The 55,572-nt window shown below is 68.9% G+C and carries 57 protein-coding genes and 1 riboswitch (2 of these 58 only partly in view); of the genes, 27 read left to right on the forward strand and 30 right to left on the reverse strand.

Features of this window, described 5'->3' with window-relative positions; all coding sequences use genetic code 11:
• Both OHA17_RS19770 and OHA17_RS19775 read left to right on the forward strand, forming a co-directional pair.
• Positions 1-527: the 3' end of a metallophosphoesterase gene (locus OHA17_RS19770; protein ID WP_406507692.1), read on the forward strand. 628 nt of this gene lie to the left of the window's left edge; 527 of the gene's 1,155 nt are visible here — the last part of the coding sequence; its start codon lies off the left edge, out of view; its stop codon occupies positions 525-527.
• A 173-nt stretch (positions 528-700) separates the two neighbouring features.
• Positions 701-1,546 (forward strand): hypothetical protein, encoded by an 846-nt coding sequence (locus tag OHA17_RS19775; RefSeq protein WP_406507693.1) that lies wholly within the window; start codon positions 701-703, stop codon positions 1,544-1,546.
• 63 nt (positions 1,547-1,609) lie between these two features.
• On the opposite strand, the gene thiC is transcribed toward OHA17_RS19775, so the two are convergent.
• Positions 1,610-3,388: a phosphomethylpyrimidine synthase ThiC gene (thiC, locus tag OHA17_RS19780; RefSeq protein WP_398874284.1), complete on the reverse strand. Its 1,779-nt coding sequence runs from the start codon at positions 3,386-3,388 to the stop codon at positions 1,610-1,612.
• Positions 3,381-3,515, reverse strand: a riboswitch (TPP riboswitch). It overlaps the preceding gene by 8 nt.
• Positions 3,516-3,586: 71 nt before the next feature.
• Between thiC and OHA17_RS19785 the strand changes: the two genes are divergently transcribed.
• Positions 3,587-4,933 (forward strand): YibE/F family protein, encoded by a 1,347-nt coding sequence (locus tag OHA17_RS19785; RefSeq protein ID WP_053724678.1) that lies wholly within the window; start codon positions 3,587-3,589, stop codon positions 4,931-4,933.
• 4 nt (positions 4,934-4,937) lie between these two features.
• Here the strand turns inward: OHA17_RS19785 and OHA17_RS19790 are convergent, their stop codons facing one another.
• The 4 genes from OHA17_RS19790 to OHA17_RS19805 all read right to left on the reverse strand — a co-directional run bounded on the left by OHA17_RS19790 (position 4,938) and on the right by OHA17_RS19805 (position 7,254).
• The gene (locus OHA17_RS19790) at positions 4,938-5,372 is read right to left on the reverse strand and encodes an SsgA family sporulation/cell division regulator (RefSeq protein ID WP_398874289.1); all 435 of its coding nucleotides are present in this window, start codon (positions 5,370-5,372) and stop codon (positions 4,938-4,940) included.
• 102 nt (positions 5,373-5,474) lie between these two features.
• Entirely contained in the window at positions 5,475-6,245 is a 771-nt protein-coding gene (locus OHA17_RS19795; protein ID WP_398874290.1) for an IclR family transcriptional regulator, read from the reverse strand.
• Between the two features lie 318 nt (positions 6,246-6,563).
• Positions 6,564-6,785, reverse strand: a complete 222-nt coding sequence (locus OHA17_RS19800; protein WP_398874293.1) for a DUF5326 family protein — start codon at positions 6,783-6,785, stop codon at positions 6,564-6,566.
• A 151-nt stretch (positions 6,786-6,936) separates the two neighbouring features.
• A complete protein-coding gene (locus OHA17_RS19805) occupies positions 6,937-7,254 on the reverse strand; it encodes a cupin domain-containing protein (protein ID WP_189965740.1) in 318 nt (105 codons plus the stop codon).
• 49 nt (positions 7,255-7,303) lie between these two features.
• Here OHA17_RS19805 and OHA17_RS19810 point away from each other — a divergent pair, with 49 nt between their 5' ends.
• The 5 genes from OHA17_RS19810 (at position 7,304) to OHA17_RS19830 (ending at position 11,004) form a co-directional block, all read left to right on the forward strand.
• Positions 7,304-7,684, forward strand: a complete 381-nt coding sequence (locus tag OHA17_RS19810; RefSeq protein ID WP_406507694.1) for a phage holin family protein — start codon at positions 7,304-7,306, stop codon at positions 7,682-7,684.
• Between the two features lie 3 nt (positions 7,685-7,687).
• Positions 7,688-8,182, forward strand: a complete 495-nt coding sequence (locus tag OHA17_RS19815) for a low molecular weight protein-tyrosine-phosphatase (protein WP_406507695.1) — start codon at positions 7,688-7,690, stop codon at positions 8,180-8,182.
• A complete protein-coding gene (locus OHA17_RS19820) occupies positions 8,179-9,303 on the forward strand; it encodes a cystathionine gamma-lyase (RefSeq protein WP_406507696.1) in 1,125 nt (374 codons plus the stop codon). Before OHA17_RS19815 ends, OHA17_RS19820 begins: the two co-directional genes overlap by 4 nt.
• Before the next feature lie 262 nt (positions 9,304-9,565).
• Positions 9,566-10,462, forward strand: coding sequence for a LysR family transcriptional regulator (locus tag OHA17_RS19825; RefSeq protein WP_406507697.1), 897 nt, complete (start codon positions 9,566-9,568; stop codon positions 10,460-10,462).
• Positions 10,463-10,521: 59 nt separating this feature from the next.
• On the forward strand, positions 10,522-11,004 hold the full coding sequence (locus OHA17_RS19830) for an NUDIX domain-containing protein (RefSeq protein WP_053724685.1): 483 nt from the start codon (positions 10,522-10,524) through the stop codon (positions 11,002-11,004).
• 10 nt (positions 11,005-11,014) lie between these two features.
• Here the strand turns inward: OHA17_RS19830 and OHA17_RS19835 are convergent, their stop codons facing one another.
• The gene (locus tag OHA17_RS19835) at positions 11,015-11,647 is read right to left on the reverse strand and encodes an HAD family hydrolase (RefSeq protein ID WP_406507698.1); all 633 of its coding nucleotides are present in this window, start codon (positions 11,645-11,647) and stop codon (positions 11,015-11,017) included.
• Positions 11,648-11,778: 131 nt separating this feature from the next.
• On the opposite strand from OHA17_RS19835, the gene OHA17_RS19840 reads away from it, so the two are divergent.
• Both OHA17_RS19840 and OHA17_RS19845 read left to right on the forward strand, forming a co-directional pair.
• Positions 11,779-12,300 (forward strand): DUF2269 domain-containing protein, encoded by a 522-nt coding sequence (locus OHA17_RS19840; RefSeq protein WP_406507699.1) that lies wholly within the window; start codon positions 11,779-11,781, stop codon positions 12,298-12,300.
• Between the two features lie 5 nt (positions 12,301-12,305).
• The gene (locus OHA17_RS19845) at positions 12,306-13,160 is read left to right on the forward strand and encodes a GNAT family N-acetyltransferase (RefSeq protein WP_406507700.1); all 855 of its coding nucleotides are present in this window, start codon (positions 12,306-12,308) and stop codon (positions 13,158-13,160) included.
• A 76-nt stretch (positions 13,161-13,236) separates the two neighbouring features.
• Here the strand turns inward: OHA17_RS19845 and OHA17_RS19850 are convergent, their stop codons facing one another.
• Together OHA17_RS19850 and OHA17_RS19855 are read right to left on the reverse strand one after the other, a co-directional pair.
• The gene (locus OHA17_RS19850; RefSeq protein ID WP_406507701.1) at positions 13,237-13,668 is read right to left on the reverse strand and encodes a heme-binding protein; all 432 of its coding nucleotides are present in this window, start codon (positions 13,666-13,668) and stop codon (positions 13,237-13,239) included.
• A 36-nt stretch (positions 13,669-13,704) separates the two neighbouring features.
• On the reverse strand, positions 13,705-14,916 hold the full coding sequence (locus OHA17_RS19855; protein WP_406507702.1) for an MFS transporter: 1,212 nt from the start codon (positions 14,914-14,916) through the stop codon (positions 13,705-13,707).
• A gap of 132 nt (positions 14,917-15,048) precedes the next feature.
• Between OHA17_RS19855 and OHA17_RS19860 the strand changes: the two genes are divergently transcribed.
• A complete protein-coding gene (locus OHA17_RS19860) occupies positions 15,049-15,507 on the forward strand; it encodes a MarR family winged helix-turn-helix transcriptional regulator (protein ID WP_406507703.1) in 459 nt (152 codons plus the stop codon).
• A 25-nt stretch (positions 15,508-15,532) separates the two neighbouring features.
• Positions 15,533-15,985: a GNAT family N-acetyltransferase gene (locus tag OHA17_RS19865; protein ID WP_406507704.1), complete on the forward strand. Its 453-nt coding sequence runs from the start codon at positions 15,533-15,535 to the stop codon at positions 15,983-15,985.
• 70 nt (positions 15,986-16,055) lie between these two features.
• Here OHA17_RS19865 and OHA17_RS19870 read toward each other — a convergent pair whose 3' ends face one another.
• The 6 genes from OHA17_RS19870 to dnaB form a co-directional block, all read right to left on the reverse strand.
• Positions 16,056-17,459, reverse strand: a complete 1,404-nt coding sequence (locus OHA17_RS19870; RefSeq protein WP_406507705.1) for a serine hydrolase domain-containing protein — start codon at positions 17,457-17,459, stop codon at positions 16,056-16,058.
• Between the two features lie 149 nt (positions 17,460-17,608).
• Positions 17,609-18,280: a class I SAM-dependent DNA methyltransferase gene (locus OHA17_RS19875; RefSeq protein ID WP_406507706.1), complete on the reverse strand. Its 672-nt coding sequence runs from the start codon at positions 18,278-18,280 to the stop codon at positions 17,609-17,611.
• A gap of 243 nt (positions 18,281-18,523) precedes the next feature.
• A complete protein-coding gene (locus OHA17_RS19880; protein WP_406507707.1) occupies positions 18,524-18,973 on the reverse strand; it encodes a DUF523 domain-containing protein in 450 nt (149 codons plus the stop codon).
• A gap of 132 nt (positions 18,974-19,105) precedes the next feature.
• Positions 19,106-19,828: a VOC family protein gene (locus OHA17_RS19885; RefSeq protein ID WP_406507708.1), complete on the reverse strand. Its 723-nt coding sequence runs from the start codon at positions 19,826-19,828 to the stop codon at positions 19,106-19,108.
• A 122-nt stretch (positions 19,829-19,950) separates the two neighbouring features.
• Positions 19,951-20,568: a TOPRIM nucleotidyl transferase/hydrolase domain-containing protein gene (locus OHA17_RS19890; protein WP_406507709.1), complete on the reverse strand. Its 618-nt coding sequence runs from the start codon at positions 20,566-20,568 to the stop codon at positions 19,951-19,953.
• A gap of 167 nt (positions 20,569-20,735) precedes the next feature.
• On the reverse strand, positions 20,736-22,229 hold the full coding sequence (gene dnaB, locus OHA17_RS19895) for a replicative DNA helicase (RefSeq protein ID WP_406507710.1): 1,494 nt from the start codon (positions 22,227-22,229) through the stop codon (positions 20,736-20,738).
• 423 nt (positions 22,230-22,652) lie between these two features.
• Here dnaB and OHA17_RS19900 point away from each other — a divergent pair, with 423 nt between their 5' ends.
• Entirely contained in the window at positions 22,653-24,002 is a 1,350-nt protein-coding gene (locus tag OHA17_RS19900; protein ID WP_406507711.1) for an MATE family efflux transporter, read from the forward strand.
• 135 nt (positions 24,003-24,137) lie between these two features.
• Here the strand turns inward: OHA17_RS19900 and rplI are convergent, their stop codons facing one another.
• The 4 genes from rplI to rpsF all read right to left on the reverse strand — a co-directional run bounded on the left by rplI (position 24,138) and on the right by rpsF (position 25,839).
• A complete protein-coding gene (rplI, locus tag OHA17_RS19905; protein ID WP_053724699.1) occupies positions 24,138-24,584 on the reverse strand; it encodes a 50S ribosomal protein L9 in 447 nt (148 codons plus the stop codon).
• Positions 24,585-24,602: 18 nt separating this feature from the next.
• A complete protein-coding gene (rpsR, locus tag OHA17_RS19910) occupies positions 24,603-24,839 on the reverse strand; it encodes a 30S ribosomal protein S18 (RefSeq protein ID WP_005315025.1) in 237 nt (78 codons plus the stop codon).
• Positions 24,840-24,883: 44 nt separating this feature from the next.
• Positions 24,884-25,474 carry a single-stranded DNA-binding protein gene (gene ssb, locus OHA17_RS19915; RefSeq protein ID WP_398874327.1) on the reverse strand — a complete coding sequence of 197 codons (591 nt, stop codon included), beginning with the start codon at positions 25,472-25,474 and terminating at the stop codon, positions 24,884-24,886.
• 74 nt (positions 25,475-25,548) lie between these two features.
• Positions 25,549-25,839 carry a 30S ribosomal protein S6 gene (gene rpsF, locus OHA17_RS19920; RefSeq protein WP_053724701.1) on the reverse strand — a complete coding sequence of 97 codons (291 nt, stop codon included), beginning with the start codon at positions 25,837-25,839 and terminating at the stop codon, positions 25,549-25,551.
• A gap of 265 nt (positions 25,840-26,104) precedes the next feature.
• Between rpsF and OHA17_RS19925 the strand changes: the two genes are divergently transcribed.
• The 3 genes from OHA17_RS19925 to OHA17_RS19935 all read left to right on the forward strand — a co-directional run bounded on the left by OHA17_RS19925 (position 26,105) and on the right by OHA17_RS19935 (position 28,800).
• Entirely contained in the window at positions 26,105-26,422 is a 318-nt protein-coding gene (locus OHA17_RS19925; protein WP_406507712.1) for a hypothetical protein, read from the forward strand.
• Between the two features lie 161 nt (positions 26,423-26,583).
• On the forward strand, positions 26,584-27,702 hold the full coding sequence (locus tag OHA17_RS19930; protein ID WP_053724703.1) for a peptidoglycan bridge formation glycyltransferase FemA/FemB family protein: 1,119 nt from the start codon (positions 26,584-26,586) through the stop codon (positions 27,700-27,702).
• Between the two features lie 66 nt (positions 27,703-27,768).
• The gene (locus OHA17_RS19935; RefSeq protein ID WP_398874333.1) at positions 27,769-28,800 is read left to right on the forward strand and encodes an alanine racemase; all 1,032 of its coding nucleotides are present in this window, start codon (positions 27,769-27,771) and stop codon (positions 28,798-28,800) included.
• 91 nt (positions 28,801-28,891) lie between these two features.
• Here the strand turns inward: OHA17_RS19935 and OHA17_RS19940 are convergent, their stop codons facing one another.
• Together OHA17_RS19940 and OHA17_RS19945 are read right to left on the reverse strand one after the other, a co-directional pair.
• Positions 28,892-30,400: a glycosyltransferase family 87 protein gene (locus OHA17_RS19940; protein ID WP_406507713.1), complete on the reverse strand. Its 1,509-nt coding sequence runs from the start codon at positions 30,398-30,400 to the stop codon at positions 28,892-28,894.
• Positions 30,401-30,532: 132 nt separating this feature from the next.
• A complete protein-coding gene (locus OHA17_RS19945; RefSeq protein ID WP_406507714.1) occupies positions 30,533-33,208 on the reverse strand; it encodes a transglycosylase domain-containing protein in 2,676 nt (891 codons plus the stop codon).
• A gap of 375 nt (positions 33,209-33,583) precedes the next feature.
• On the opposite strand from OHA17_RS19945, the gene OHA17_RS19950 reads away from it, so the two are divergent.
• The 4 genes from OHA17_RS19950 (at position 33,584) to OHA17_RS19965 (ending at position 37,331) form a co-directional block, all read left to right on the forward strand.
• Positions 33,584-34,267 (forward strand): PadR family transcriptional regulator, encoded by a 684-nt coding sequence (locus OHA17_RS19950; RefSeq protein WP_053724706.1) that lies wholly within the window; start codon positions 33,584-33,586, stop codon positions 34,265-34,267.
• Positions 34,268-34,317: 50 nt separating this feature from the next.
• Entirely contained in the window at positions 34,318-35,400 is a 1,083-nt protein-coding gene (locus OHA17_RS19955; RefSeq protein ID WP_406507715.1) for an inositol-3-phosphate synthase, read from the forward strand.
• Positions 35,401-35,483: 83 nt separating this feature from the next.
• Positions 35,484-36,752: an MFS transporter gene (locus tag OHA17_RS19960; RefSeq protein ID WP_406507716.1), complete on the forward strand. Its 1,269-nt coding sequence runs from the start codon at positions 35,484-35,486 to the stop codon at positions 36,750-36,752.
• 105 nt (positions 36,753-36,857) lie between these two features.
• Positions 36,858-37,331, forward strand: coding sequence for a hypothetical protein (locus OHA17_RS19965; protein WP_406507717.1), 474 nt, complete (start codon positions 36,858-36,860; stop codon positions 37,329-37,331).
• Positions 37,332-37,417: 86 nt separating this feature from the next.
• On the opposite strand, the gene OHA17_RS19970 is transcribed toward OHA17_RS19965, so the two are convergent.
• Complete coding sequence (locus OHA17_RS19970) at positions 37,418-38,860, reverse strand: CCA tRNA nucleotidyltransferase (RefSeq protein ID WP_406507718.1); 1,443 nt, start codon at positions 38,858-38,860, stop codon at positions 37,418-37,420.
• Positions 38,861-39,053: 193 nt separating this feature from the next.
• On the opposite strand from OHA17_RS19970, the gene OHA17_RS19975 reads away from it, so the two are divergent.
• The 7 genes from OHA17_RS19975 to trxA all read left to right on the forward strand — a co-directional run bounded on the left by OHA17_RS19975 (position 39,054) and on the right by trxA (position 48,624).
• Positions 39,054-41,375 (forward strand): DUF6049 family protein, encoded by a 2,322-nt coding sequence (locus OHA17_RS19975; RefSeq protein ID WP_406507719.1) that lies wholly within the window; start codon positions 39,054-39,056, stop codon positions 41,373-41,375.
• Between the two features lie 45 nt (positions 41,376-41,420).
• Positions 41,421-43,589: a murein biosynthesis integral membrane protein MurJ gene (gene murJ, locus OHA17_RS19980; RefSeq protein WP_406507720.1), complete on the forward strand. Its 2,169-nt coding sequence runs from the start codon at positions 41,421-41,423 to the stop codon at positions 43,587-43,589.
• A 128-nt stretch (positions 43,590-43,717) separates the two neighbouring features.
• Positions 43,718-45,454 (forward strand): protein kinase family protein, encoded by a 1,737-nt coding sequence (locus OHA17_RS19985; protein ID WP_406507721.1) that lies wholly within the window; start codon positions 43,718-43,720, stop codon positions 45,452-45,454.
• A gap of 26 nt (positions 45,455-45,480) precedes the next feature.
• Positions 45,481-46,185: an RNA polymerase sigma factor SigM gene (sigM, locus tag OHA17_RS19990; RefSeq protein WP_406507722.1), complete on the forward strand. Its 705-nt coding sequence runs from the start codon at positions 45,481-45,483 to the stop codon at positions 46,183-46,185.
• Positions 46,182-47,138: an anti-sigma factor family protein gene (locus OHA17_RS19995; protein ID WP_406507723.1), complete on the forward strand. Its 957-nt coding sequence runs from the start codon at positions 46,182-46,184 to the stop codon at positions 47,136-47,138. Before sigM ends, OHA17_RS19995 begins: the two co-directional genes overlap by 4 nt.
• 139 nt (positions 47,139-47,277) lie before the next feature.
• Complete coding sequence (trxB, locus tag OHA17_RS20000; RefSeq protein ID WP_053724715.1) at positions 47,278-48,237, forward strand: thioredoxin-disulfide reductase; 960 nt, start codon at positions 47,278-47,280, stop codon at positions 48,235-48,237.
• Between the two features lie 51 nt (positions 48,238-48,288).
• On the forward strand, positions 48,289-48,624 hold the full coding sequence (gene trxA / locus OHA17_RS20005) for a thioredoxin (RefSeq protein WP_406507724.1): 336 nt from the start codon (positions 48,289-48,291) through the stop codon (positions 48,622-48,624).
• Positions 48,625-48,703: 79 nt separating this feature from the next.
• On the opposite strand, the gene OHA17_RS20010 is transcribed toward trxA, so the two are convergent.
• From OHA17_RS20010 to rpmH, 9 genes are all read right to left on the reverse strand, one after another.
• Positions 48,704-49,321 (reverse strand): GNAT family N-acetyltransferase, encoded by a 618-nt coding sequence (locus OHA17_RS20010; protein ID WP_406507725.1) that lies wholly within the window; start codon positions 49,319-49,321, stop codon positions 48,704-48,706.
• 306 nt (positions 49,322-49,627) lie between these two features.
• A complete protein-coding gene (locus OHA17_RS20015) occupies positions 49,628-50,725 on the reverse strand; it encodes a ParB/RepB/Spo0J family partition protein (protein WP_406507726.1) in 1,098 nt (365 codons plus the stop codon).
• Positions 50,722-51,798 (reverse strand): ParA family protein, encoded by a 1,077-nt coding sequence (locus tag OHA17_RS20020; protein WP_406507727.1) that lies wholly within the window; start codon positions 51,796-51,798, stop codon positions 50,722-50,724. The genes OHA17_RS20015 and OHA17_RS20020 overlap by 4 nt, the downstream gene beginning before the upstream one ends.
• 292 nt (positions 51,799-52,090) lie before the next feature.
• Positions 52,091-52,816, reverse strand: a complete 726-nt coding sequence (gene rsmG, locus OHA17_RS20025; RefSeq protein WP_406507728.1) for a 16S rRNA (guanine(527)-N(7))-methyltransferase RsmG — start codon at positions 52,814-52,816, stop codon at positions 52,091-52,093.
• Between the two features lie 110 nt (positions 52,817-52,926).
• On the reverse strand, positions 52,927-53,439 hold the full coding sequence (locus OHA17_RS20030; RefSeq protein ID WP_053724720.1) for a R3H domain-containing nucleic acid-binding protein: 513 nt from the start codon (positions 53,437-53,439) through the stop codon (positions 52,927-52,929).
• Between the two features lie 14 nt (positions 53,440-53,453).
• A complete protein-coding gene (yidC, locus tag OHA17_RS20035) occupies positions 53,454-54,770 on the reverse strand; it encodes a membrane protein insertase YidC (protein ID WP_406507729.1) in 1,317 nt (438 codons plus the stop codon).
• A gap of 3 nt (positions 54,771-54,773) precedes the next feature.
• Complete coding sequence (yidD, locus tag OHA17_RS20040; protein ID WP_078966182.1) at positions 54,774-55,109, reverse strand: membrane protein insertion efficiency factor YidD; 336 nt, start codon at positions 55,107-55,109, stop codon at positions 54,774-54,776.
• Positions 55,106-55,477, reverse strand: a complete 372-nt coding sequence (rnpA, locus tag OHA17_RS20045) for a ribonuclease P protein component (RefSeq protein ID WP_078966183.1) — start codon at positions 55,475-55,477, stop codon at positions 55,106-55,108. The genes yidD and rnpA overlap by 4 nt, the downstream gene beginning before the upstream one ends.
• A gap of 20 nt (positions 55,478-55,497) precedes the next feature.
• Positions 55,498-55,572 carry the 3' portion of a 50S ribosomal protein L34 gene (rpmH, locus tag OHA17_RS20050; RefSeq protein ID WP_006381191.1) on the reverse strand. The gene runs 63 nt beyond the window's last position, so 75 of the gene's 138 nt are visible here — the last part of the coding sequence; its start codon lies beyond the right edge, outside the window; it ends in the stop codon at positions 55,498-55,500.

The following is a 55,572-nucleotide window of genomic DNA, read 5'->3' on the forward strand; positions in this document are numbered from 1 at the left end:
CCGGTGCGGGCACCGCCACCTTCCAGGCCGCCTGGCTGCTCAACGGCGGCCAGAAGGCCGACATGGACCGGCTCCAGGACGTACACCTGCAGTGGATGTCCCGGCTCGACGCCATCGAGCAGGAGGACGACCACCTGCTCATGCACTCCGACACAACCGCCTATCTGGATTACGGCGACTCCATCGAGGCGGTCAACGACACCGTCCACGCCATCCTCAACCGGGGCGACGCCGACGAGTGCTGGGACCTGTTCCGCAAGTTCACCAAGCGCTTCGCCTTCCGCGACGAATCGGGCCCGCAGGCCGCTCGCGAGCTGCTCTCGGCGTACGGCGGGCAGCGGGTCGTGCACGGCCACAGCCCCATTCCGTATCTGCTCGGCGAGGTCGGCACGGAGGACGGCGAGGAGGACTCGCGCCCGGTGGTCGAGGGTCCGCACGTGTACGCCGACGGTCTTGCCATCGCCATGGACGGCGGCGTGACCATGGCCGGAAAACTGCTGGTCCAGCAACTTCCGTTGCATGACTGACGGTTGACCGGGAAGGCGTTCTGCAAAGCGCCGGGTATGCCATTTCCGGAAACACCCTGTCACCCCGTGCCGTAGCGGCTCTACCATCGGGTTATCCGTAGCAGGCTCTCCTCCGTTTCCGCCCAACTGCCCGTTCATCAGGCGGGCTTCCCGGCCCTACGGAGCATCGGGGGATGCACATGAACAGCGCTCCGCACCTGCTCGCCGAGGACCGCCCGGAGTTCGAGCGGATTCTCGACGAGGCACTGCGCACCGCGCATGAACGGCCCGAGCTGTCCGGTATCGGCGACCGCCTCAACGCCGTGCAACTGCGCACCATGGTGCTCGCCGCCGGTACGTTCGTCACCGAGCGGGCCGCCGCCGAGTACGAGAACTACGTCAAGGCGCGCGAAGAACTGCGCTCGCCCTCCGGGGCCGCCGCGCGCGACACCGTCCTCACCGCCGCCGAAGGCGTGGGCCTGGAGCCCTCGGGCGCGGGCATCGGCGCGGTCGTCGCCGTGCTCGCCCCGGTGCTCGCCGGCACCGCCGCCGCGATCTTCCTGCTGGTCGGCTACATCCTGAAGATGCTCAACCCGGTGCCGGCCTTCGCCGACACCATGCTGACGGCGGGCTGGTTCTTCGGCGCGCTGACCGCCGCCGCGATACTCGCCGCCGCCGTCGGACTGCTGATCACCGCGGTGCGCAACGGCGCGACGCAGGTCGTGGCCATCGACGAGGAGAGCGAGGCGGACGCGCCCGACGAGCGCACCCAGGAGTTCGCCCGCGCCCGCGAGGCCTGGCGCCACGCCCTGCTCGAACGCGGCATCTACCCGTTCCTGCGCGACGCGCTGGCCGACCCGAGCGTCGATCCCGGAGCCCCGGCCCCGCGCCGCCCGATCGGCCGCATCCCCACCCTCGGCTACGACCGCCCGGGCTTCGACAGCCCCGACGAGGGCGGCTCCCCCACCAGCCACCCAAGCTTCACCAGCCCGGACTTCACCAGCCCCGACTTCGGGGGCCCCGAGCACCAGCCGGACTAGGCCGTGGGGCGGCGCCGCTCCGGGAGCCGGTCGCTCCCGGGGCAGCGCGAAGACCGCATCGCCTCAGTCGGCGATCGGCAGATAGACCCGGTTGCCCGCGTCCGCGAACTCCTTGGACTTCTCCGCCATCCCGGCCTCGATCTCGTCGGACTTCAGGTCCCCGCCGTGCTCGCGCCGGATGTCCTGGGAGATCTTCATCGAGCAGAACTTCGGGCCGCACATCGAGCAGAAGTGCGCGGTCTTGGCCGGCTCCGCGGGCAGCGTCTCGTCGTGGAACTCCCGGGCGGTGTCCGGGTCGAGGGCCAGGTTGAACTGGTCCTCCCAGCGGAACTCGAACCGGGCGTCCGAGAGCGCGTCGTCCCACTCCTGCGCGCCCGGGTGCCCCTTGGCCAGGTCCGCCGCGTGTGCGGCGATCTTGTACGTGATGACGCCGGTCTTCACGTCATCGCGGTTGGGCAGGCCGAGGTGCTCCTTGGGCGTGACGTAGCAGAGCATCGCGGTGCCCCACCAGGCGATCATCGCCGCACCGATGCCGGAGGTGATGTGGTCGTAGGCGGGCGCCACATCGGTGGTCAGCGGCCCCAGGGTATAGAACGGGGCCTCCTCGCAGATCTCCTGCTGGAGGTCGATGTTCTCCTTGATCTTGTGCATCGGGACGTGTCCCGGGCCCTCGATCATCGTCTGTACGTTGTGACGCTTGGCGATCGTGTTGAGTTCCCCGAGCGTGCGCAGCTCCGCGAACTGGGCCTCGTCGTTGGCGTCCGCGATGGAGCCGGGGCGCAGGCCGTCGCCGAGCGAGTACGTGACGTCGTACGCCGCGAGGATCTCGCAGAGCTCCTCGAAGTTCTCGTACAGGAACGATTCCTTGTGGTGCGCCAGGCACCAGGCGGCCATGATCGAACCGCCGCGCGAGACGATGCCGGTCTTGCGGCGGGCGGTCAGCGGCACGTACCGCAGCAGCACGCCGGCGTGGACCGTCATGTAGTCGACGCCCTGCTCGGCCTGCTCGATGACCGTGTCCTTGTAGATGTCCCAGGTCAGCTCCTCGGCACGGCCGTCGACCTTCTCCAGGGCCTGGTACAGCGGCACCGTGCCGATGGGGACGGGGGAGTTGCGCAGCACCCACTCACGGGTGGTGTGGATGTTGCGGCCCGTGGAGAGGTCCATGACCGTGTCCGCGCCCCACTTGGTGGCCCACGTCATCTTGTCGACCTCCTCCTCGATGGAGGAGGTGACCGCGGAGTTGCCGATGTTGGCGTTGACCTTCACCAGGAACCGCTTGCCGATGATCATCGGCTCGATCTCGGGGTGGTTGATGTTGGCGGGCAGCACGGCGCGGCCCGCCGCGATCTCCTCGCGGACGACCTCGGGGGAGACGTTCTCGCGGATCGCGACGTACTCCATCTCCGGGGTGATCTCGCCGCGGCGTGCGTACGCGAGCTGCGTGACGGCCTGGCCGCCGCGGCCCCGGCGGGGCTGGCGCGGGCGGCCCGGGAAGACCGCGTCGAGGTTCTTGAGGCCCCCGCGCGGCGAGGTGTGCTTGATGCCGTCGTCCTCGGGGCGGACCGGCCGGCCCGCGTACTCCTCGGTGTCGCCGCGCCCGATGATCCAGTTCTCCCGGAGCGGGGCGAGACCGCGGCGGACGTCGGTCTCGACGTTCGGGTCGGTGTACGGCCCCGACGTGTCGTACAGCGTCACGGCCTTGCCGTTGGTGAGGTGCACCTGGCGGACCGGCACCCGGAGGTCGGGGCGCGAACCCTCCACGTACCCCTTGTGCCAGCCGATGGACTTCCCGCTCTCCTCAGTGCTGGAGGCAGGCGTGCGTGCATCCTGAATGGTCATGAGACCTACTCCCTACGCCGGCATTACCCGGTAACAGGTTCGGCGGTCGGCGCAGCGATTCCCGTACGGTTCGTACGGATTTCAGCGCCCTCTCAGCCCGGTGCTCCGAGCTCCCGCGTGTGCAAAGGTGTCACCACGCTAGCGTCATCACTGGCGCGCTGAACAGAGGGCCCCCTCGGTTCTTGCGATGATCGGGCGGTGACCTCACCAGAACCGCACCTTCCGCGACAGCACGGCGGACACGGCCACGGGCACGGCCACTCGCACAGCCACGGCCCCGCGGCCCCCGTCTCCAAGCACCTGCGCAAAGTCATCGCCGCGGTGCTGATTCCTTTCTCCACAGCGGTACTTGTGGGTCTCGTGGTGCTCTGGCCGGGCGGCGCCCCCTCGCACCAGCGCACCGGCGTCGGCTTCGACCGCCAGACCCAGCAGGCCAAGGTCATCAAAGTGGACAAGGTGGACTGCAAGTCGGTCAACGCCGGTCAGACTCCGTCGAACGGAGACACCTCCACCGCCGAGGGGCAGCAGGCCAGGAACGCTCAGCAGGGGCTGTGCGGAAAGGCCACGGTCGAGGTCACCTCGGGCAAGGAGAAGGGCCGCACCTTCACCGAGATCGTCCAGCCCGACTCGCCCCGCCAGCTGCACACGGGCCAGGGCGTGATCGTCGCGTACGCCCCCGACGCACCCCATGACCTGCAGTATTCGGTGACCGACGTGAACCGCAAGGTCCCCATGGCGCTGCTCGCCGGGATCTTCGCGCTCGCCGTCGTGGTCGTCGGCCGGCTGCGCGGGGTGATGGCGCTGGTCGCCCTGGTGGTCTCGTTCGCCATCCTGACGCTGTTCATCCTCCCGGCGGTGCTGCAGGGCTCCAATCCGCTGCTCGTGGCGGTGGTCGGGGCGAGCGCCATCATGCTGATCGCGCTCTACATGTGCCACGGCCTGTCCGCACGCACCTCCGTCGCCGTCCTCGGCACCCTCGTCTCGCTGATGCTGATCGGGCTGCTCGGCTCGCTCTTCATCGGCTGGGCCTCGCTCACCGGCAACACCGACGACAACACCGGCCTGATCCACGGCCTCTACCCGAACATCGACATGTCCGGCCTGCTGCTCGCCGGCGTCATCATCGGCTCGCTCGGCGTGCTCGACGATGTGACGGTCACTCAGACATCGGCGGTGTGGGAGCTGCACGAGGCGAACCCGACGATGGGCCCGCGCGGCCTGTACCGGGCGGGCATCCGGATCGGCCGCGACCACATCGCCTCGGTGGTCAACACCCTGGTGCTCGCCTACGCGGGCGCCGCGCTGCCCCTGTTGCTGCTGTTCTCGATCGCGCAGAGCAGCGTGGGCACGGTGGCCAACAGCGAGCTGGTCGCCGAGGAGATCGTCCGCACGCTGGTCGGGTCGATCGGCCTGGTCGCCTCGGTGCCGCTGACCACGGCACTCGCCGCCCTGGTGGTGTCCGCGGACCGGCCGGCCGCCGAGGCCCGCCCGTCGCAACGCCTCAGTCCGGTCCGCGGCGGAGGCGGCCACCGGCGCAAGAAGTAGCCGGTCAGCCTGCGTTCTCCTCGGCGAGGATCCGCCCGAGCGCGTCCTCCAGATGCTCGTCGAACTCCCCGAGCGTCCACTCCTGGCCCAGCGGTACGAGCTTGTCGGTGCGGTCGAGGAAGGCCACCAGGGGCGCGGCGCCGGCCCGGAAGACGGCGCGGTCGTCGCCCACCCGGAGCCGGATGTGCACATCGGAAAGCTCCTCGGGCTCGCTGGGCTCGACCCGCACATCACCGTCCCCGGCAGGCCCGTTGATGCCGTCGAGCAGCAGCTCACGGCCGAATGCCCAGGTGACGGGCGCGTCGCCGGGAAGGTGGAAGGTCATGCGCACCGCGTAAGGATCCGTCGCCTCGTACGTCAGCTCCACCGGGATCCGGAAGGAAAGCTCCTCAGAGACGAGGAAGCTCATCATCACTTCTGCCTGAACCGATTCACGCATCTCATGAACCCCGCTTTAGCCGGAACTGGCCAGGAATGATCCCCCATGGCCCTCTTGACGCAATCGTGCTGGAAGCAGTAGCAGATCACAAGGAGTGAGTTTTCAGATACTGATAGACAACACGTCCGAACGAAGGAGGCTTCCCACTTCGCCGCGCAGCCGCTCAATGGCGGGCAGCAGGCGTTCTTGCTGGTCAAGGGGTACGGAAATGGCCATGGTCGCGGCGCCGGAGCCGACCGTGACGGGGATGGCCGCGCAGACCGTACCCAGGGCGTACTCCTGCCGTTCGACGACGGGTTGCATACGCTCCGTAGCCGCCAGCCGGTCCGAAAGGGCGCGCCGGTCCCGCACGGTGTAGGGCGTGATCGCCTCGACCGGGTGCCGGTCCAGGTAGTCCTCGCGGGTGCGTTCGTCGAGCTGGCCGAGCAGGCACTGGCCGATCGCGTGGGCGTGCCCGGTCTCGCGGAAGTCGGCCCACTCCTCGACAGCGGGCGCGGCAGGGGTGTCGGCAACACCGGCGACCTCGATCTCACCCTCGCGATAAACAGCGAAGTAGACGGGCACCCCGATGGAGTCCCGCCAGCGGGCCAGCGATTTGGTGATCTTGCTGCGACGATTCTGCAGGGCTCCGCCGCTCGCCAGCCGCTCGGCCGCCGGACCGAAGACGAACACCCCGTGCTCGCGCTGCAGATAGCCCTCGTGGGTCAGGGTCCGCAGCAGGTGGTACGCGGTGGGCAGGGGCAGTCCGGCCTCGCGCGCCAGCTGTTTGGCGGGGGCGCCGTCCGCGTGGGAGCCCACTGCTTCCAGCAGGCGCAGGGCCCGCTGGACCGAGCCGATCAGGGTAGGAACGGCGGCATTCGAAGCCGTTGCCACAGGTCACCCCCAGGCGTGCCGACGGGCAGCACGCCCGCCCGCGGGGGCCACCCCCGCGCGCCCGCCGCGGTCCCCGGGGCGTTGGCACGGGCCGGTCGGACCGGCACTCGGATGCGGTCAGGACCCGTGGCTCCCAAGGGGCGGCAGGGGCTTGCCACTCTAATGGCCGACCTCGTGACGGAAGGGGGTTTGGCCAGGTCCGTTCCCCCGGCCGGGCTAATCCCCCCACGCCCCGGACGCGGCTCGCCGCATCTGTCCGGGCCTTGGTCCGGCCCGGTGCGGGCTCCGGGCGGAATGACGTGTTCCGCCCGGGCCCGGCTACCAGTCGCTGTGCGAGGAGGACGAGGACGACATGAACCTGCGCACCAGGTAGATCAGTCCGCCGACCAGGGCCACGAAGACCAGGACCTTGAAGAGCAGCCCGAACAGGAAGCCCACCACGCTCGCGATCAAGCCGCCGAACACGACCAGGGCGATGACGGGCACGGCGACCCACTTCACCCACCAGGGCATCCCCGCGAATATCTCCCGTGCGGCCATCGTCCTTACCTCTTTCTGTCGGCATTTCTGTCAGTTCACGAGTTCTGTGCTTTCGACACTCTCGATGCTAGGGGCGAGAGGGTGCCGAGCGGGGCCGTCGCAGCCCTTGAACTCCCCTGACCGAACCCCTAGGGAGAATCGGGGGCAACCCTCAGCTCTCGGGCGGAGAGAAGACGACCAGAACCCTCAGATCCTCGGTGATGTGATGGAACTTGTGCGCCACCCCGGCCGGCACATAGACCACGCTGCCCCGCGCGACCTGCGTCGTCTCCAGGCCCACAGTGATCGAGGCGCGGCCGCTGACCACGAAGTAGATCTCGTCCTGGGCGTGCGGGGACTGAGGGTCGTGCGCGCCGGCGTCCAAGGCGTACAGCCCCGCCGACATGTTCCGCTCGCGCAGAAACTGCAGATACGCCCCGTCGTTGGCGGCCCGCTCCGCCTCCAACTCGTCGAGCCGGAAATCTTTCATCGCCTCTGCCCCTGCGCTTGTGCCGATCAGGTCTGCCACGATCAGACCCATGAAGAATTTCGTAGTCAAGACGATCGCCAACGCGGCCGCTCTGGCGGTCGCCATCTGGCTGGTGAAGAACATCACTCTGACCGGTGACAACACCGGCAAGAAGGCGCTGACGCTGGTTCTGGTCGCGCTGGTCTTCGGCGTGGTGAATTTCGTCGTGAAGCCCGTCGTGAAGTTCCTGTCGTTCCCCCTGTTCATCCTCACGCTCGGCCTGATCACGTTGGTGATCAATGCGTTGATGCTGCTCCTCACCTCGTGGCTCGCCGACAAGCTGAACCTCAGCTTCCACGTCGAGGGCTTCTGGACCGCCGTGGTCGGCGCCCTGATCATCTCGGTCGTGTCCTGGGCGATGCACGTCGTCCTGCCCGACGACAAGGACTGAGCGTTGGCCACCCCCTATTCCGTCTGCTTCGTCTGCACGGGCAACATCTGCCGCTCGCCGATCGCCGAATCCGTCTTCCGGGCCCAGGTGGCGCGGGCCGGGCTCGCGGGCCTGGTCTCGGTGGAGAGCGCGGGCACCGGAGGCTGGCACGAGGGCGACCCGGCCGACCCGCGCACCGTCTCGGTGCTCGACGAGCACGGTTATGAAACGTCCCACACGGCACGGCAGTTCCACGCCTCCTGGTTCTCCCGGCTCGATCTGGTGATCGCGCTCGACGAGGGCCACCTGCGGGAGCTGCGCCGCCTCGCACCGACCCGGGCCGAGGCCGCCAAGGTGAGGCTGCTGCGCTCGTACGACCCCAATGCGGCCGGGGGCCTGGAAGTTCCCGATCCGTACTACGGCGGTCGTGAAGGTTTCGAGGACTGTCTGGAGATGGCGGAGGCAGCGAGCGAGGGCCTGCTCGACGCCGTCCGCAACGAAATGGAGCGTGCGGCATGACAGGTGAGGGCACTCGATCGGTACGCGCCGGGCTTCCCGAGCCGGTGGCCTTTGAACCCACCCTGCCCGGGCCGGTGTTCGCCGCCCACTTCCATCTGCCCGGCGAGGCGACCGGACCGTACACCTACGGCCGCGACACCAATCCGACGTGGACCCATCTGGAGCGGGCCATAGCCGAGTTGGAGTCCCCCGACGAGAGCGCCGAGGCGATCGTCTTCGCCTCCGGGATGGCGGCGATCTCGGCCGTGCTGCTCTCCCAGGCGCGCTCCGGCGACACGGTGGTCCTGCCGGACGACGGCTATCAGGCCCTGCCGCTGGTCCGCGAGCAGTTGGAGGCGTACGGCATCGAGGTGCGCACCGCGCCGACGGCCGGCGACGCCCAACTGGCCCACCTGGACGGCGCGAAGCTGCTGTGGATCGAGACCCCCTCCAATCCGGGGCTCGATGTGTGCGACGTACGCCGTCTCGCGCGGGCCGCGCACGACGCGGGCGCGCTGGTGGCGGTCGACAACACACTGGCCACGCCGCTCGGGCAGCGTCCCCTCGAACTCGGCGCGGACTTCGCGGTCGCCAGCGGCACCAAGGGCTTGACCGGGCACGGCGATCTTCTGCTCGGCTATGTGGTGTGCCGCGATCCAAACCTCGCCGCACGGGTACGCACGTGGCGCAAGGTCGTCGGGGCGATCCCCGGTCCGATGGAGGCATGGCTGGCCCACCGCTCCCTCGCGACCCTGCACCTGCGCGCCGACCGGCAGGCCGCGAACGCCCTGGCCCTGGCCGAGGCACTGGCCAAGCGTGGCGAGGTGACGGGCCTGCGCTACCCGGGCCTGCCCTCGGACCCCTCCCACCGCCTGGCCTCGGCACAGATGCGGCGCTTCGGCTGTGTGATCTCCTTCGACCTCCCCGACCGCGCCTTCGCCGAACGCTTCCTGGCGTCACTGAGCCTGGTCGACGACGCCACGAGCTTCGGCAGCGTCCGCTCCACGGCCGAACGCCGCGGCCGCTGGGGCGGCGACGCGGTGTCCGAGGGCTTCATCCGCTTCTCGGTCGGCGCGGAGGACGCCCCGGACCTGATCGCGGACGTGGAACGCGCGCTGGACGAGGCGGGGGCGGCGGGGTGAGACCGCCCGGTTCTGCCTACAGGCGTTCCGCGAAGCCCTCTGCAAGGAACCCGCAGCCAGATCCCCTACGCAAGACGGACGGTCCGAGCCTCCCCCCTCATGGCTCGGACCGCCCCGGTTCTCGCGCGCCAAGAACCGCTCGGACAAGGCTAGTTGACTGTGCGTCAGTGTCCAATCACGGTAGCGACAGAGACCTATCGACATATTTATAGTTGTGTCCGGCCGGGGACGTCGTGAGGCAGTTCAGGACGGAGGGCACAGCATGGATCTCGCCCTGCTGCGTACGTTCGTCACCGTGCACCGGGCCGGCTCCTTCACCCGGGCCGCGGCGCTGCTCGGGCTCTCGCAGCCCGCGGTGACCAGCCAGATACGCACTCTGGAGCGGCAGTTGGGCCGCCCCCTCTTCCTGCGCCAGGCGCGCGGGGTGACTCCGACGACCATCGGCGACGAGCTGGCCCAGCGGGCCGCGCCGCACCTGGACGCGCTCGTCGAGATCGCTGAGGCCGGCCTCAGCGAGGAGCCGGGCCTGCGCACCCTGCACGTGGCCGGTCCGCCGGAGTTCACCTCGCTGCGCGCGCTGCCCGCGCTCACCCGGCTCCTCCCGCAGGGCCTCGCGCTGCGGGCCTCCTTCGGCAATGCCGAGGAGACCCTGGAGGGCCTGGCCGCCGGACATCACGATCTGGCCATCACCACCGCCCGTCCGCGCGGCCGGCTGCTGTCCTCGACTCCGCTGTGCGACGAGGAACACGTGCTGGTCGCCGGGGTGCGCTGGGCGGCACGGCTCGGCCCGGGCGCGCTGCGCCACGGCGGGGCCGAGGTCCTGGAGCCCATACCGGTCGTGGAGGTCCACGAGTCGCTGCCGCTGGTGACGCGCTACTGGGCGTCGGTGTTCGACGCCAAACCGGCCGCCGCGGGCGCGGTCGTCGCCCCCGACCTACGGGCGGTCCTGGCTGCCGTCGCGGCCGGCGCGGGCCTCGCGGTGCTGCCGCGCTACCTGTGCGAGACGGCCCTGGAGGAGGGCCGGGTGGTGGCACTCCTCGACCCTCCGGTGCCGCCGCTGCGCACCTATTTCCTCGCGGTGCGCACCGGCACACTCGGCTTCGCGCACATCGCGCGGGCGCAGGAATGGCTGCTGCGCGCTGCGGTCAACTGGGCCTGAGAAGCGGCGGGGGAGGCCCGGGGAGTTTCGCAGGGGCCCCTTCGGGCCACATTTCTCCCATGACCGTACGTCCAGTGGTCAAGCGCACCGCACGAGCCGTTCTGCTCGACGGCGACGACCTGATTCTGATCAAGCGCACCAAGCCCGGCATGGATCCGTACTGGCTCACCCCAGGGGGCGGCGTCGAACCCGAGGACTCCACCGTCGTCGAGGCCCTGCACCGCGAGGTGCACGAGGAACTCGGCGCGAAGATCACCGACGTGGTGCCCTGCTTCGTCGACACCGTCGAGCACATCGGGGCCGACGGCGGCGCGACCGGCGTGAAGGTGCAGCACTTCTTCGTCTGCCGCCTCGACTCCATGGACCCCTCACTGCGGCACGGCCCCGAGATCGAGGAGCCGTGCGGGGAGTACGAGATCGTCCGCATTCCGTTCACCCGCGTCGGCATCGCCTCGGTGCACCTCGTCCCGCTGTCCCTCAGGCACTACCTGGACGGCAACATCGAGGGCGTGCGGGCCATGCACGCACCCGACCTGGGCTAGCCGGGTCCGCTCACCCCGCGGCGCGCACCAGCGCGTAGGCCTCGCGCAGGTCGTCGCCCGCGTACGTATGCGTGGCGAGTCCCACGAGATGGTGGTCCGCGTTCACCGCGACCGACACGGGCACCGCCGCGAAGAGGTCCACGTCGGACATCGAGTCCCCGTACGCCACACAGTTCCGCGGCCCGACTCCGAACTCGGCGCACAGCCGGCTCATGACGCTCACCTTGGCGGCCGGGCTGAGAATCCCGGCCGGGTCCACGGGACGCGTGAACGGCACGTCCGGGAAGACGGAGCCGTGGGCGGCGTGGGCGCCCCAGGCGAGCAACCGCTCCACGAAGAAGGACGGGGAAAGCGAGATGACGGCGCAGTAGTCGCCCCGCTCACGGATCTCCCGCCAGACGTCCTGGATTCCGATGAGCCAGGGGGCGGCCGCGAAGGCGGCCGCCACATGCACCTCGGTGAGCCCGGACCACAGTGCGTGCACGCGCACCGCGTACTCGGGCGGTCCGATCCGGCCTGTGGACAGCTCCCGCTCCAGCTCGCCGATCTCGCTGAGCAGTCCGAGCTGCCGGGATATCTCGACCGGTGCGGCGGAGCCTCGCATGAGCGTTCCGTCGAGGTCGAAGAGGTGAAGTGTCGCCATGTACGCCGAGGCTAGTACGTGGGGTTACTCCCCCTGTCGGACGCCTGACGTGTGCCCGCACCGGCACGCTGTTTCACGTGAAACATCCTTCTCGCCCCGCATCCGGCCGCACGAGCCGCACGCCGTTTCACGTGAAACATCTCCGGCGGCCCGTCCGTCGCGGCTGGCTGGTGGCTCATGTCGCGGTCTCCGTGAGCTGGCTGGGCCTGACCATCGGGCTGCTCGCGCTCGGCATCACCGCCTACACCACGGACTCCGCCACCATGACCGAGGCCGCGTACCGCGCCATGAAGGTCTTCGGTGACTGGCTGGTGCTGCCCATTGCCCTGCTGACATTGGGTACCGGCGTCGTGCTGTCGCTGGGCACCCGGTGGGGGCTCGCCCGGCACCGCTGGGTCTGGATCAAGTTCTGGCTGACCTTGATCACTCTCTGTCTGTCGGCCTTCTTGCTGCGGCCCGAGATCAACGGTGCGGCCGCGGCCGGCGTGCCCGACACCAGCCTGGTGGCCGCCCCGGTCATCTCCTCCAGCGCGTACTTCTTCATGACGGCGATCTCGGTGCTCAAGCCGTGGGGGCTGACGAAGCGTGGCCGGAAGTACCGTGCCGAGAACCGGAAAGCGGTGGACGCCGCGCCGGTGCGTCAGACAACCTGACCCACATGCCCTCACCGCTCGCCGAGCTTCCCCTGCGCCGCCTGACCACCGAAGACCTCATCGCCTGCGCCGACCTCTCCGAGGACCGGGGCTGGCCGCGTGAGGAGCACAAGTGGGGGCTCCTGCTCGCGGCGGGCACCGGATACGGAATCGACGCCCCGGACGGCAAGGGCCTGGTCACCGCGTGCGTCGTCACCTCGTACGGTCCGGGTCTCTCGGCCATCGGCATGGTTCTGGTGGCCGAGCGCTTCGCCCGGCAGGGCGTCGGACGCCGTCTGATGAAGCACGTGCTGCGGGAGCTGGAGGGCACTCCGCTCACCCTGCACGCCACCCCGAACGGGCGCCCACTGTACGAGGAGCTCGGCTTCGAGGCGACCGGTCGCGCCGAGATGGTCAGGGGTCATTTCCGGCCGTCTGGCCCTGCCCCGTCGGTGGCGACCCGCCCCGCGACCGCCGATGACCTGCCCAAGATCCTGCGGCTCGACGCCGAGGTGTTCGGGCAGGACCGCACACACATGATCACCCGCTTGCCGGCCTTCTGCGACCAGTTGCGGGTCTCGGAGGACTCAGCCGGGCTGACCGGGTTCGCGGCCGCCTGGCCCAACATGAACACTCATGTGGTGGGCCCGCTGATCGCCCGTGACACGGAGACCGCGAAGGCTCTGGTCGCCTCACTCGCGGCCGGCACCGACCGCCCGCTGCGCACGGATGTCGATGTACGCCACGACGACCTGCTGACCTGGCTGAAGGCCTCGGGCATGGAGCCGGTCGGCTTCAACGCGGTGATGACCTACGGCATCCCGGCTCTCCCGGGCGACTGGACCCGCCGCTTCGCACCCCTGACGGTGGCCGCGGGCTAGCCGCCTGCGCACAGGTGCGATCGTCCGCCCCATGTGCCGTGACGCCGCAGGCACTTGAGGACGGACGCAAGGACGATCAACGCCGGGCCAGGGCCTCCGCAGCCGCGTTCGCGAACGCGTGGTCCTGGTCGGGGGCACCGCCACCCACGCCGATCGCGCCGATCAGACGGCCGTCACGGTGAACGGGAACGCCGCCCGCGATGAAGAGGAGCGGCCGGTCGAGAGCCGTCGGCAGGGTGTGGAACAGGCCGCCCGGCTGGACCGCGTCCACCAGGTCGGCGGTCGGGGCGTTCAGCTGGAGCGCCGTGTACGCCTTGCGGGTGCTGGTCTCCCCGGCGATCAGTACGGCCCGGTCGTCCCGGCGGAAGGCGAGCAGATGGCCGCCCGCGTCGAGGACGGTGACCGCGACGGTGACTCCGGCCGTCTCTGCGGCGCAACGGGCCGCGTCAACGAGGGCTTCCGCGTCCTGGGTGGTGAGCGGGGCTACGGCGACGGTGGTGGCGCTCATGAGGGGGTAACTCCTTGATGGTGCTTGACAGTTGATTCAGTGGTGCGCGGCGTGGGCCCGAACCGGCTCGGGAACGGCGCCCGCGACGACCCGGCTGCCCGCGTTCGTACGCCGCTCCAGCGCACTGGAGACGAAGGCGAGCACGACGGCGGACGCGGCGAGTACGGCACCGACCCAGTTGGGGGCGGTGTAGCCGAGGCCGGCCGCGATGACGATGCCGCCGAGCCAGGCGGAGAGCGCGTTGCCGAGGTTGAAGGCGCCGATGTTGACTGCGGAGGCCAGGGTGGGTGCGCCCGCGGCCTGGTCGAGGACGCGCTTTTGCAGCGGGGGCACGGTCGCGAAGCCCAGAGCGCCGATGAGGAAGATCACGACCGCGGACGCGGCCTTGTCGTGGGCAGCCACCGTGAACAGTGCCAGGACCAGGGCGAGCCCGGACAGGGACACGTAGAGCAGCGGCATGAGCGCGCGGTCGGCGAACCGGCCGCCGATGAGGTTTCCGGCGACCATGCCGAGGCCGAAGAGGACGAGCAGCCAGGTGACGGAGGTGTCGGCGTATCCTGCGACGTTCGTCATCATCGGGGTGATGTAGGTGATCGCAGCGAACACTCCGCCGAAGCCGAGCACGGTCATCGCCATGGCGAGCAGCACCTGTACGTTGCGGAACGCGGCGATCTCGTGCCGCAGCCGTACGCCCTCGGCTTTCGGCATGTCCGGGACGAGCTTGGCGACGCCGAGCAGGCCCAGCACGCCGAGTGCCGCGACGGCGAAGAACGTCGCACGCCAGCCGACCTGCTGGCCGATGAGTGTGCCGATCGGCACCCCCACGACGTTGGCGACGGTCAGGCCGGTGAACATCATGGCGATCGCCCCGGCCTTCTTCTCGGGGGCGACCAGATCGGCCGCGACGACCGAGCCGATTCCGAAGAACGCGCCGTGCGCGAGGGAGGCGACGAGCCGCCCGGCCAGCATCAGCCCGAAGACGGGCGCGACCGCGGAGAGCACGTTGCCGACGATGAAGAAGCCCATCAGCAGCATCAGCATCCGCTTGCGGGTGATCTTCGTGCCCAGGATGGTCATCAGCGGAGCGCCGAGCATCACGCCGACCGCATAGCCGCTGACCAGGTATCCGGCGGTGGGGATGGAGACATCGAAGGTGCCGGCAACCTCGGGGAGCAGCCCCATGATCACAAATTCAGTGGTGCCGATACCGAACGCCCCGATGGCGAGGGCTAGGAGCGCGAGTGGCATGGGATGCCCTTCCAGGAGATTGCGTGAGCGCCTTACAGGCGTCCACAATAATTGCAGACGCCGATTAATTGCAAGCGCTGGCTATTGCACTCGTGGACTATCCTGATGACAAGCCGCTCCGGAGGAGGACAGATGGCCGCGACGGACCCCGCACTCACCGCCCTCTCCCAGGGCTGGTGCGCGCTCTCCCTGCTGCACGGCAAGATCGATGCCCACATCGAGCGCGCTCTGCAGTCGGGGCACGATCTCAGCGTGCGCGAGTATTCGCTGCTCGACGTCCTGAGCCGCCAGCACAGCGGCCCGGGCGGCCACCTCCAGATGAAGCAGGTCGCCGACGCCGTGGTCCTCAGCCAGTCGGCCACCACCCGCCTCGTCACCCGGCTTGAGGACCGCGGCCTGCTGACCCGGTACCTCTGCGACACCGACCGGCGCGGCATCTACACCGACGTCACCGAATCCGGTCTCACGCTGCTCGCCGAGGCCCGGCCCACCAACGACAGGGCCCTGCGCGAGGCTTTGGACGAAGCGGCGAAGAACCCTGAACTGGCGCCCCTGGTCCGCACGGTCGAGGAGCTCCACGTCCCGGTCTAGGGCAGCCGGGCGTACGCTCCAGCCCATGAGTGATCTTGTGATCAGGCCTGCGAGGCCCGAGGACATCCCGGCGATCGTGGCCATGCTCGCGGACGACCCGCTGGGCGCCCAACGGGAGTCGCCGGACGACCTCACCCCCTACCGCACGGCCTTCGACCGCCTCGCGGACGACCCGAACCAGCACCTGGTGGTCGCGGATCGCGGCGGCGAGGTCGTCGGCACCCTCCAGCTCACCGTCGTCCCCGGACTCTCCCGGCGCGGATCGACCCGCTCGGTCATCGAGGGCGTACGCGTTCACGGCGCCGAGCGCGGCAGTGGCCTCGGCACCCGGCTCATCGAATGGGCCGTCGATGAATCGGGGCGCCAGGGCTGCCAGTTGGTCCAGCTGACATCAGACGCCACCCGCACCGATGCTCACCGGTTCTATGAGCGGCTGGGGTTCGAGGCCTCCCATGTGGGCTTCAAGAAGCCGTTGTAGGCCGTGTTTCACGTGAAACACGGCCTACAAAGACCCGCAGATTCCTACGCCGGCCGTTTCACGTGAAACGTCAGACCCCGCGCCAGCCCTCGGGGTCCACACCGCCCGGCACCGCCGCGGCCTCGGGTCCGTACGGCTCACGGGTGAACACGAACGATCCGAGGTCGAGGTGGCTCACCGAGCCGTCCGGCCGCCGCACCGCACGGAGCGTCTCGCCCCGGTAATAGCCATCGAGGCCCAACCAGGCGCCATCGGCGACAGCCTTGAACCGAGAAGCCCGGCCTGCGCCACGGAGCGGTTCCAGAGCCAGCCCGCGGTCGGCGGTCAGTCGCAGCCCGTAGGCGGTCGTGCCCCAATACCACGGTCCGGTGAGCCCCAGGAGCTGCTCATCCACCTCAGGAAGGGGGCGCCAGGGCTCCGGGAAGCGCGGCTCGGCCTCCGCTGTGATCCGTACGAGATCGGCCGCCAGAGTGCCGCACATCGGTCCTGAGGTCGCATTGGCGAGCGCGACGGCGGCCACTCCGTCCGCCACGCTCACCCACAGACCGGCCACGAATCCGGGCAACGAGCCGGTGTGCCCGGCGAGTTCACGGCCGCTGGAGCGAGCCAGCTGCAGGCCGAGCCCGTATCCGCCGTCCCAGCCACCAGCCTCCGGCGCCACGGCGGGAGTGCGCATCTCCGCCACCGATTCGGCGCTCAGCACCCGATCGTCGCCCTCGGCGAGGAAGACGGCGAAGCGGCAAAGGTCCGCCGCGGTCGACCAGAGCTGCCCGGCGGGGGCCATCAGACCGAGGTCCTCGGACGGTTCGGGCAGCAGCACATCGGCCCACGGATGCACGGCCCAGCCGCCCGCGTGGGGGTGCACCGGCTGCGTGGTCGTGCGGTGGAGGCCGAGCGGTTCGAGGATCTCGGTCCGCAGCGCCTCCTCCCAGGGCACCCCGCGCACCGCCTCCACCAGCGAACCGAGCAGCGTGTATCCCGGGTTGGAGTAGTGGTGCACCCGGCCCGCGGGATGCAGCTGCGGCTGATCTCCCAGCACATCGACGAGCTCCGGGCGCAGTCCGCCAGGCGTCCGCTCCCACCACGGCGCGGGCGATTCGGCAGCCAACCCGGCGGTGTGGGCGAGGAGTTGGGCGATGGTTGCCCCGCCCGCCGCGGTGCCCGGGAGGTGCTTCTCCAGCGGATCGCCGAGGTCGATCAGCCCCTCGTCACGCAGCCTCATCACCAATACGGCGGTGAAGGTCTTGCTGATGGAGCCGATCCTGTACTGGACGTCGGCGTCCGGGCCATGGCCGTCGACGGAGGTACGTGATCCGGACCAGACCATCCGGCCGTCCCGCACCACGGCCGCGACGAGCGAGGGCGCCCTCCCCTCGGACTGGGCCACCGCGATGCGGTGCAGGAGGCCGCGCCGCGTGGCGGGCAGCAGTTCTTCGAAGGGCGACGGTGATGCAGGCGAACTCGATGAGGTCATAGCCCCAGGTCTAGCCGCGCGCCCGCGTCCAGTCGACCTCTTTTCGCTGGAGTCGACCTCTCTGGCTCATCGCCTCCCTCGATCCGGAACATATGGAGCTGACGTGGGCAAGCTCGCCGAAACCCAGGGGCAGTTGATGGAGCGGGATGTCAGTGGCCGACTGCCCTCCGCCGACTGTCGGTCCGGCGACGCGCGAAGAGAATCCCCCCGAGCGGGCTCTCGGCCGAGCTGAGCGTCATCTGCGCCTCTACCGTGAAGCCCGCGCCATCGAGCCAGGCGGACACTTGGGCCGGCTGACGTCGATGCACGTGGACCTTCATCGCGTGGCCCCCATAACCCTGCGTCTTCAGCCGCGACTCGTCCCCGACGTGAAAGCTGAGCAGCACCAAGCCCCCCGGCCGCACCACCCGCTGGAAGTGGGCAAGGACCGGCCCGACCTCCTCGTCGGGAATGTGGATCAGCGAGTACCACGCCACCAGGCCCGCCACCGAGGCGTCGGCCAGCTCCAGATCCGTCATGGAACCGACCTCGAACCGCAGGCCGGGATGCTCACGCCGGGCCGTCTCGACCATCGCGGGCGACAGGTCGATCCCGAACGCGTCCATGCCGAGACCTCGTAGATGGGCCGTGATCCGCCCCGGCCCGCACCCCACGTCCGCGACGGGGCCCCCGCCAGTGGCTCGCACAAGCTCGGAGAACAGTGCCAGGACCGAGCGTTCGTAGGGCGTTTCATCCAAGAGGTCCCGCAACTGGTCCGCATAGCTGGCGGCGACGGTGTCGTAGGACGTGCGGGTGTCGGCCAGCCAGCCTTCGGTGCTCATGCCCGGAGACGGTAGTTCACCGGCCGAGGCCGGTGAACCCGCCTGCGGCAGCTACGTTCCGAGCGGAGTCGACTGCCGTCCCGGTGCAGGTCCACGACCTCATGAGCACGGGGTCCTGCGGGGATGTCGGACTCCGCGCTCGCTGAGCGTGGCGGCAAAGGGCGGGCATCCACAGGAAACCACCACCCTCGATGCTGCTCACGGTCGTGGCCGGTTGAGGCAACCAGCCGCCTCGGGCTCGCTTCACACTCCGGGTGCGGGCCGCACTGCGATCCCGTTCCGCTCGAACAGCGCCGCCGTCACCCCGTCCCCCGGCACCAACTCCCCGGCGAATGACCCGTCGTAGACCACACCTCGTCCGCACGACGGACTGCGCGGCATCAACAGCGCCTCCGTGCAGCCTCCGTGCCGTGCCGCCGCCAGTGCGCGCCGTGCTCCGTCCACGAACTCCGCGGTCACGTCACGTCCCGTGTCCTCAACGACCCGCACCGTCCCGTCGAGCACATCGTGCCCGTCGCCGCCCACCAGCTCCGCGGGCCGGCGCGGTGTCGCGAGCCCGCCGGCCACCTCTGGGCAGAAGGAGACGACTTCGCGACCCGCCACTGCCTCCTCAATGCCCGAAGACGCCTTGTGCTGCCCGTCGAAGCGGCATGGCACCCCACGCAGACACGCGCTGACCAGGATTGCTTCCATTCCGCCAGGCTAGCCACAGCCGGCACCACGGACCGTCGCCCATGCTCACAGTCATCCGGATCTGCTCGTACAGGCCTGTCGACAACCCTCGTGCTGCATCGAAGGTCCTGTCTTCATGCACCCCCCTGAGGCCTATCGGGATGTCAGCACGCAGAACTCGTGACCGTCGGGGTCGGCCATCACCACCCAGCCGACGTCCCCTTGGCCTATGTCGATGCGTCTTGCCCCGAGGGAGACGAGCCGATCGATCTCCGTCTGCTGGTCACTGCCGGCCGGTGGAGCGAGGTCGAAGTGCAACCGTTCCTTCCCTGCCTTCGACATCAGGGGTGGGCCACCCCACGTGACCTTCGGACCTCCGTGCGGTGAGCGGATCGCGGTCTCCTGGTCCTGGTCCCAGACCAGTGGCCAGCCCAGCGCTCGGCTCCAGAAATACCCGGTCTCCTGCGAACCATCGCCCGCCAGCGCTCCAATGAATCCACACTCGGCGAGGAAGCTGTTGCCCGGCTCGATGACACAGAACTCATTGCCCTCGGGGTCGGCGAGCACCACATGCCCCTCCTCCGGGCGTTGACCGATGTCGATGTGCCGGGCGCCGAGTCGGAGCGCCCTCTCCACCACCTGCTTCTGGTCGTCGAGGGACGTGCTCGTCAAATCGAAGTGCATGTGGTTCTGGCCTTTCTTCCGCTCGTGGGTCGGGAGGAAGCGAAGCCGGAACCCGGTGTCATCGCTGGGAAGCAGGGTGATTCCGTCGGAGGAGTCCTCAGCTGTCTCCCATCCGAGAAGGTCGGCCCAGAAGCGCGCGAGACGGAGCGGGTCGTGCGCATCGAAACAGAGTGCGCGCAGGCGAGAAGCCATCCGTAGGTCTCCCGGTAGGGGCAGGCGGCTCGTGCTGGAGACTGCCCAGCCGTTGCCACCCGGTCAACTGATGGGCGCCCGCGCTCGTGCGCCGACGAGCACGCTGGAAACGGCCCGCGGCCTCACAGGCTGGCGAGGAGGCCATCGAGCGGGGGCGGTGTCCGGTCCGGTGCGAGAGCCTCGACAAGAAGACGGCCGTAGCGGATCTTGCGGCCCTTCTTCGTGCCGAGGAAGCGCCGCATCTGCCGATGTCGGGGCCGGCCGCGCTGTGCGGGCTGACGCTGGAAGGGCTGCCAGGCACGGATGTCGCCCTCAGCGCGGAAGATCTCCTCGACTCCTGCCGTGCCGAGCGCGCGGATGAGTTCGTCCTCCAGATCCGCGGTGCATACGTAGATGTCCTGGAGCGGTGCCTGTGACCGCGTCAGGCCGCGCTCGTAGAAGCCCCTTTCGCCCTCGTCGCACAGTCCTGTCAGGCGCAGACCGAGGCCGGGCGGCCCGAGGAGCCCGGCATAGCGGCCGACGCCCATCGCCCCGCCCATCGGCACGACACACACCCCCTCGGCGGCCAGGTCCCGGCCACGCCGTGCGGCCAGCGCCTCGACGGCCGCGAGATCGCTCAGCCCTTCCAACAGCACCGCGGTCCGTGCGCCAAGGCTCTCCGCCAGATCGCGCGCCGCCCCCTCGGGACCGCCGGTCGCCCAGTTGTCGACCGCGGCCTGGAACGCCCTCATGTCCGCCATGGGCCGAGTCTGCAACGTCCGCCGGTGGCACGGCACCGGATTATTCAACGGCCTCAGGAGCCCTCAGGAGCTGCGCCGCCGAACACTCGGCCGTACCGGCGCGGCCACCGACGTACCCATCGGACCACCAACCCCGCGTTTCCACTGGAAACCTACGCGGAGGCCGATCAGGTCTGAGCCATGTCCACGAAGCGTGAGTAGTGGCCCTGGAAGGCGACGGTGATGGTCGCGGTCGGGCCGTTACGGTGCTTGGCCACGATCAGGTCCGCCTCGCCCGCGCGGGGCGACTCCTTCTCGTAGGCATCCTCACGGTGCAGCAGGATGACCATGTCCGCGTCCTGCTCGATGGAGCCGGATTCACGCAGGTCGGACACCATCGGCTTCTTGTCCGTGCGCTGCTCGGGGCCACGGTTCAGCTGCGAGAGCGCGATCACCGGGAGCTGAAGCTCCTTGGCGAGGAGCTTCAGGTTTCGTGACATGTCCGAGACTTCCTGCTGACGGCTCTCGGCTCGCTTCGAACCGCCCGACTGCATCAGCTGCAGATAGTCGATGACGACGAGGCGGAGGTCGTTGCGCTGCTTCAGACGCCGGCACTTGGCGCGGATTTCCATCATCGACAGGTTTGGGGAGTCGTCGATGTAGAGCGGCGCCTGGGAGACATCGGGCATGCGGCGGGCCAGGCGCGTCCAGTCTTCGTCGGTCATGGTGCCGGAGCGCATGTGATGGAGCGCGACCCGGGCCTCGGCCGACAGCAGACGCATCGCGATCTCGTTGCGCCCCATTTCGAGCGAGAAGATCACGCTGGGCAGGTTGTGCTTGATCGAACAGGCCCGCGCGAAGTCCAGCGCCAGCGTGGACTTACCCATCGCGGGACGGGCGGCGATGACGACCATCTGGCCGGGGTGCAGCCCGTTGGTGAGCGAGTCGAAGTCGGTGAACCCGGTGGGCACTCCGGTCATCTCGCCACTGCGCGAGCCGATCGCCTCGATCTCGTCGAGCGCGCCCTCCATGATGTCGCCTAGCGGCAGGTAGTCCTCGCTGGTGCGCTGCTCGGTGACCGCGTAGATCTCGGCCTGCGCGGAGTTGACGATGTCGTCGACGTCGCCGTCCGCCGCGTATCCCATCTGCGTGATCTTGGTGCCCGCCTCGACGAGCCTGCGGAGCACCGCCCGCTCGTGGACGATCTCCGCGTAGTACGAGGCGTTGGCCGCCGTCGGCACCGACTGGACCAACGTGTGCAGATACGAGGCGCCGCCGACGCGGGTGATCTCGCCGCGCTTGACCAGCTCGGCGGCGACCGTGATGGGGTCGGCGGGCTCGCCCTTGGCATAGAGGTCGAGGATCGCCGTGTAGACGGTCTCGTGGGCGGGCTTGTAGAAGTCGTGGCCCTTGATGATCTCCACGACGTCCGCGATGGCGTCCTTGGAGAGCAGCATGCCGCCGAGGACGGACTGCTCGGCGTCGATGTCCTGGGGGGGCACTCGCTCGAAGCTGGAGGACCCGCCGTCCCAGTCGTCCTGGCCCCGGTCGTGCTGGTCGTCACGGCCCCTGCCACGACCACGGCCTCGGCCCTCGCTGTCGCCGCGCTGGCGGGAAACAGGCAGACGGTCACTTGGACCGGTCTCGGCCCAGGGCTCGTCCAACGGCTCGGGAATGCTCACCGGGCCACCTCCTCCCGTCCGCTCCGCGGACCTAGCCGTGCCACTCTTTCTACGGCACGACGCTGACAAATCGAGAAGCCCGACTCCGGTTCCGGCGCGTCGGGCGCCGGACCACGTTAGGCCCGCGAGCGGCGTCAGCCAATCTGGTTATCCACAGGGCATGTGGACGAACGACCGGATGCTGTGGAGAAGTCTCCGGAACCTGTGCACGGACCGGGGGACAGCACTGTGGACAAAGTCATAGCCGCCCGCCGCCGACCACTCTGACCTGCGCTTTCTCCATCCACCGGCTGTGGGGGCGAAAAACTTTCCCGACTGGCTCAAGATCTTGGCAAACGGCGCGCGCAAGAACCGGACCCCACCTCCGAGGTAAGGATCACAGATGCATTGCGTCCATTACCTGTGGAAGATTAGATTGACCCCATGAAACAGGCCCCCGCGGCGCCGGAGAACGACCGGCGGGCTTCCCGGCGCCGACACGATCGCGAGATCGTGTCCCTCGCCGTTCCCGCTTTCGGCGCCCTCGTCGCCGAGCCGCTTTTCGTGATGGCCGACAGCGCGATCGTGGGCCACCTCGGCACCCCGCAACTGGCCGGTTTGGGTATTGCCGCCCCCTTGCTCACCACCGCCGTGAGCATCTTCGTCTTCCTCGCGTACGCCACTACCGCCGCCGTCTCCCGCCGGGTCGGCGCCGGCGATCTGCGGGCCGCGATCCGCCAAGGCATGGACGGCATCTGGCTCGCCCTGCTCCTGGGCGCCGCAGTCGTCGCCGCCGTACTACCCGCCGCTCCCTGGCTGGTCGGCCTCTTCGGCGCCTCGGACACCGCGGCCCCGTACGCCATTACCTATCTCCGCATCTCCGCCCTCGGCATTCCCGCCATGCTCGTCGTGCTCGCCTCGACCGGTGTACTGCGCGGCCTCCAGAACACCAGGACGCCCCTGTACGTCGCCATGGGCGGCTTCGCAGCCAACGGCGTGCTCAACCTCGGCCTTGTCTACGGCGCAGGGCTCGGCATCGCCGGGTCGGCATGGGGCACCGTCATCGCCCAGTTCGGCATGGCCGCCGTCTATCTCACCGTGGTCGTGCGCGGGGCCCGACGGCACGGCGCCTCTCTGCGGCCGGACACCGCGGGCATCCGGAACAGCGCACAGGCGGGCGTACCGCTCCTGGTCCGTACGCTTTCGCTGCGAGCCGTCCTGATGATCGCCACCGCAGTCGCTGCCCGCCTCGGTGACGTCGACATCGCCGCTCATCAGATCATCCTGTCCCTGTGGAATCTGATGGCCTTCGCCCTCGACGCGATCGCCATCGCGGGGCAGGCGATCATCGGCCGCTATCTGGGCGCCGGCGACGCAAGGGGCGCCAAGCAGGCCTGCCGCCGCATGGTGGAGTGGGGCGTCGCCTTCGGAGTACTGCTCGGCCTGCTCGTGGTGGCGGCCCGCCCGCTCTTCATCCCACTCTTCACCAGCGACCGGACCGTCCAGAGCACCCTGCTGCCGACTCTGCTCGTCGTCGCCCTCATCCAGCCGGTCGCCGGCGTCGTCTTCGTGCTCGACGGCGTGCTGATGGGCGCGGGTGACGGCCCCTATCTGGCCCGGGCCATGCTGCTGACCCTGGTCGTCTTCGCCCCGGTAGCGCTCCTCGTGCCGACCTTCGGCGGCGGGCTGACCACACTATGGTGGGCCATGGCTCTGATGATGACGGTCCGCATGCTGACCCTCGGCTGGCGGGCCCGCTCCGGACGTTGGCTGGTCACCGGCGCGACGCGCTGACCCCGAGGCCCGTGAAACGGCCGACATGACGTTTCACGTGAAACGCAGTCCTCGGCTCTCTCCGTTTCACGTGAAACACAGCGGAAAGGACCGCACCCCGAGAGATACGGCCCTTTCTGCTGTGCTGTGCAGCGCTTAGGCGGCGATGACCTCGACGCCAAGCTTCGCGACAACGTCGGCGTGCAGACGCACGGACACCTGGTGAGCACCCAGGGTCTTGATCGGCGCACCGAGCTCGACGCGGCGCTTGTCCACGTCCGGGCCACCGGCAGCCTTGATCGCCGCAGCGACGTCGGCCTGGGTGACGGAGCCGAAGAGACGGCCGGCGTCGCCGGAGCGAACAGCCAGACGAACCTTCACGCCCTCGAGCCGGGCCTTGACCTCGTTGGCCTGCTCGATGGTCGCGATCTCGTGGATCTTGCGCGCACGACGGATCTGCGCGACGTCCTTCTCGCCACCCTTGGTCCAGCGGATCGCGAAACCACGCGGGACCAGGTAGTTGCGAGCGTAGCCGTCCTTGACGTCAACGACGTCGCCGGCAGTGCCGAGGCCAGAGACCTCGTGGGTGAGGATGATCTTCATTTTTCGGTCACCCTTCCCTTATCGCGCGGTGGACGTGTAGGGCAGCAGCGCCATCTCACGGCTGTTCTTGACGGCCGTGGCGACGTCACGCTGGTGCTGCGTGCAGTTGCCGGTCACGCGGCGGGCACGGATCTTGCCGCGGTCGGAAATGAACTTCCGCAGCATGTTCGTGTCCTTGTAGTCCACGTAAGCGGTCTTGTCCTTGCAGAAAGCGCAGACCTTCTTCTTAGGCTTGCGCACAGGCGGCTTCGCCATGGTGTTTCTCCTGTGTGATCAAGAAGTGGGGGTTACGAGCTGCCCTAGAAGGGCGGCTCGTCCGAGTAGCCGCCGCCGGAGCTTCCGCCCCAGCCGCCACCGCCGCCGTTGCCACCCTGCGGCTGTCCGCCACCGGTCGGCGCGCTGGAGGCCCAGGGGTCGTCGGCGGGAGCACCGCCGCCGGCCTGCTGGCCACCGCTGGGGGCTCCGCCCCAGTTGCCGCCGCCCTGCTGCTGACCGCCGCCGCCGTACCCACCCTGGCCACCGCGACCCGTGGTCTTGGTGACCTTGGCCGTGGCGTTCTTGAGGCTGGGGCCGACTTCCTCGACGTCCAGCTCGTAGACCGTGCGCTTGACGCCCTCGCGGTCCTCGTACGACCGCTGCTTCAGCCGGCCCTGCACGACGACGCGCATGCCTCGCTGGAGCGACTCGGCGACGTTCTCCGCCGCTTGACGCCAGACCGAGCAGGTCAGGAACAGGCCTTCGCCGTCCTTCCACTCATTGGTCTGACGGTCGAAGGTGCGGGGAGTCGACGCGACACGGAACTTCGCGACGGCCGCACCCGAGGGGGTGAAGCGCAGCTCGGGGTCGTCGACGAGATTGCCGACGACCGTGATGACGGTCTCGCCTGCCATGGATGAACCTCTCGGCGGGGATTGCTGCTGGCTGCTGTGTTGCTACTCGGACCCGATTACCTCTGAGCGGAAGCTCAGTGGGTCTCGGGACGGAGGACCTTGGTCCGGAGGACCGACTCGTTCAGGTTCATCTGACGGTCGAGCTCCTTGACGACCGCAGGCTCGGCCTGAAGGTCGATGACCGTGTAGATGCCCTCGGGCTTCTTCTTGATCTCGTAGGCGAGACGACGACGGCCCCAGGTGTCGACCTTCTCAACCTTTCCGTTGCCCTCGCGGACGACGGAGAGGAAGTTCTCGATCAGGGGAGAGACAGCGCGCTCCTCCAGATCGGGGTCGAGGATGACCATCACCTCGTAGTGACGCATGTGGAACCCACCTCCTTTGGACTCAGCGGCCACGGTCGTTCCGTGGCAGGAGGGTCGTGATGCGTAAGCAACGGTATCGGCCCCCACTGACAATCCCCCTCCGAGAGGAGCGGGACGGCATGCGGGCACGGCTGACACCGGTGCAGACCGTCCAGAGTACCTGTTGACCCGCTTCCGGTTGAAATCCAGTGGGCAGGGGACGCAATCTGTACACATCGGGTGTGTGCGGCGTCACCCTTCGCCGCCTTCCGCCAGGAGGTGCCCCATGGCACAAGCAGTGCGACCGAATGCCCCCGTCTCCCTCTTCGCCACCGACGGCAAGCCCCATCCCCTCCAGGACGCGTTCGCGGCCGTCACGGTCGTCCTGGGCGTGCTGGCCTTCACCACGGCCTGGTTCTACAACCTCCACCTGGTCAGCTCGTGGGCCGGCCTCGTCGGCATCGTCACGGGCGCGTACGGCCAGTTCATCTCGGCGACGACGCGAGAACGATTCCTGTTGATCCTCGGCCTCGGCGCATCCGCTGTCGGGTTCTTCCTCGGCATGGCCCACGGCGGGCTCTTCGGCGGTGTCGTCGGCGGCTGACCGCCGCGCGGCACCCGCCACCACCGGATGGCCGTACGGCCCATCGCCGTACGGCCCATCGCCGTACGGCCATCCGGGGCGCTCCTGTGGCCCAGTAGGCTTCGGCACGAGAGCCGGAGCCCCTGTACCCATGGGGACACACCTGCCGAGGAGCGCCCCGCATGAGCCTGACCCTGAGGACCATCAGCCGTGAGCAGCATCTGGCGTACATCCAGAGCCTGCCCTCGGCGAGCCACTGCCAGGTCCCGGCGTGGGCTGACGTGAAGACGGAATGGCGTTCGGAGAGCCTCGGCTGGTTCGACAAGAACGGCGAGCTCGTCGGCGCCGGTCTGGTCCTCTACCGCCAGCTCCCCAAGGTCAAGCGCTACTTGGCGTACCTGCCCGAGGGCCCGGTCATCAACTGGTACGCGCCCAACCTGGACGAGTGGCTGAAGCCGATGCTCGCGCACCTCAAGCAGCAGGGCGCGTTCTCGGTGAAGATGGGCCCGCCGGTCGTCATCCGTCGCTGGGACTCGACGGCCATCAAGTCCGGTATCCAGGACCCCGATGTGAAGCGCCTGCGCGATGTCGAAGCCACCCACATCGAGCCGCGTGCCTTCGAAGTCGCCGACCGGCTGCGGAAGATGGGCTGGCAGCAGGGCGAGGACGGCGGTGCCGGCTTCGGCGACGTCCAGCCGCGCTACGTCTTCCAGGTGCCACTGGCCAACCGCTCGCTGGACGACGTCCTCAAGGGCTTCAACCAGCTGTGGCGCCGCAACATCAAGAAGGCCGAGAAGGCCGGCGTCGAGGTCGTCCAGGGCGGCTACGAGGACCTCGCCGAGTGGCAGCGCCTGTACGAGATCACCGCGGTGCGCGACCACTTCCGGCCGCGTCCCCTGTCGTACTTCCAGCGCATGTGGACGGTCCTCAACTCCGAGGACCCCAACCGGATGCGGCTCTACTTCGCGCGCCACAACGGGGTGAACCTGTCGGCCGCGACGATGCTCGTCGTCGGTGGCCACGTTTGGTACTCCTACGGCGCCTCCGACAACATCGGCCGCGAGGTGCGGCCCTCCAACGCGATGCAGTGGCGGATGCTCCGCGACGCCTACGCGATGGGCGCGACGGTCTACGACCTGCGCGGCATCTCCGACTCCCTGGACGAGACCGACCACCTCTTCGGCCTCATCCAGTTCAAGGTGGGCACCGGCGGTGAGGCGGCCGAGTACCTCGGCGAGTGGGACTTCCCGCTCAACAAGCTGCTCCACAAGGCGCTGGACATGTATATGTCGCGCCGCTGACCGCTTGCGTAACCTCGTTCCTCGTACCTCCGACACATCGCAGCCATCAGAAAGGTCCGGACGGCCATGGCGCTCACCCTCTATGTCGACTCCGCTCGCTGGCGGGCGCACCAGAAGTCCGTGATCGACCAGTTCCCGGGCATCGTCCCGGTCTGCAAGGGCAACGGCTACGGCTTCGGCCACGAACGGCTCTCGGACGAGGTGTCCCGCTTCGGCTCGGACATCCTCGCGGTCGGCACCACGTATGAAGCCGCCAGCATCAAGGACTGGTTCAGCGGCGACCTGCTCGTCCTGACGCCGTTCCGGCGCGGCGAGGAGCCGGTTCCGCTGCCCGACCGTGTCATCCGCTCGGTCTCCTCGGTGGATGGCGTGCACGCCCTGGTGGGCGCCCGCGTGGTCATCGAGTGCATGAGCTCGATGAAGCGTCACGGCGTGAAGGAGGAGGAGCTCGGCATGCTCCGCTCCGCCATCGAGGACGTACGGCTCGAAGGCTTTGCGCTGCACCTTCCGCTGGACCGCACCGACGGCTCGGACGCCGTCGAGGAGGTCATCGCGTGGATGGACCGGCTGCGCGCGGCCCGGCTGCCGCTGCACACCATGTTCGTCAGCCATCTGCGCGCCGAGGAGCAGGCCCGGCTGCAGCAGCAGTTCCCGCAGACCCGTTTCCGGGCCCGCATCGGTACGCGGCTGTGGCTCGGCGACCACGAGGCGACCGAGTACCGCGGCTCCGTCCTCGACGTCACCCGGGTCACCAAGGGCGACCGGTTCGGATACCGCCAGCAGAAGGTCGCCTCGGACGGCTGGCTGGTCGTGGTCGCCGGCGGCACCTCGCACGGAGTGGGCCTGGAGGCCCCCAAGGCCCTGCACGGCGTGATGCCGCGGGCCAAGGGCGTCGCCCGCGCGGGGCTAGCCACCGTCAACCGCAACCTGTCGCCGTTCGTCTGGGCGGGCAAGCAGCGCTGGTTCGCGGAGCCGCCGCACATGCAGGTGTCGATCCTGTTCGTGCCGTCGGACTCCCAGGAGCCGCACGTGGGCGACGAGTTGGTGGCCCACCTGCGCCACACCACCACGCAGTTCGACCGCCTGGTCGAGCGCTAGGCAGGACCGCCCCCGGGGCGCTCAGGACATCGGGCCCCTGGCCGACGACAGCCGCCGTCAGCCAGGGGCCCGAGCCTTTCTACGCGCTTCTCTAGGACGCCGGGGTTCTCGTGCCCCACTCGACCCGCGGCCCCTCTTCGAGCGTCGCCGCGTGCCGCGGGGGATGTGCCGCCTGGCCCAGCACGAACACGTCCTCGGCCCGGTCCAGAACCCCGCCCGACGGGTCGTCCGAGCCGTCCCGCCGTACGACGTCCCGGTCCGGCAACAGGATGTCGCGCACCACGACGGCGCACAGGTACAGGGTGGTCAACAGGTGTGCGGCGATGGCCAGTTGATAGCCCTCTGGCGGCAGGCCCTGGTGCTTCTCGCCGCTCATCGTGTAGGCGAGGTACAGCCAGATCCCCAGGAAGTAGACGACCTCGCCGGCCTGCCAGATCAGGAAATCCCGCCAGCGCGGCCTGGCGAGCGCGGCCAGCGGGACGAGCCACAGGACGTACTGCGGCGAGTAGACCTTGTTGGTGATGATGAACGCGGCAACGACCAGGAAGGCAAGTTGCGCGAAGCGCGGGCGGCGCGGTGCGGTGAGCGTGAGCACCGTGATTCCCGCGCAGGCGAGGACCATGAGGAGCGCGGCAAGGGTGTTCACCATGTCGGTGTCCAGGCCCTTGCCCGTACGCTGCGAAATGATCAGCCAGAACGAGCCGAAGTCGACGGACCGCTCCTGGCTGAAGGTGTAGAACTTCTTCCACCCCTCGGGCGCGAGCATCATCACCGGCAGGTTCACGACCAGCCAGGCACCGGCGGCGCCCAGCACCGCGGCCCCGAATTCCCGCCATTTCCCGGCCCGCCAGCACAGCACGAGCAGTGGCCCGAGGATCAGTACGGGGTAGAGCTTCGCAGCCGTCGCCAGGCCGATCAGGATGCCGAAGGCGAGCGTCCGGCCACGCGACCACATGAACATGGCGGCGGCGGTGAGCGCGACAGCGAACAGGTCCCAATTGATCGTGGCCGTGAGCGCGAAGGCGGGGGCCAGCGCGACGAGGAGGGCGTCCCAGGGCCGGCGGCGGTGCGTGCGCGCGACACAGACGGCGATGACGGCCGTGCAGGCCATCAGCATCCCCGCGTTGACCATCCAGTACATCTGCTCGCGGTGCTGCATGTCGCCGCTGCCCGGCGTCAGCCAGGAGGCGACCTCCATGAACAGGCCGGTCAGCACCGGGTACTCGAGATAGTTCATGTCGCCGTTGAGGCGGTCGAAGTACGGCACCAGATTGTCGGCGAAGCCGCGGAGCGAGTACAGGTGCGGGATGTCCGAGTAGCAGGCGTGCGTGTACTGCGAATTGGCGCCGCGGAACCAGGCCCAGTCGTAACACGGCAGCTTCTGGGCCATCCCGAGGGCGAACATCCCGATCGCGACGAGCACCACGATTCTGATCGGGGTGAGCCAGTGGTAGCTGGGCCTGGCCCAGCGGCCGAGCGGGCCGCCGATCAGTTCGCTGCCTGCCGCGGCGACCTCGTCCTGTTCCGTGGGGCGCACGACGGGTTCCGCGGAGTCTCCGCGCCGGTCCTCGTACACACGGGGGCTCGTCTCGCTCGTCATGCCCGACATCCTGCCGTACAGCGCTGTGGATACGGGGAGCGGCCGTGTTTCACGTGAAACGGAGACGCTGTTTCACGTGAAACGAGGGGTGGTGTTTCACGTGAAACACCACCCCTCGTCTTCAGTCGGCGTCTAGCCGTTGGGTCCTGCGATCCAGCCGCCAGGGCCATTACCGGGTTTCGATCTGCTGGGCGTCGGGCTGGGGCTCATCCCACCGTCCGCTCCGCCGGTCGTCGGTCCCTGATTGGTGCCACCCGTGTCGTTGCAGGTCCAGTCCCACTTGCTGCAGGAATTGCTGGGACTGGGGGACGGGGACATCGAGGGAGTGCTGGACGGCTTGCCGGAAGGGGTCGAAGAGGGCGAGGGGCTCGGGGACGGGGGCGCGCTGGGGGCGGGCGACATGCCGCCGCCGTAGACCTTGTCGCCGATCTTCTCGGGAGCCGGGAAGGACTCGGCAGGGGAGTCGCCGAGCGCCTGCTGCATGTAGTCGTGCCAGATGGTCGACGGGAACGACGCACCATGGATCTTCTCCTGGCCGCCCGTCCCGAACATCTTCAAGAACTCGCGCTTCTTGCTGGTCTCGTTGTCGTCGAGGCGGTACATGCCGACGGCGGTCGAGTACTGCGGGGTGTAACCGACGAACCACGCCGACCGGTTGCCGTCGGTGGTACCGGTCTTGCCCGCCACCTGACGCCCGCTGAGCTTCGCGTTCGTTCCGGTGCCCTTGTCGACCACGCCCTTCAGCACGTCCGTGACGTTGTTGGCCACAGCGGCGGGGAAGGCGCTCTTGGCCTGGTCCTCGTGCTTGTAGATCGTATTGCCGTTCTTCTTCACCAACGTCACGGAGAACGGGTCGCGCTGCGTGCCGCTGGCGGCGAAGGTGGCGTACGCACCGGCCATCCGGATCGCGCTGGGCGACGACGTACCGATGGAGAACGACGGCACGCTGGAGGAGGCCATGCTGGTCCTGCTGTCGCGCAGGCCCGCCGCCATGGCGGCCTGCTTCACCTTGTCGGTGCCTACGTCCATGCCGAGCTGGACATAGGGGGTGTTCACCGACTCCTGCATCGCGTAGCGGAGGTCAATGGCGTAGCTCGGCGGGTTGTACGACTCGTTGCCGTCGTTGGTCTGCAGCCACTCGCCGCCGTTCTGGTCCTTCCAGACGGTCCCGTCGTAGTTCTTGATCTTCAGCTTGTTCTTGCCGCTGTAGATGCTGTCCGGCGAGACGGGAGTGCGATCCGCGTCGCTCTGCGAGGCGGGCTTGTTCGGGTCGCGCTTTCCGTACTCCATGCCGGCCGCGAGGACGAACGGCTTGAAGGTCGAGCCGACCTGGGCACCGGTCTCGTCGGCATTGTTGGTGAAGTGCTTGGTCGCGTCGTCACCGCCGTAGATGGCCACGATGGCCCCGGTCTTCACATCCACCGAAGCGGCGCCGAACTGGACGAAAGTGTCCACATCGGGGCGCTTCTTCGGATCGATGTTCTTGTCCCGGACCTTCTTGACCACGCCCTCCATCTCCTGGACCTTCTTCTTGTCGAAGGTCGTGTAGATCTGGTAGCCGCCCTTGGCCATGTCGATGTCCGGGTTGTTGTTCTTCGCGGACGCCTGGGCGAGGGACACCAGGTAGCCGATCTGCCCGCCCAGATTGGCGTTCTTCTTCGGCTTGTCGGGCATCGGGAACATCTTGTACTTCGCGCGCTCGGCCGCGTCCATGTGCTTGTCCTTGACCTCTTGGTCGAGGATCCAGCCCCAGCGCTCCGTAGCGTTCTTGGTGTTCTGCTCGGCGGTGGCCGCCGGGTCGATCTCCGGGGCGCCGGCCGGGTCGAAGTAGGTCGCGCCCTTGAGGAGCGAGGCGAGGAAGGCGCACTGGCTCGGGTCGAGGTCCTTGGCGTCCTTGCTGTAATACGTACGGGCCGCGGCCTGGAGGCCGTAGGCGCCGCGGCCGTAGTACGCGGTGTTCAGGTACCCGGCCATGATTTCGCTCTTCGGCCTGGTCGCGCCGACCTTGATGGAGATGAAGAGCTCTTTGAACTTACGGGTGAGCGTCTGCGACTGGTCATCGAGACGGGCGTTCTTCACGTACTGCTGGGTGATGGTCGAGCCGCCCTGGGTCTGGCCGCCCTTGGCCATGTTCAGCAGGGCGCGGGCGATGCCCTGGGGGTCGACGCCGCTGTCGGTCTCGAACGTCTTGTTCTCGGCCGAGATGACGGCGTACCGCATCGCCGCCGGGATCTGCTCGTACTGGATGATCTGCCGGTTGACCTCACCGCCCGTGGCGACCATCTGGGAGCCGTCGGCCCAGTAGTAGACGTTGTTCTGGGCCGTCGCCGCGTCGGCCACGTTCGGGATGGCCACCATGTAGTACGCGGCCCCGATGAAGGCGACCAGCAGGCCGAGACAGCCCAGGCAGCAGGCGCTGACGAGCTTCCAGGACGGCACCCAGCGCCGCCAGCCCTGCTTGCCGAAGCGGGGGTAGTCGATGAACCGCTTCTTGGGCGGCCGGCCGCCTGCCGCGCCGCCCCGGCCCGCCCGGCGCCCCGGCCCGCCCGGAGGCCCCGCGCCGTCGGGGCCGCGCCTGCGGCCGCCTCCGCGCTGGGCCCGGCGGGCCTCGGCCCGGCCACCGTAGCCGGACTCCGCATGCGGGGCCGACGGCGATCCGTACGAACCGGACGGTGAGTGGGCCGAGGCGTCCGGGGATCCGGCCGCAGGCCGGGCCGCTCTGCGACCGGAGGGCTGCTGCGCGGCGCGCCGGGCCGCGGCACGTCCACCGCCCTGGGGCTGCGGCGGTTTGCGACGGTGCTCGCTCATCGAACGACTACTCCTCGGGCAGGCGAGAGCGCCTGGAAACGGCAGCTGATTTCCTGTCCCCCCGGCGTGCGCGGCTACCCCGTGAAGGGCACGGCCACGCCGCAGCCCGTGTGCCGATGGCGCTGGACACGCCGACGCCCCCTGACGTCACTCGGCACACAGTGATCTGCATGGCGCACAGACTACGCACGCGCAAAACCGCCCTAGGGCCGAAGTTCACCCCAAATCAGGCATGTTGCTGGCTATGAATTGAGGATGTGACGCCGTTCACCATGGCCCCTCTTGTCGCAGCTGCGACTCCGTTCTATCGTGCTGATGTATCGAGTCGATACATCAGCACGGCATAAAGGTCCCCGAAGGCCGAGGAGGCGAAGGATGAGCAGGCGCTCCGGCATCCTCGAATTCGCCGTACTCGGGCTGCTCCGCGAGGCTCCGATGCACGGTTACGAGCTGCGCAAGCGGCTCAACACCTCGCTGGGAATCTTCCGGGCCTTCAGTTACGGGACCCTCTATCCCTGCCTCAAGACGCTGGTCGCCAACGGCTGGTTGATCGAGGAGCCGGGCAGCGCTCCCGAGGACGCGGTCGCCGCTTCACTCGCAGGGCGCCGCGCCAAGATCGTCTACCGGTTGACGGCGGAAGGTAAGGAGCACTTCGAGGAGTTGCTCTCCCACACCGGCCCCGACACCTGGGAAGACGAGCACTTCGCCGCCCGTTTCGCCTTCTTCGGCCAGACGGAGCGGGAGGTGCGGATGCGCGTGCTGGAAGGTCGTCGCAGCCGCCTGGAGGAGCGCCTCGAAAAGATGCGCGCCTCCCTGGCCCGCACGCGCGAGCGTCTGGACGACTACACGCTCGAACTGCAGCGCCACGGTATGGAGTCCGTGGAGCGCGAAGTGCGCTGGCTGAACGAGCTCATCGAGAGCGAGCGGGCGGGACGGGATCAGCGATCCGGTCCCGCCACCGGCTCGGCTCAGCAGGACCACACATCAGGAGAGACGGGCGGCCTGCCCCGGCACCGGGACAGCACCCGGCCGGATCCGTCCGAGGACACCGCCAACTGAAGGCCCTGCGCACGCAGGACTTCGAAGAGATCACACAGGGAGCAACCGGAATGGGTTCGGTTCGCGTAGCCATCGTCGGCGTGGGCAACTGCGCCGCCTCGCTGGTGCAGGGCGTCGAGTACTACAAGGACGCCGACCCGGCCACCAAGGTCCCGGGTCTGATGCACGTCCAGTTCGGCGACTACCACGTCGGTGACGTGGAGTTCGTCGCCGCGTTCGACGTCGACGCCAAGAAGGTCGGCCTCGACCTCTCGGACGCCATCGGTGCCAGCGAGAACAACACCATCAAGATCTGCGACGTCCCGAACAAGGGCGTCACGGTCCAGCGCGGCCACACCCTGGACGGTCTCGGCAAGTACTACCGCATGACCATCGAGGAGTCCCCCGAGGCTCCCGTCGACGTCGTCCAGATCCTCAAGGACAAGCAGGTCGACGTTCTGGTCTGCTACCTGCCGGTCGGTTCCGAGGACGCCGCGAAGTTCTACGCGCAGTGCGCCATCGACGCCAAGGTCGCGTTCGTCAACGCTCTCCCGGTCTTCATCGCCGGCACCAAGGAGTGGGCGGACAAGTTCACCGAGGCGGGCGTCCCGATCGTCGGCGACGACATCAAGTCGCAGGTCGGCGCCACCATCACGCACCGCGTGATGGCCAAGCTGTTCGAGGACCGCGGTGTCCGTCTTGAGCGCACCATGCAGCTCAACGTCGGCGGCAACATGGACTTCAAGAACATGCTGGAGCGCGACCGCCTCGAGTCCAAGAAGATCTCGAAGACGCAGGCCGTCACCTCGCAGATCCCCGACCGCGACATGGGCGAGAAGAACGTCCACATCGGTCCGTCGGACTACGTGGCCTGGCTGGACGACCGCAAGTGGGCGTACGTGCGCCTTGAGGGCCGTGCCTTCGGTGACGTTCCGCTGAACCTGGAGTACAAGCTCGAGGTCTGGGACTCCCCGAACTCGGCGGGTGTCATCATCGACGCCCTGCGCGCCGCGAAGATCGCCAAGGACCGCGGCATCGGCGGCCCGATCCTGTCGGCGTCGAGCTACTTCATGAAGTCCCCGCCGGTTCAGTACTTCGACGACGAAGCCTTCGCCAACGTCGAGAAGTTCATCAAGGGCGAGGTCGAGCGCTAGAGCTCGCACCCCTGAGGACCGCCGAAGGGTCCCCGTGCGCCATGTGCGCCCGGGGGCCCTTCGGGTATGTGACGCTTGCTCACATGCCCGTCGTACGTGATCTCCGCGTGCTCCTGCGCCTGAAGCATTTCCGGCATCTGCTGGCAGTACGGCTGCTGTCCCAGGCCGCGGACGGCGTCTACCAGGTCGCGCTGGCCACGTACGTCGTCTTCTCCCCCGAAAAACAGGCCTCCCCCGGGGCAATCGCCTCCGCCATGGCCGTCCTGCTCCTCCCGTACTCGCTCGTCGGCCCCTTCGCGGGAGTCCTGCTCGACCGCTGGCGCCGGCGCCAGGTCTTTCTGTACGGCAATCTCCTGCGGGCCGGCCTCGCCGGCTGCACCGCGCTGCTCGTCCTCGGGTCCGCGCCGGACTGGCTGTTCTACGCCTCCGCGCTCGCCGTGACGGCCGTCAACCGCTTCGTCCTGGCAGGGCTCTCGGCCTCGTTGCCGCGAGTGGTCGACACCGAGCGGCTGGTCATGGCCAACTCGCTCTCCCCGACCGCCGGAACGCTGGCCGCCACCGCCGGCGGGGGACTGGCCTTCGCGTTACGTCTCGTGATCGACGCGGATGCCGCGACCGTCATTCTGGGCGCCGTCCTCTACCTCTGCGCGTCCCTGGCCTCCCTGCGCCTGCCACCCGGCCTGCTCGGGCCGGACCCCACTGCCGTCCAGCCCGGCCTGGCCGCGGTGATCCGCTCCACGGCACGCGGACTGGTCGACGGCGTACGGCACTTGAACCAGCGCAGGCCGGCCGCCCGGGTCCTCACCGCCATGACGCTCATGCGGTTCTGCTACGGGGCGCTGACCGTGATGCTCCTGATGCTCTGCCGGTACGCCTGGGCCGACGGGCCCGGAAAACACACCGGGACCGGTGGTCTCGCCCTGCTCGGGCTCGCCGTTGGCGTCTCGGGAGCGGGCTTCTTCGCGGCGGCCGTGATGACCCCATGGGCCGTTGCGCGGCTCGGTCAGTACCGGTGGATCGTGGTGTGCGCGGCCACCGCCGCAGTCCTCGAACCCGCCCTCGGCCTGCCCTTCGCCCCCGCGCCGATGCTGGTCGGCGCGTTCGTCCTCGGCCTCGTCACCCAGGGAGCGAAGATCACCACGGACACGGTGATCCAGTCCACGGTGGACGACTCGTTCCGGGGCCGGATCTTCTCCCTCTACGACGTCCTCTTCAACATGGCGTTCGTCGGCGCCGCCGCGGTCGCCGCCCTGATGCTCCCTCCGGACGGCCGCTCACCCTCCCTCGTCATCACGGTGTCCCTCATCTATGCAGCGGTAGCAGCGTTTATGACCCGATTTCCGCGCGCGTGAGTGTCACATCGGGGCCACAGAGTGGACCGCGGTATCGGCGTTGACCTGGGAGCCCGCTAACTTACGGGCGTCATACATCGCCATCTTCATAGGGGGACCCTTTCCGTGACCACGCCGCCCCAGGGCCAGAACCCGTACGCCCAGAACCCCAACGCACCGTACGGGCAGCCGCAGGGGGGTGTCCCTCAGCAGCCGTCGCCCTACTTCAACCAGGGTGCGCCCATACCGAACGCCCCTGTGGGCACCCCGACCCGCAAGACCAGCAAGGCGGTACTCCGCATCGTCGCCGTCATCGTGATCGCGATCCTCGTCGCGGTCGGCAAGTGGTGGTTCAGCCAAACCGACGCCGAGACCACCGCGGTCGGCAGCTGCATGCACAACAGTGGGACGACGCTGAAGCCGGATCTGTCCACCGTCGACTGCTCGGCCGGCAATGCCCAGTACAAGGTCGTGGGCAAGTTCGACAACACCAGTGACGACAGCAAGTGCGCGGCCATCTCCGAGGCCCAGGTGTCCTACATCCAGTCGGGCAGCAGCGACCACAACGTGGTGCTCTGCCTCGCGCCCGTGAAGAAGTAACCCCTGCACGCGGGGGAGGTGTTTCACGTGAAACACCGCCCCCGCGTCATGCCGTCACCCGGTCATGTTTCACGTGAAACACGCCCTCAGCCCTGCGCCGCCCACCATTCCTTCAGCGTCGCGACCGCCGCATCGTGCTCCATCGGCCCGTTCTCCAGGCGCAGTTCCAGCAGATGCTTGTACGCCTGACCGATCGCCGGGCCCGGGCCGATGCCCAGGATCTCCATGATCTGGTTGCCGTCCAGGTCGGGCCGGATCGAGTCCAGCTCCTCCCGCTGCTGAAGCTCCTCGATCCGCTCTTCCAGGCCGTCGTAGGCCCGTGACAGGGCGCTCGCCTTGCGTTTGTTGCGCGTGGTGCAGTCCGAGCGGGTCAGCTTGTGCAGCCGCTCAAGGAGCGGGCCGGCGTCGCGGACGTAGCGGCGCACCGCGGAGTCGGTCCATTCCCCGGTGCCGTAGCCGTGGAAGCGCAAATGCAGTTCCACGAGCTTCGATACGTCCTTGACCATGTCGTTCGAGTACTTCAGCGCAGCCATCCGCTTCTTGGTCATCTTCGCGCCGACCACCTCGTGGTGGTGGAAGGAGACCCGCCCGTCGGACTCGAAGCGCCGCGTCCTCGGCTTGCCGATGTCGTGCAGCAGCGCCGCGAGCCGCAGCACCAGGTCCGGCCCGTCCTGCTCCAGGTCGATCGCCTGGTCCAGAACCGTCAGCGAGTGCTCGTAGACGTCCTTGTGCCGGTGGTGTTCGTCACTCTCCAGCCGCAGGGCCGGCAGTTCCGGCAGTACGTGATCGGCGAGCCCGGTGTCGACGAGGAGCCGCAGCCCCTTCTTCGGGTGGGCGGAGATCAGCAGCTTGTTCAGCTCGTCCCGCACGCGTTCCGCGGACACGATCTCGATACGACCCGACATTTCCGTCATGGCCGTGACGACCTCGGGGGCCACCTCGAAGTCCAACTGGGCGGCGAAGCGCGCGGCGCGCATCATCCGCAGCGGGTCGTCGGAGAAGGACTCCTCAGGAGTCCCGGGCGTGCGCAGCACCCGCGCGGCCAGGTCTTCGAGACCGCCGTGCGGGTCGACGAACTCCTTCTGAGGCAGTGCCACCGCCATCGCGTTGACGGTGAAGTCCCGGCGGACGAGGTCTTCCTCGATGGAGTCGCCGTAGGACACCTCGGGCTTGCGCGAGGTCCGGTCGTACGCCTCGGAGCGGTACGTCGTGACCTCGATCTGGTAGCCGTCCTTCTGACAGCCGACGGTGCCGAAGGCGATCCCGACCTCCCAGACCGCGTCCGCCCACGGCCGCACGATCTTCAGTACGTCCTCGGGACGCGCATCGGTCGTGAAGTCCAGGTCGTTGCCGAGCCGCCCGAGCAGAGCGTCCCGGACCGAGCCGCCCACGAGGGCAAGCGAGAACCCCGCCTCCTCGAATCGGATGGCGAGGTCGTCCGCGACTGGGGACACCCGCAGCAATTCGGTCACCGCGCGGCGCTGCACCTGGCTCAGTGCACTGGGATTGTCTTCGTTGGCGTTCGGCACAACAGAAAAGGGTACGTGGCCCGGCCGACCGGGGCGTCACCGTTTATGACCGGCCCCGGTACGCACGCGCCCTCGTCGGTACGGCAATCTTCCGATCATGTGGAGCAGTCCGCGGCACTTCGCCACAGTCCGCCTCGTTACCATGCGTGGACGCAGCAACCGACAGCGACGACAGCGAGGGACGGGCGAGCGCGTGGCCGAGGCGGCAGATTCCCAGGGGATGACTCCCTCTCCTGCCCGCCGGTGGCTGCGCCGCACAGCGGCGCTGCTCGTCGGCGCCCCTTTGTTCGCGGGCCTTCTGTCCGCCACGGCCGCCCCTGCGGCGCACGCGGCCGAGGACGCGGTGGGTGGCCAGAGCGTCCAGGTGTCCCTCGACTCGGTGGCTCCCAAGGCCCCCGTCAAGAGCGACACGCTGACGATCTCCGGCACGGTGACCAACAAGGGCAAGCAGGCCGTCACCAGCGCCCATGTGGGCCTCCGGGTGGGGTCGAAGCTGCCCGGACGCAGTGGGATCGACGAGACGGCCGCCCGCACCGCCTACGCGCCGGGCACCGACGCCGCGGAGGTCGCCGACGGCCCCACGGCCAAGTTCCCCAGACTGGAGGCGGGCGTCAGCCAGGACTTCACCCTCGCCGTGCCGGTCTCCAAGCTGGGCCTGGGCGAGGACGGGGTGTATCCGCTCGGCATCTCGCTGTCCGGCCAGACCCCGACCCAGCAGTACGACCAGGTGCTCGGCATCCAGCGCACGTTCCTGCCGTGGCAGCCGGATGCCGTCGAGGGCAAGAAGAGCCAGCTCACCTTCCTGTGGCCGTTGATCTCCTCCTCCCACCTCACCGCCCAGACCGGCTCGGACGCCCAGCAGACGCCGGTGTTCGCCGACGACTCCCTGGCCAGGGACATCGGCCCCGGCGGCAGGCTGGAGCAGATGGTCTCGCTCGGCAAGCAATTGCCCGTGACCTGGGTGATCGACCCCGATCTGCTGGCCACCGTCGACGCGATGACCCGCAACTACAAGATCAAGGCCGGCGACAACCTGGTCACCGGCACCAGCCAGGACGTGGCCAAGGCGTGGCTGAGTTCGCTGGAGGCCGCGGTCCAGGGCGAGAAGGTCGTCGCGCTGCCGTTCGCCGACCCCGACCTGGCCTCGCTCGCCCACCACGGCCGGGACGTCCCCGGCTCGCTGGGCCATCTGCAGAGCGCCACCGAGGTCGCGCAGAAGACCATCGACACGATCCTGCACGTGACCCCGTCGGTCGACTACTCCTGGCCCGTGGACGGCGCCGTCGACCCGTCGATCGTCGACGTGGCCACCTCGGCCGGCGCGCACAACGTGATCGCACGCAGCGACAGCCTGCGGGACAGCGCCCTCGCGTACGCGCCCACGGCGACCAGGCCGATCGGCGGCGGCGCCAACGCGATCGTCGCCGACGCCCGGCTCTCCACCGCCTTCCAGGGCGATATGTCCATGGCCGACACCTCGACCCGGGCCGTGCAGAAGTTCCTCGCGCAGACCCTCTCGATCACGCTCCAGGACACCGAGAAGCAGCGCAGCATCGTCGTCGCCCCGCAGCGGATGCCGACCGTCAGCCAGGCGCAGACGATGGCCGCCGCCCTGCACGCGCTGGATCCGCAGCGCTGGACCCAGCCCCTCGACCTGTCCGCGGCGGCCACGGCCAAGCCCGACCCGCTCGCCGCCACCAAGGTGCCCGGCGCGGGCGCGTACCCGGACGCGCTGCGCCAGCAGGAACTGCCGCTCGACGCCTTCCAGGACATGAAGAACACCCAGGGCACCCTGGACCGGTTCAAGGTCATCCTGACCGCGCCCGACCGGGTGGTCACGCCCTTCGGCAACGCGATCAACCGCGAGATGTCGACGTCCTGGCGCGGCGACTCGGGCGGCGGCCAGAACTACCGGGCCGGCGTTCAGCTCTACCTGGACGGTCTGGCCGACCAGGTCCACCTCATCCAGAAGTCGACCGCCACCATGTCGGGGCGCAGCGCCACCATCGCCGTCACCGTGCAGAACAAGCTGGTGCAGGGCGTCGACCACCTGGTGCTGAGACTCCAGCCGAAGAGCCCCACCCGCCTGCAGCTGGGCGATGACGGCAACGCGATCGGCGAACAGCCGGTCAAGGTGGACGGCGACCGCAGCCAGTCGGTGAAGTTCACCGCCATCGCCAACGCCAACGGTCCCGTTCCGGTGACCGCTCGGCTCTACACCGAGGACGGCACGCCGTACGGTGAGCCGATGGAGTTCACCGTCCAGGTCTCCGAGATCACTCCGACGGTGATGCTGGTCATCGCCGGCGGTGTCCTGCTCCTGGTGCTCGCCGGCATCAGGATGTACACCCACCGCAAGCGCTCCATGGCTCGCGAGGAGTCCGAGGACAACGACGACCCCGGTCAGTCGAACGGTTCGGCGGACGCCGATCCCGGGCAGCCGAGTGACCCGACACCGGACACCGGTCCGGAAAGCGGGGCCGCACCCGGCCCGGGTGAGAAAGTGGACCATTGAGCTATGTCGTGGCCGGTCGGCCGGGGACGATGAGGTGGGGTAACCATGAACGCGCCGTACGACGGTGACCGTGGGCAGGGCGCTGGCAGCGGTGCCGCGCCCTCCGGGGGCATGCCTCCGGCACCCGCCCAGCCGGGCCAGGTCCCGCCGCCGCAGTCCGCGCCTGACCCATACGTCCAGGACGCCTACGCCTACGACCCCTACCGGTCGCAGGACCTCTCCGCCCAGGACCCGGTGACCGAGGCGCTCTACGACCGCGCCGCGCACCCGCCGCCGCCCCCGGGCACCTACGCCGAGCAGCCGCCGCTCTACCAGCAGCCCGCCGCCCAGCAGTACGCGCCCGACCCGCGGATCTGGGCGCAGACCCCGCCGCCAGAGCCCGAGGGCCCCTCGCGCCACCTGCCCTACGGGGACGACGCGAGGACCACGCAGTTCGTGGGCGTCGACGACCTGGTCACCCAGGCGGGTGAGGAACTTCCCGAGCAGGACGCGTTCGCCCACCTCTACCGGGACCAGCAGCAGACGGGCCAGCCCTCGGCGCCCGCGGCACCGGAACCGGCCCCCGCGCCGCCCCGGAAGCCGGCCGGCCGCGCCTCCAGCCTGATGAAGTCCAGCGCCGTGATGGCGGCGGGCACGCTGGTGTCCCGCCTCACCGGCTTCGTACGCAGCCTGGTGATCACCGCGGCGCTGGGTGCCGCGCTGCTCGGTGACACGTTCACCATCGCGCTCACCCTGCCGACGATGATCTACATCCTCACCGTCGGCGGCGGCCTGAACTCGGTGTTCGTGCCCCAGCTGGTGCGCTCCATGAAGGACGACGAGGACGGCGGCGAGGCCTACGCCAACCGTCTCCTCACCCTCGTCATGGTCGCGCTCGGCGCCATCGTCGCGCTCGCCGTCATCGGGGCGCCGTTGCTGATCCAGCTGATGTCGCCGACCATCGGCAACGACGCGGCCGCGAACAGCGTCGCCGTCACGTTCGCCCGCTACTGCCTGCCCACGATCTTCTTCATGGGTGTGCACGTGGTGATGGGCCAGATCCTCAACGCCCGCGGCAAGTTCGGCGCGATGATGTGGACCCCGGTCCTCAACAACGTCGTGATGATCTGCACGTTCGGCCTGTTCATCTGGGTCTACGGCACCTCCGCCGAGTCCCACATGGGCGTCCAGACCATCCCGCACGACGGTGTCCGGCTGCTCGGCATCGGCACCCTGCTCGGCCTGGTCGTGCAGGCCCTGGCGATGCTTCCGTACCTCCGCGAGACCGGCTTCCGCTTCCGGCCGCGCTTCGACTGGAAGGGCCACGGGCTCGGCAAGACGGTCAAGCTCGCCAAGTGGACCGTGATGTTCGTACTGGCCAACCAGGCCGGAGTCATCGTCGTCACCCGCTTCGCCACGGCCGCGGGCAAGGAATCGGGGCGTTCCGGCGCCGGCTTCCTCGCCTACTCCAACGCCCAGCTGATCTGGGGCATGCCGCAGGCCATCATCACCGTCTCGGTCATGGCAGCCCTGCTGCCGCGCATCTCGCGTGCCGCGCACGACAACGACCCCGGCGCGGTCCGCGACGACATCTCGCAGGGCCTGCGGAACTCGGCGGTCGCGATCGTGCCGGTCGCCTTCGCCTTCCTCGCGCTCGGCGTGCCCATGTGCACCCTGCTGTACGCGTCCAGCGGCGTCCAAGCCGCCCAGTCCATGGGCTTCATCCTGATGGCGTTCGCGCTCGGCCTGATCCCGTACTCCGTGCAGTACGTCGTCCTGCGCGGCTTCTACGCGTACGAGGACACCCGCACGCCCTTCTACAACACGGTCATCGTGGCCGCCGTCAACGCGGCCGCCTCGGCCGCCTGCTACGTAGTGCTGCCCGCCCGATGGGCGGTCGTGGGCATGGCCGCCGCATACGGCCTGGCCTACGCCGTGGGCGTCGGGGTGGCCTGGCGACGGCTGCGCAACCGGCTGGGCGGCGATCTGGACGGCGCGCACGTGCTGCGTACGTACGCCCGCCTCTGTCTCGCCGCGGTGCCGGCCGCGGTGGTCGGTGGCGCGGTCGGCTTCGGGCTGCTGAAGTTCCTGGGCGAGGGCGCGGGAGGATCGGTCGTGGCGCTGGTCGCCGGCGGTGCCGTGCTGCTCGGAGTCTTCTTCGTCGCGGCCAAGCGGATGCGCATCGAAGAGCTCAACGCCATGGTCGGAATGGTGCGCGGGCGGCTCGGCCGCTGAGGCCGGAGCCCGCGCACAACCATCGTCGGCCACCGCGTGTCGTGCATAGTGCCGGACTGTGGGCACAATTGGCATGACTTTGCATGGCTGGCCTACAGCACGCAACGGATGGGGAGGCAGGAGCGACGGTGGCGGAACGTAGCACGGCTGCCGTCGACGTGGCCGACAACAGCGGCGACAACCCGCTGACCGCCAAGGCGGACAAGGCGACGACCGACGGGGTGACGGAGTCCATCGACACGGCAGACACGGCTGAGCAGAGCACGAACGGCACCGGCGGCGAGCGCAAGGCCACTGAGCCGTCCATCGCGACGCCGGAACTGCACAGCGGCCACAAGCTGGCCAGACGCTACCGTCTCGAGGAGTGCGTCACCCGTCTGGACGGTTTCAGCAGCTGGCGTGCGGTCGACGAGAAGCTCCGCCGGGCCGTCGGCGTCCATCTGCTGCCCGCCGACCACCCGCGGGCGCGCTCCGTACTGGCCGCAGCCCGCTCGTCAGCGCTGCTCGGCGACCCCCGCTTCGTGCAGGTCCTGGACGCCGTCGAGGAGAACGACCTCGTCTACGTCGTCCACGAGTGGCTGCCCGACGCCACCGAGCTCACCGCCCTGCTGGCGCTCGGTCCGCTGGAGGCGCACGACGCCTACCAGATGGTCACGCAGGTCTCCCAGGCCATGGCGGCCGCCCACCGCGAGGGCCTCGCCCACCTCAGGCTCACCCCGAGCGCGGTCCTGCGGACTTCCACCGGGCAGTACCGCATCCGCGGCCTGGCGGTCGCCGCCGCGCTGCGCGGCATCAGCTCCGACACCCCGCAGCGAAGCGACACCGAGGCCATCGGCGCCCTCCTGTACGCCGTCCTCACCCAGCGGTGGCCGTACGAGAGCGATGCCTATGGTCTGCACGGGCTGCCCAAGGGCGTCGGCCTGATCGCCCCCGACCAGGTACGGGCGGGCGTCCACCGAGGCCTCTCGGAGCTCGCCATGCGGGCCCTGGTCAACGACGGGGCCACCGCGTCCCGCCAGGAGCCGCCCTGCACCACCCCGGACGAACTGGTCAAGGCCGTCGGGGAGATGCCACGCATCCGCCCTCCGGAGCCCGCGTTCACCGCCCCGCCCGAGTACCAGCGCACCACCTACCAGCAGGGGACGTACGGCCGCCCGGCCGCAGGCCCCGGCCCCTCCGTCACCCAGCCCGTGACGCCTCCGCCCCCGGCCCTCCAGGGACGCACCGGCAAGGCGCTCAAGTGGGCCGTCTCGGCGCTCCTCATCGCCGCGCTGGGCCTCGGCAGCTGGCAGCTCGCCGACGCCTTGCTCAACCGCGACAAGGGCGGCTCCACCGAGACGGGGAACACCCAGACGACGGACGGAAACGGGGACGGAGACAAGCCGAAGGCTCCCGTCCCGATCAAGATCCAGGACGCTCAGGAGTATGCGCCGGACGGGTCGCCGCAGAACGCGGCCGACGTCAAGAACACGTACGACGGCAGCACGGCGAGCTACTGGCGCACCAAGAAATTCAACGACGGCCCCGACCTGGTGCCGTCGGTGAAGACCGGCGTCGGGATCGTCTACGACCTCGGCTCGGCCAAGGACATCTCGACCGCGTCGATACTGTTGCGCTACGGCGGCGATCACACCACCATCACGCTGTACGCGACGGACTCGCTTTCCCCGTCGTCACCGGTCAAGTCGATGCAACAGATCGCCACCATCAAGACCAGTGACACCAAGGCCAATCTGAAGGCGAACACTCCGGTCAAGTCGCGGTACGTACTGCTCTGGATGACGGCCATGCCGTACTCGGCCCAGGACAACTACAGCGGCGAGGGCTACAAGCAGGCCATCACTGACGTGAAGTTCGCCGGCTGACCGAAACGGCAGGGGGAGGCTCACCGTTGGACGAGGCCACACTGGGCGACATAAGCGACCAGGATCTCCTGGCGCGCCATGTCGAGGGAGACCCCGACGCCTTCGGTGAGATCGTGCGGCGACACCGCGACCGGCTCTGGGCGGTGGCGCTGCGCACGCTGGGCGACCGCGAGGAGGCCGCTGACGCCGTCCAGGACGCCCTCGTCTCCGCCTACCGGGCTGCTCACACCTTCCGCGGCCAGTCGGCCGTCACCACGTGGCTGCACCGCATCACCGTGAACGCCTGCCTCGACCGGGCCCGTAAGGCGGCCTCCCGCAAGACGTCCCCGGTCGACGACACCGAGCGCCTGGACCAGCTCCTTGAGCCACACGAGTCGGCCGACGCTCCCGCCGAACGGCAGGATCTGCACCGGCAGCTCATCGAGGCCCTCGGCACCCTCCCGCCGGACCAGCGCGCTGCACTCGTGTTGGTCGACATGCAGGGCTATCCCGTGGCGGAGGCAGCCGAAGTGCTCGATGTCCCCACCGGCACGGTGAAAAGCCGCTGCGCCCGTGGGCGGGCACGGCTGTTGCCGCTGCTCACTCATCTGCGCGCGGACGCGGGGGGTAGCGGTGAGTCCAGTGGGGGAAGGAACCGGACGCCGGGGACATCCGTCCCAGCGGCGTCGGGCACAAACGATGCAGGACCGAGCGATTCGGCTGCCGTGAAGGGCGGAGGTGGGCGCGCGTGACATCCACGACCGGAACGACACAACACCCGGACGTCTCGGAGATCTCCGAACTCACCGAGGGCCTTCTGCCGCCGTCCCGCACGGCGGCAGTCCGTCGGCATCTGGAGGACTGCACTCTCTGCGCCGATGTACGGGCATCTCTCGAAGAAATCCGTGATCTGCTCGGCACGCTGCCCGGGCCGCAGCGCATGCCCGCGGACGTAGCCGGACGCATCGACGCGGCGCTCGCCGCGGAAGCACTGCTGAATGCCACCGCTCCCGACGACCCCGCGCGTGAAACCACGCATGTTTCACGTGAAACAGCCTCCGCTGCGACGGGACCGGCACCCGCCACTACCCCGGTCTCCACCGGTTCCGGCCTCCCGTCGGCCGACCGGCCCGCCGGGCACAGCCGCGCGGCCACCGGTCCCGGTCGCGCCGCCAAGGCACGACGCCGCCGTGCGGCCGTGCTCAGCGCGGTCCTCGGGGCCGCTGCCATTGGAGCGGGGATCTTCTTCGTGCAGAACAGCCAGTCGCCCACGCCGTCCTCTCGCGCCGACCACACCACGTCCGGCACGCCCGTGCCCGGCGGCACCGTGTACTCCTCGGGCACGCTCGAAGGGCGGGTCCAGTCGCTCCTTGCGGCCCAGCACGGCCAGACCGCCCAGAGCGCTCCCTCGGCGAAGATCGCTCCGTCAACGAAGAACGCGCCCAGCGACGAGAACTCCTCCGACAGCGTGCGCTCCGCCGTCACCGTCCCGTCCTGCGTCCAGGCAGGGACCGGACGGCCTGCTCAGACGCCTCTGGCGGCCGAGCAGGGCACGTACGAGGGGGCCAAGGTGTATCTCGTGGTGCTGCCCGACCAGGCGAATCCTGCCAACGTGGAGGCGTACATCGTTGACGCTGCCTGCGAGAGCGCCGGGCCCTCGGCCCAGGGGAAACTGCTGCTGACCCACTCCTACCCGCGCCGCTGAGGCCTGGCGAAGGCCGAGTCGCCGCGTCGCCCGTCCGGCTCGGGAATGCATCCCCCGTAGGATCCGTTGGGTGGGGTGAGAGTCCTGGACCGGGGCCCCGACAGGCAGTAGGCAGTCCGCAGAGACGAGGAAGAAACCCGTGAGCGACGTCCGTAACGTGATCATCATTGGCTCGGGCCCGGCCGGATACACAGCCGCGCTGTACACCGCACGTGCGTCGCTGAAGCCGCTGGTGTTCGAGGGCGCCGTCACCGCCGGCGGTGCGCTGATGAACACCACCGAGGTGGAGAACTTCCCGGGCTTCCAGGACGGCATCATGGGCCCGGAGCTCATGGACAACATGCGCGGCCAGGCCGAGCGCTTCGGCGCCGAGCTGGTCCCGGACGATGTCATCGCCGTCGACCTGACCGGGGACATCAAGACCGTCACGGACACCGCGGGCACGGTCCACCGCGCCAAGGCTGTCATCGTCACCACCGGCTCGCAGCACCGCAAGCTGGGCCTGGCCAACGAGGACAAGCTGTCCGGCCGCGGGGTCTCGTGGTGCGCCACGTGCGACGGCTTCTTCTTCAAGGACCAGGACATCGCCGTGGTCGGCGGCGGGGACACCGCAATGGAGGAGGCGACCTTCCTCTCGCGCTTCGCCAAGTCGGTCACGATCATCCACCGCCGCGACAGCCTGCGCGCCTCCAAGGCCATGCAGGAGCGCGCCTTCGCCGACGAGAAGATCAAGTTTGCGTGGGACAGCGAGGTCGCCGAGATCCACGGCGACCAGAAGCTCTCTGGCCTGACGCTGCGCAACACCAAGACCGGCGCCACCTCCGAGCTGCCGGTGACGGGCCTCTTCATCGCCGTGGGCCACGACCCGCGCACCGAGCTCTTCAAGGGCCAGCTCAACCTGGACGACGAGGGCTACCTGAAGGTCGATGCCCCGTCGACCCGCACCAACCTGACGGGTGTCTTCGGCGCCGGCGATGTCGTCGACCACACCTACCGGCAGGCCATCACGGCCGCCGGCACCGGCTGCTCCGCCGCCCTCGACGCCGAGCGCTTCCTCGCCGCCCTGGCCGACAGCGAGAAGGCCGCAGCCGGCGTCTGATCCGCCCGTTCCAGCTTCCCCCCTCCCCCCAACACCCCCTAGGAGACTGCCGTGGCCGGCACCCTGAAGCACGTGACCGACGCCGACTTCGACGAGGTCGTCCTCAAGAGCGACAAGCCCGTCCTCGTGGACTTCTGGGCCGAGTGGTGCGGCCCGTGCCGCCAGATCGCCCCGTCGCTGGAGGCCATCGCCGCCGAGCACGGCGACCAGATCGAGATCGTCAAGCTCAACATCGACGAGAACCCGGCGACCGCCGCCAAGTACGGCGTGATGTCGATCCCGACGCTGAACGTCTACCAGGGCGGCGAGGTCGCCAAGACGATCGTCGGCGCCAAGCCGAAGGCCGCGCTGCTGCGTGACCTCGACGTCTTCATCGCCGAGAAGTAAGTCTCGACGCGCTCGCTGTTTCACGTGAAACGGGCCCGCTCCCTGATGGGGGCGGGCCCGTTTCACGTGGAAGCGCCTTCTACAGCGGCCTGAGGGCCGGCTCCTTCTGGACCGCGCCGAGCAGCCGGTCCAGGGCCAGCTCGACGTCCTCCTTCCAGGACAGCGTCGTTCGCAGTTCAAGCCGCATCCGCGGATATCTCGGGTGGGGCCGTACGGTCTTGAAACCGACCGCCAGCAGATGATCGGCGGGCAGCACACACGCGGGCTCTCGCCAACGGGCGTCGCCGAACGCCTCGATGGCCTTGAAACCCCGGCGCAGCAGGTCCTTGGCGACCGTCTGCACCAGCACTCTCCCCAGCCCCTGCCCCTGATAGCCCGGCATGATCCACCCCGTCATCAGCTGTACGGCGTCGGGGGACACCGGGCTGGTGGGAAAGGCGGTGGAGCGGGGCACGTAGGCCGGGGGCGCGTAGAGCACATAGCCGACCGGGATGTCGTCGACGTAGATGACCCGGCCGCAGGAGCCCCATTCCAGGAGCACTCCCGAGATCCAGGCCTCTTTCTCCAGTTCGGGTCTGCCCGCCTTTACCGCGGCTTCTCCGCTGACCGGATCGAGTTCCCAGAAGACGCAGCCGCGGCAGCGCTTGGGGAGGTCCGGAAGGTTGTCCAGCGTGAGCGGTACGAGCCGACGCCCCATGGAGGCTGTTCCTCACTTCCCTCGCCTGCCGCACCCTGCGCGGCCGACAGCGCGCTCCACTCCCGGAGCAGGCTGCCGACGAACCCGCCGACCGCCCCGAGACCGAGCCCCGCCGTCACCAGTCGAGTGCGGCTCACCGTTCGCATGGCCCCCGCCCTCCCTAGAGGATGGATCAAGGTGGATGTGCCATACCAGAACGCATCGTATCCACCACCTCACAGCGGGGATAGCGTCCGCATGCAAAGGGCGGGCCGTGTTCCGGTAAGTACCGGAACACGGCCCGCCCTCAAGCGGCGTTGAACGGACTCAGCTGTCGTCGTCCTCCGAGGCGTCCTCGGCGAGGCTCTTCTCCAGAACCCGTCCCTCGCCCGGTGCGAGGGTGCCGAGAATCCTCTCCAGATCGTCCATCGAGGCGAACTCGACGACGATCTTTCCCTTCTTCTGGCCGAGGTCGACCTTCACCCTCGTCTCGAACCGGTCCGAGAGCCGGGTCGCCAGGTCGGAGAGCGCGGGCGACAGACGAGTCCCCGCCCTCGGTCCCTTGGCCTTGGGAGCGGCCTGGGGCTCCGAGGACATCAGGCTGACGATCTCCTCGACCGCTCGCACCGAGAGCCCCTCCGCCACGATGCGGTGAGCCAGTCGGTCCTGCTCCCCGGTGTCCTCCACCGAAAGCAGCGCCCTGGCGTGGCCCGCCGAGATGACACCGGCGGCAACCCTGCGCTGCACGGGGGCCGAAAGACGCAGCAGACGCAGCGTGTTGGAGACCTGCGGCCGCGAGCGGCCGATGCGGTCGGCCAGCTGGTCGTGGGTGCACTTGAAGTCCCTGAGCAGCTGGTCGTAGGCGGCTGCCTCTTCCAGCGGGTTCAGCTGAGCCCGGTGGAGGTTCTCCAGGAGGGCGTCGAGCAGAAGCTTCTCGTCGTCCGTCTCCCGGACGATCGCGGGGATCCGCTCAAGGCCGGCCTCCCGGCAGGACCTCCAGCGCCGCTCGCCCATGATGAGCTCGTAGCGCTCGGGGCCGGTCTGCCGGACGACGACGGGCTGGAGAAGGCCCACCTCCTTGATGGAGGTGACCAGTTCGGACAGCGCGTCCTCGTCGAACACCTCACGCGGCTGACGTGGGTTCGGCGTGATCGAGTCGATCGGCAGCTCGGCGAAGAACGCACCGGCCGGGGTCACCGGCTCCGGCACGGCCTCCGGCTCGGGCGTCGGCGGTGTTTCACGTGGAACAGGAGCCGCCGGCAACGTCGTCACCTTCGCGGCCGCCACCCCCCGCTCCGCCGTCAGCACCGGCACCGACGACGGGGACGTGGAAGCCGTCCCCACCGAGGTCCCCGGCTTTTCCTGCGTGGCGGATGGGATCAGCGCACCGAGCCCACGCCCCAATCCTCTGCGTCGCTCACTCACTGGGTCCCCTCCGACATACTGTGCTGGTTGTTCTGGCCGACCACATGCGCGTGCGTGGGGTCGTAGTGCACGCCGACACCGCGCAGGGCGATCTCGCGGGCAGCTTCGAGATACGACAGCGAGCCGCTGGAGCCCGGGTCGTAGGTGAGCACCGTCTGCCCGTAGCTCGGCGCCTCGGAGATGCGGACCGAGCGCGGAATGCTGGTCCGCAGCACCTCCTTGCCGAAGTGGCTGCGCACCTCGTCGGCCACCTGCGAGGCGAGCCTGGTCCTGCCGTCGTACATGGTGAGCAGGATCGTCGAGACATGCAGCGCCGGGTTGAGGTGGCCGCGTACGAGATCGACGTTCCTCAGGAGCTGGCCCAGGCCCTCCAGCGCGTAGTACTCGCACTGGATCGGAATCAGGACCTCGGCCCCCGCGACCAGCGCGTTGACCGTCAGCAGGCCCAGCGACGGCGGGCAGTCGATCAGGATGTAGTCCAGCGGCTGCTCGTACGCCTGGATGGCGCGCTGCAGTCGGCTCTCCCGGGCCACCAGGGACACGAGCTCGATCTCCGCACCGGCGAGATCGATCGTGGCCGGTGCGCAGAAGAGACCCTCGACGTCCGGGACAGGCTGCACCACTTCGGCGAGCGGCCTGCTCTCGACCAGGACGTCATAGATCGAAGGGACTTCGGCGTGGTGGTCGATACCCAGCGCCGTCGAGGCGTTGCCCTGCGGATCGAGGTCGACGACCAGGACCCGCGCGCCGTGCAGCGCGAGGGAAGCGGCGAGGTTGACCGTGGTGGTGGTCTTCCCTACGCCGCCCTTCTGGTTGGCAACGACCATGATTCGGGTCTGCTCCGGCCGGGGCAGACCCTCGCCGGCGCGGCCGAGAGCTTCCACCGCCAGCTGGGCAGCGCGACCGATGGGGGTGTCGTCCATCGGGGGCGTTGTTTCACGTGAAACATCCTCCCCCGCCGATTCGGTTCGGGGACCGGGGACCGGATCGGTCATCGGTCCCGCGATGTTGGCGTCGGACCGCAAGGATTCACTCTCCTCGACTTCAGGCTCGCAATGAACAGAGCCTCCCATGTCTTCGGGGTCGTGAACCAGCGAGGCCCGGTCTTCTGTGGATGAATCCACCTCTGTGGACAACTCCATAGCCCCCGCGGGGGACTCAGGGCCCCCCGCGAACGGTTTGCGGTCGCGCGGCGAGGAAGCCGCACGGCCGCGGCTGATGATTCCGTGCAGCAGTGAGCGACGTTTCACGTGAAACACGATGCATCCGCGCTACCTGGAGACCGTTACGACACTCCGAAATGCGTACGTATGCCGCCTTCTATGGAGCATTTGTCCCCTGAACGCCCCGGCCTGGGGCGAAAGCTCAGCGGCGGCGCCGGGTGCGGCTGGTCCTGGCGGCCTTGGCACGCTTCGCGGCGAACCGCACACCGCCGGGGCTCTCGCCGACCTCGACCCGTACGACCGTGGACAGCGGGTCCACAATGCCCTCGCCCACGTGAAGCACCGTGGTCTCCACCACACCGAGCTTGCTCAGCGCGGCACGCGCGCCCAGGAGCTCCTCCTCGGCCGTGTCGCCCTTGAGCGCGAGCATCTCGCCGTACGGACGCAGCAGCGGAACACCCCAGCCGGCCAGCCGGTCGAGCGGTGCCACCGCGCGGGCCGTCACCACGTGGACCGGCGCGACCTTGCCCAGCATCTCCTCGGCACGGCCACGCACCACGGTGACGTGATCGAGGCCCAGGAGCTCCACGGCTTCCTGGAGGAAGTTGGTGCGCCGCAGCAGCGGCTCAAGCAGCGTGATCTTCAGGTCCGGGCGCACCAGCGCCAGCGGGATACCGGGCAGTCCCGCACCCGAGCCGACGTCGCACACCGTGACGCCCTCCGGGACGACCTCGGAGAGCACCGCGCAGTTGAGCAGATGCCGCTCCCACAGACGCGGCACCTCACGCGGCCCGATGAGACCTCGCTTGACCCCCGCATCCGCGAGCAGCTCCGCGTACCGCACGGCCTCCGGGAAGAACTCACCGAAAACCGTCCGCGCCTCTTCGGGCGCCGGGGGAAGCTCCGCTGCTGCCTCTGCCTCCGTCACGGGGACCGTCCTTCCCTACCTATGCGTGACCGCACTCCGGCGGCTGACTATCAGGCTGACAAAGATCGGCCCCGCCTGCGAACAGACGGGGCCGACAAAGCAATGACCGCTCAGGCGGGCAGCACGACGACGAAGCGCTGCGGCTCCTCGCCCTCCGACTCGCTGCGCAGCCCCGCGGCCGCGACGGCGTCGTGCACGACCTTGCGCTCGAACGGCGTCATCGGGTCCAGCTTCACCGGCGCACCGGTGCTCTTCACCTCGTCCGCCGCCTTGGCACCCAGCTCGGCGAGCTCCGTGCGCTTCTTGGCCCGGTAGCCGCCGATGTCCAGCATCAGCCGGCTGCGGTCACCGGTCTCACGGTGCACCGCGAGGCGCGTGAGCTCCTGGAGCGCCTCCAGCACCTCGCCGTCCCGGCCGACCAGCTTCTGCAGGTCACGGCTGCTGCTGTCACTGATGATCGAGACCGCGGCCCGGTCCGCCTCGACGTCCATGTCGATGTCGCCGTCGAGGTCGGCGATGTCGAGCAGGCCCTCGAGGTAATCGGCGGCGATCTCCCCTTCCTGCTCCAGGCGGGAGAGGGTGTCGACGCCCTCAGCGGCCGGGGAGGTGGTGCCTTCCGTCACGGATGGACTCCTTCTTACTTCTTGGTCGGGTGCTTGGGCCGCTGCTGACCCTTGCGCTGACCCGACTTGGCTCGTGCCTGGCCGGCGGTGGGCTTGCCCTGCTTCGGCTTGGCATCCTGCTTGGGCTTCGCGTCCTGCTTGGGCTTCGCGTCCTGCGGTTCGGCCTTCTCCCCGGACGCCTCGTCCACGGAGTCACCGGCATCGGCGGAGTCCTTCGACAGCGAGGTCTTCGCGGCCGCTTCGTCCTGCTGAGCCGCGCCCGCCTGCCGCTGCGCCTTGGTCTGCCGCTTGGGCTGCTGGCGCTTGGGTGCCGCCGTGCCGTCGGCCTCGGCGGCCGCCGTGTCGCTCTTCACCACGGAGCCGTCGGCCTGGGCGGCGAAGCCCTGCTTGGCGAGCCCGGTGACGAACTTGCGCTCGTTGTCGTTGCGGTCCGGGCCCTTGGCCACGATCGCCTGGACGACGGCACGCCGCCGCTTGCCGCGGACCTCGCCGTGCAGGGAGACGCTCTTGACCAGGCGGTCCAGGTAGTGCGCCTGAGCCTTGGAACCCGGCGTCGGGTTCTGGTTGATGACGTACATCTGCTGGCCCATGGTCCACACGTTGGTGGTCAGCCAGTAGACGAGGACACCGACGGGGAAGTTGATGCCCATCACGGCGAACATGACGGGGAAGACGTACATCAGCATCTTCTGCTGCTGCATGAACGGCGTCTTGACCGTGAGGTCCACGTTCTTCGTCATCAGCTGGCGCTGGGTGAAGAACTGCGAGGCCGACATCAGCACGATCATGATCGCGGTGACGACCCGGACGTCGGTCAGCGTCGCGCCGAGGCCCTCGACCTTCGAGGCACTGTCCATGAACTTCGCGGCCAGCGGAGCACCGACGATGTGGGCCTTCTGGGCGCTCTCGAGCAGCGGCTGATTGATGACGCCGATGGTCTTGCCGTTGGCGATGCCGGCGAGCACGTGGTAGAGCGCGAAGAAGAACGGCGACTGAGCGAGGATCGGAAGGCACGAGGAGAGCGGGTTGGTGCCCGTCTCCTTGTACAGCTTCATCATCTCTTCGGACTGACGCTGCTTGTCGCTCTTGTAACGCTCCTGGATCGCCTTCATCTTCGGCTGGAGCGCCTGCATGTTCCGGGTCGACTTGATCTGCTTCACGAAGAGCGGGATCAGGCAGATACGGATCAGCACCACAAGGGACACGATCGACAGGCCCCAGGCCCAGCCCGTGTCCGGCCCGAAGATCGCGCCGTACAACTTGTGGAACTGGACGATGACCCAGGAAACAGGCCAGGTGATGAAGCTGAACAGACTGGCAATCGTGTCCACTAATCAGGCTCCTTGAGCATTGGGCGGGGTCTCTGCGGCCGGGCTTGTCTCGGTCTCAGCGGCGGACTGCCCGCCCTTGTCGCCGCGCCAGGCAGCGCGCAGCGCCTCGTGCCATCGAGGCCGCTTGCGCTCCGGTACGTAGTCCACACCGCCCGGCGACCACGGATTGCACCGCAGAATGCGCCAGGCGGTCAGGGCTGTGCCTTTGACGGCACCGTGCCGGTCGATCGCCGTATATCCATAGTGGGAACACGACGGGTAGTACCTGCAGACGGGCCCCAGAAGTGGGCTGATCGTCCACTGGTACAGCTTGATCAGGGCCAGCAGCGGGTACTTCATCGCGCGCCCCCTCCCAGCAGCCGCGCGAGGGCGGCGTCCAGGTCTCGGGCCAGCTGTGCATGGTCTGCATCACCCGCACCGGGCAATGCCCGTACGACCACCAGGCTACCGGCGGGCAACTGGGGCAGCCGTTCGCGCATGAGATGGCGAAGCCTGCGCTTCACCAGATTGCGGACGACAGCCACGCCGACGGCCTTGCTGACAACGAAACCCGCACGCGTCGGGGGAGCGCTCTCCCCAGGCGCATGCGGGTCCGTTGTACCGCTGCGTAGATGGACGACGAGGAGCGGGCGGCCGGCCCGGCGTCCTCGGCGTACCGCGGTCGCGAAGTCCTCGCGCCGCCTCAGCCGATTCTCGGTAGGCAGCACGTCATGACCTGTTAGCTGATTTACGCGGACAGGCTGGCGCGACCCTTGCCACGGCGGTTCGCGAGAATCGCGCGGCCGGCGCGGGTACGCATCCG

Source organism: Streptomyces sp. NBC_00212 (assembly GCF_045206365.1).
Classification (GTDB): domain Bacteria; phylum Actinomycetota; class Actinomycetes; order Streptomycetales; family Streptomycetaceae; genus Streptomyces.

Excerpts from the sequence above, each read along its gene's own strand:
- OHA17_RS19775 (WP_406507693.1), top strand. The coding sequence starts at position 701 with ATGCACATGAACAGCGCTCCGCACCTGCTCGCCGAGGACCGCCCGGAG.
- thiC (WP_398874284.1), bottom strand. The coding sequence starts at position 3,388 with ATGACCATTCAGGATGCACGCACGCCTGCCTCCAGCACTGAGGAGAGC.
- OHA17_RS19790 (WP_398874289.1), bottom strand. The coding sequence starts at position 5,372 with ATGCGTGAATCGGTTCAGGCAGAAGTGATGATGAGCTTCCTCGTCTCT.
- OHA17_RS19800 (WP_398874293.1), bottom strand. The coding sequence starts at position 6,785 with ATGGCCGCACGGGAGATATTCGCGGGGATGCCCTGGTGGGTGAAGTGG.
- OHA17_RS19805 (WP_189965740.1), bottom strand. The coding sequence starts at position 7,254 with ATGAAAGATTTCCGGCTCGACGAGTTGGAGGCGGAGCGGGCCGCCAAC.
- OHA17_RS19810 (WP_406507694.1), top strand. The coding sequence starts at position 7,304 with ATGAAGAATTTCGTAGTCAAGACGATCGCCAACGCGGCCGCTCTGGCG.
- OHA17_RS19820 (WP_406507696.1), top strand. The coding sequence starts at position 8,179 with ATGACAGGTGAGGGCACTCGATCGGTACGCGCCGGGCTTCCCGAGCCG.
- OHA17_RS19825 (WP_406507697.1), top strand. The coding sequence starts at position 9,566 with ATGGATCTCGCCCTGCTGCGTACGTTCGTCACCGTGCACCGGGCCGGC.
- OHA17_RS19830 (WP_053724685.1), top strand. The coding sequence starts at position 10,522 with ATGACCGTACGTCCAGTGGTCAAGCGCACCGCACGAGCCGTTCTGCTC.
- OHA17_RS19835 (WP_406507698.1), bottom strand. The coding sequence starts at position 11,647 with ATGGCGACACTTCACCTCTTCGACCTCGACGGAACGCTCATGCGAGGC.
- OHA17_RS19845 (WP_406507700.1), top strand. The coding sequence starts at position 12,306 with ATGCCCTCACCGCTCGCCGAGCTTCCCCTGCGCCGCCTGACCACCGAA.
- OHA17_RS19850 (WP_406507701.1), bottom strand. The coding sequence starts at position 13,668 with ATGAGCGCCACCACCGTCGCCGTAGCCCCGCTCACCACCCAGGACGCG.
- OHA17_RS19855 (WP_406507702.1), bottom strand. The coding sequence starts at position 14,916 with ATGCCACTCGCGCTCCTAGCCCTCGCCATCGGGGCGTTCGGTATCGGC.
- OHA17_RS19860 (WP_406507703.1), top strand. The coding sequence starts at position 15,049 with ATGGCCGCGACGGACCCCGCACTCACCGCCCTCTCCCAGGGCTGGTGC.
- OHA17_RS19865 (WP_406507704.1), top strand. The coding sequence starts at position 15,533 with ATGAGTGATCTTGTGATCAGGCCTGCGAGGCCCGAGGACATCCCGGCG.
- OHA17_RS19870 (WP_406507705.1), bottom strand. The coding sequence starts at position 17,459 with ATGACCTCATCGAGTTCGCCTGCATCACCGTCGCCCTTCGAAGAACTG.
- OHA17_RS19875 (WP_406507706.1), bottom strand. The coding sequence starts at position 18,280 with ATGAGCACCGAAGGCTGGCTGGCCGACACCCGCACGTCCTACGACACC.
- OHA17_RS19880 (WP_406507707.1), bottom strand. The coding sequence starts at position 18,973 with ATGGAAGCAATCCTGGTCAGCGCGTGTCTGCGTGGGGTGCCATGCCGC.
- OHA17_RS19885 (WP_406507708.1), bottom strand. The coding sequence starts at position 19,828 with ATGGCTTCTCGCCTGCGCGCACTCTGTTTCGATGCGCACGACCCGCTC.
- OHA17_RS19890 (WP_406507709.1), bottom strand. The coding sequence starts at position 20,568 with ATGGCGGACATGAGGGCGTTCCAGGCCGCGGTCGACAACTGGGCGACC.
- OHA17_RS19900 (WP_406507711.1), top strand. The coding sequence starts at position 22,653 with ATGAAACAGGCCCCCGCGGCGCCGGAGAACGACCGGCGGGCTTCCCGG.
- rplI (WP_053724699.1), bottom strand. The coding sequence starts at position 24,584 with ATGAAGATCATCCTCACCCACGAGGTCTCTGGCCTCGGCACTGCCGGC.
- rpsR (WP_005315025.1), bottom strand. The coding sequence starts at position 24,839 with ATGGCGAAGCCGCCTGTGCGCAAGCCTAAGAAGAAGGTCTGCGCTTTC.
- ssb (WP_398874327.1), bottom strand. The coding sequence starts at position 25,474 with ATGGCAGGCGAGACCGTCATCACGGTCGTCGGCAATCTCGTCGACGAC.
- rpsF (WP_053724701.1), bottom strand. The coding sequence starts at position 25,839 with ATGCGTCACTACGAGGTGATGGTCATCCTCGACCCCGATCTGGAGGAG.
- OHA17_RS19925 (WP_406507712.1), top strand. The coding sequence starts at position 26,105 with ATGGCACAAGCAGTGCGACCGAATGCCCCCGTCTCCCTCTTCGCCACC.
- OHA17_RS19930 (WP_053724703.1), top strand. The coding sequence starts at position 26,584 with ATGAGCCTGACCCTGAGGACCATCAGCCGTGAGCAGCATCTGGCGTAC.
- OHA17_RS19935 (WP_398874333.1), top strand. The coding sequence starts at position 27,769 with ATGGCGCTCACCCTCTATGTCGACTCCGCTCGCTGGCGGGCGCACCAG.
- OHA17_RS19940 (WP_406507713.1), bottom strand. The coding sequence starts at position 30,400 with ATGACGAGCGAGACGAGCCCCCGTGTGTACGAGGACCGGCGCGGAGAC.
- OHA17_RS19945 (WP_406507714.1), bottom strand. The coding sequence starts at position 33,208 with ATGAGCGAGCACCGTCGCAAACCGCCGCAGCCCCAGGGCGGTGGACGT.
- OHA17_RS19950 (WP_053724706.1), top strand. The coding sequence starts at position 33,584 with ATGAGCAGGCGCTCCGGCATCCTCGAATTCGCCGTACTCGGGCTGCTC.
- OHA17_RS19955 (WP_406507715.1), top strand. The coding sequence starts at position 34,318 with ATGGGTTCGGTTCGCGTAGCCATCGTCGGCGTGGGCAACTGCGCCGCC.
- OHA17_RS19960 (WP_406507716.1), top strand. The coding sequence starts at position 35,484 with ATGCCCGTCGTACGTGATCTCCGCGTGCTCCTGCGCCTGAAGCATTTC.
- murJ (WP_406507720.1), top strand. The coding sequence starts at position 41,421 with ATGAACGCGCCGTACGACGGTGACCGTGGGCAGGGCGCTGGCAGCGGT.
- OHA17_RS20010 (WP_406507725.1), bottom strand. The coding sequence starts at position 49,321 with ATGGGGCGTCGGCTCGTACCGCTCACGCTGGACAACCTTCCGGACCTC.
- OHA17_RS20020 (WP_406507727.1), bottom strand. The coding sequence starts at position 51,798 with ATGGGAGGCTCTGTTCATTGCGAGCCTGAAGTCGAGGAGAGTGAATCC.
- yidD (WP_078966182.1), bottom strand. The coding sequence starts at position 55,109 with ATGAAGTACCCGCTGCTGGCCCTGATCAAGCTGTACCAGTGGACGATC.